Source organism: Ideonella livida, from assembly GCF_010499455.1.
Taxonomy (GTDB): domain Bacteria; phylum Pseudomonadota; class Gammaproteobacteria; order Burkholderiales; family Burkholderiaceae_C; genus Ideonella; species Ideonella livida.
This window is the reverse complement of sequence record NZ_JAAGOH010000035.1, coordinates 1-42047: the sequence shown is the minus strand read 5'-3', so window position 1 is coordinate 42047 and position 42047 is coordinate 1. Positions and strand designations below refer to the sequence as shown.

Sequence of the window (42047 nt, the reverse complement as noted above, 5' to 3'; positions counted from 1 at the left end):
CAGCTGGCTGGCACGGCGACGGCGGCGGGCCGCCTGGCCTGGGGTCAGGGCCTGCGAGGCGTCTGGCCGCGGGGGGCGGCGGCGTGGCGGCGGCTGCGCCGGCTGGCCTGGCGTCATCGCCAGTTTCCGGCGGTCAATGCCCCGCATGCCTTTGTCAACGCCCTGCAGGACAGCCTGGCGCTGGCGGTGGTGCTGGCCCTGGCCGGGCCGGCGGCCGCCGGGCTGTTCGGCCTGACGGTGCGGGTGGTCATGGCGCCCACCAGCCTGATCGGTGGGGCACTGTCCGAGGTGTTGCTGGGCCGTGCGGCCCAGGCCGTGCGCGAGGGCGGGCCGCTGGCGCCCATGGTCCGGCGGGCCGCCGCCGTGCTGGCCCTGTGCGCGCTGCCCGTGGCCGGGGGGCTGATGCTGGCGGGCCCCGCGCTGTTTGCCCTGGCCTTCGGGCCGGACTGGCGCGAGGCCGGAGAATGGGCGCGCTGGCTGGCCCCCTGCATGGCGGGCCGCTTGGTCGTCGGACCCCTCACCGTGCTGCCCATGCTGCTTGACCGTCAACCCACCGCCATGGCCTTCAGCGTCGTCGGCAATGCCCTGTACGTGCTGGCGCTGGCCCTCACCCTGGTCGCCGGTGGCGGCATGGCCCTGGCCAGCGTGTCGATCTCGGTGGTGATGGGGCTCTACTTTGCCGCCTACCTGTGCTGGCTGCTGCGTCTGGCGCAGGCGCCGCGCCGCCGGCCGGAGTCGCGGGCATGAGCGGCGGCCCGGCCCTGGGCACGCGCCACGCCCGGCCGCTGCGCCTGGTGCTCATCGGCGACGGCTGCAGCCCGCACCTGCTCAAGTGGGTCCGGGCCCTGCAAGCCACGCAGGCGCCGGCGGTGGACCTGTGGGTGGTGTCCAGCCGCGGTTTCGATCCCGCCCTGGCCGGCTGCCTGCCTCCGGCACGCCGGCTGGACCTGGCGTCGCGCCCGCGCTTTGAGGGCGGCAACGCCGGCCTGCTGCGCACCCTGCCCACCCTGGTGCGCTGGCTGCGCCAGGTGCAGCCCGACTGGCTGGCGCCGCACTACCTCACCTCGCATGGCACGCTGGCCTGGCTGGCGGTGCGCCTGGGCGGGGTGCAGGCCCGCATCGCTGGCTCCGCCTGGGGCTCGGACATCCTGGTCACCCCCCGGCGCAGCCGCCTGATGCGGGCGCTCACCCGCCGCGTGCTGGCCGCCTGCACCCTGGCCACCAGCGACTCCCAGCACATGACCCGGCAGATGCACGGCCTGGGCGCGGGGGAGGTGCTGACCTTCCCCTTCGGCCTGGAGCAGATGCCCGAGCTGGCGGCGGTGCGCGCCGCCAAGGATGACCGGCTGTGTTTTGCCAACCGGGGGCTGGAGCCCCTCTATGCGCCGCATCGCGTGCTGGACGCCTTTGCCGCGCTGGCCGGCGTCTGGCCCGAGGCGCGGCTGGTGATGGCCCATGACGGCTCGCTGCGCGCTGCGTTGCAGGCCCGGGTGGCTGCCGACCCGCTGCTGGCCTCGCGCGTGCAGTTGGTGGGCCGCCTGGACACCGCCACCCAGGCGGGCTGGTACGCCCGGGCCCGCTGGTACTTCAGCCTGCCGCAAAGCGACTCGGTGTCGGTCTCGGTGCTGGAGGCCATGGCCCACGGCTGCATTCCCATCCTCTCGGACCTGCCGGCCAACCGTGAGCTGGTGCAGGACGGCCGCAACGGCCTGATCCTGGCCGACGGCGAGCGGCCCGGGGCCGAGCGCCTGGCCCCGCTGCAGGCGCGGGCCGAGGCCATCGCGCTGGAAGGGCACGCCTGGATCGGGCAACATGCGCTGTTTCCCGCCAGCGTGCAGGCCTATGTGCGGCGGCTGGCCGAGCTGTCGGCGTGACCGTCTGGGGCGACATGAACATCCTCTACCTCAACCACTACGCCGGCAGTCCGGCCCTGGGCATGGAGTACCGGCCCTACTACCTGGCCCGTGAATGGGTGCGGATGGGCCACGAGGTGCAGATGGTCGCGGCCACCTACTCGCATGTGCGCGCCCGCCAGCCGGTGGCCGGGCCCGAGCGAGTCGACGGCATCGACTACCTGTGGGTCGACACCCCCGCGTACCAAGGCAACGGCCTGGGCCGGGTGCGCAACATCTGGGCCTTCCTGCGCCGGGTCTGGGCCCAGGCGCCGGCGCTGGTGGCGCGCCAGCGGCCCGACATCGTCATCGCCAGCAGCACCTACCCGATGGACATCTGGGTGGCTCGACGCATCGCGCGGCTGGCCGGGGCGGTGCTGGTGCATGAGGTCCACGACCTGTGGCCGCTCTCGCCCATCGAGCTCTCGGGCATGTCGCCCGGCCACCCCTTTGCCCGCCTCTGCGCCTGGGCCGAGAAGACCGCCTGCCGCGACGCCGACCTGGTGGTCTCGATGCTGCCCAAGGTGCACCAACACATGGCAGAGCGCGGCCTGGACCTGCGCAAGCTGGCCATCGTGCCCAACGGCATCGACCCGGCCGAGTGGCAGGCGGCGCCGGCGCCGCTGCGTGAGGACGTGGCCGCCACCCTGGCGGTGGCCCGGGCCCGTGGCCACCTGGTGGTGGGCTATGCCGGCTCCATGGGGCGGCCCAACGCCCTGGACGTGCTGGTGGAGGCGGCCGACCGCCTGCGCTACGAGCCGGTGAGCTTTGTGCTGGTGGGCGACGGCCATGAGCGCGAGCGCCTGGTGGGCCGCATCCACGAGGAGTTGCTGGAGCGGGTGCACTGGCTGGCGCCCATTCCCAAGGCCCAGATCCCGGCCTTTCTGGCCGAGCTGGATGTGGCCTACATCGGCTGGCAGCGGGTGCCCATCTACCGCTTTGGCATCGCGCCCAACAAGCTGATGGACTACATGATGGCCGGCTGCACCGTGTTGCATGCGGTGGAGGCGGGCAATGACCCGGTGGCCGAGAGCGGCTGCGGCCTGACCGTGGCGCCCGAGAGCCCCGACGCCGTGGCCGACGGCCTGCGCCGCCTGAGCCACATGAGCCACCGCGAGCGCGCCGAGATGGGCCAGCGCGGCACCGCCTTTGTGCAGGCCCACCACACCTACCCGGTGCTGGCGCGGCGCTTTCTGCAGGCCTGCGAGCCGGCCCTGGCCCGGCGGCGTGCCCTGTGAGCCCGGCCCCCCTCCCAGGTCACGGCCCGGCCCATGCCCATGAGCTGGACCAGGTGGCCGAGCGCTATGCGCGCCGTGCCGCGCAGCTGCCCGCCGACCGCTACAGCCTGCTGCGGCCGGAGGTCTGGCAGATGCTGCACGAGCGCCAGCGCTGCATCTGCCAGGGCCTGGCCGCGCGGGGCTGGCAGCCGTCGCAACTGCGGGTCACCGAGGTGGGCTGCGGCGGTGGCGGCAACCTGATGGACTGGCTGCGCCTGGGGGCCCTGCCCGAAAACCTGACCGGCTGCGAGCTGCTGCCCGAGCGCCTGGAGCTGGCCCGCGCCAGCCTGCCCGGCGGTGTGCGCCTGGTGGCCGGCGACGCCACCACCCTGGACATTGCCCCGGCCAGCCAGGACGTGGTGATGCAGGCCACCGTGTTCTCCTCGCTGCTGGACGACGCGGTGCAGCAGCGCCTGGCTTTGGCCATGTGGCGCTGGGTCCGGCCGGGCGGCGCGGTGCTCTGGTACGACTTTGCCTTTGACAATCCGCGCAACCCGGATGTGCGCGGTGTGCCGCTGGTGCGGGTGCGGCAGCTGTTCCCGCAGGCCGCCCACCTGGCCGTGCGGCGCGTCACCCTGGCGCCGCCCCTGGCCCGGCGCGCCTGCGCGCTGCACCCGGCCCTCTACACCCTGCTCAACGCCGTGCCCTGGCTGCGCACCCACCGCCTGGTGTGGATCGCCAAGGGTGCAGCATGAGCATGCACTCACTTTTTATTTAATTCCCGTTGCCATGAGCGTCGACGCCAAGTTGCCCTTCCTGCCCTTTGCCCTGCCCGAGATCGGGGAGGAGGAAATCGCCGAGGTGGTGGACGCCCTGCGTTCGGGCTGGGTGACCACCGGCCCCAAGACCAAGCGCTTCGAGGCTGACTTCAGCGCCTTCCTGGCGGGGGAGGGCGGCGACCCGGCCCAGTTCCACAGCATCGCCGTCAACTCCGCCACCGCTGGCCTGCATCTGGCGCTGGAGGCCCTGGGCATCGGCCCGGGTGACGAGGTGATCACCACCACCCACACCTTCACCGCCAGTGCCGAGGTGGCGCGCTACCTGGGCGCGGACGTGAAGCTGGTGGACATCGACCCGGCCACACTGTGCATTTGCCCGGCGGCCATCGAGGCGGCCATCACGCCGCGGACCAAGGCCATCGTGCCGGTGCACTACGCCGGCCTGGCCTGCGACATGCCGGCCATCCTGGCCATCGCCCGCCGCCACGGCCTGAAGGTGGTGGAAGACGCCGCCCACGCCCTGCCCACCACCTGCGGCGGCCGGCTCGTCGGCACGCTGGACAGCGACGTCACCGTCTTCAGCTTCTACGCCAACAAGACCATCACCACCGGCGAAGGCGGCATGCTGGTCACGCGCGACGCGGCCATTGCCGCCCGTGCCAAGGTGATGCGCCTGCACGGCATCAACCGCGACGCCTTCGACCGCTTCACCGCCAAGGTGCCCAGCTGGTACTACGAGATCGTGGCGCCGGGCTTCAAGTACAACCTGACCGACATCGCCGCCGCCCTGGGCCTCCACCAGCTGCAGCGCGCCCGGGCCTTCCAAGACAAGCGCACCGCGCTGGCGGCAGCCTACGGCCAGGCGCTGGCCGGTCTGCCGCTGACCCTGCCACCCCAGCCCGCCGCGGGCGAGCTGCACGCCTGGCACCTGTACGTGGTGCAGCTGGGCGATGACGCCCCCATCGGTCGCGACGCTTTCATTGAGGCCCTGTTCGCCGAGGGCATCGGCTGCAGCGTGCACTACATCCCGCTGCACCAGCACCCCTACTGGCGCGAGCGCTACGGCCTGAAGGCTGAGGACTTCCCGGCCAGCCAGCGCGCTTTTGAGCGCATGGTCAGCCTGCCGCTGTACACCCGCATGACCGAGGCCGACGTGCAGCGCGTGGCGGCCGCCGTGCGCCGGGCCCTGGGCAAGGCCTGAGCCGGTGGTGCAGGGCAAGGGGACGGGCTAAAGCGATGGGCAAGCGCCTTTTTGACCTGCTGGGCGCTGGCATGGGCCTGCTGCTGCTGGCCGTGCCGGGCCTGCTGGTGGCCCTGGTCATCCGCCTGGATTCGCCGGGACCGGTGTTCTTCCGCCAGGAGCGGGTGGGGCGGGGCGGGCGGCCGTTCCGCATCCACAAGTTCCGCACCATGCGGGTGGACGCCGAGCGCGCCGGCCAGCTCACCGTGGGGGCCGATGCGCGCATCACCCGCGTGGGGGCCTGGCTGCGCGCGCGCCGGCTGGACGAGCTGCCGCAACTGATCGACGTGCTGCAGGGCACCATGAGCCTGGTGGGCCCGCGCCCGGAGGTGCCGCGCTATGTGGCCCATTACCCGGCCGCGCTGCGCGAGGTGGTGCTGAGCGTGCGCCCGGGCATCACCGATCCGGCCTCGCTGCAGTTCCGCCACGAGGCCGAGCAGCTGGCCGCCGCCGCCGACCCCGAGCGGGAGTACATCGAGGTCATCCTGCCGGCCAAGCTGGCCGCCGCGGCGGCCTATGCCCGCGACGCGTCGCTCTGGACCGACCTGGCCGTGGTGGCCCGCAGCCTGAAGGTGCTGCTGCGCGGCTGAGGGGACTGGCCCGGCGGCGGCGGCGTCCCCTGCGGGCGTTGGCTGGCGCCATTGCCGTTGCCAATCGACACACTTGAGGCCCCCGGTCATCGAGCGCGGGCGGCTTGCTTTCGAGCGGACGTTGCGGATGCAAGCGCCCTGCGCCGCGCGCCGGACCCCGTGACAGCATGGTCTTCAGCCCTGGACCAGCAGCTCCCGCCACCCGGGCGGTGAGGCACCAGGGACTTAGAGGCATCCCATGGACACGCGTCTGGCCACCGCCTTCAGCCACCACTTTGAACTGGTCCACGCGGGCACCGACGCCCTGCGGGCCGAAGTCTTCCGCCTGCGCTACCAGGTCTATGTGCGGGAAACCGGATTCGAGGCCCCCGCCGTGGCGGTGCCCGGTCTGCCCGCCGCCCACCAGGTGCCGGACTGGGAGCAGGACGAGTACGACAGCCGCTCGGACTTCATGCTGGTGCGCCACCGCGCCTCGGGCCGCTACCTGGCCACCGTGCGCCTGGTGCTGCCCGACCCGGACGACCCGATGGCCCTGTTCCCCATGGAGACCCATGCCCGGCTGGACCGGCCGGTGGGCGGCTGGCGGGCCCGCCAGGCCCTGGGGGAGGTGTCGCGGTTTGCCATCTCGCGGGTGCTGCGCCACCAGCTGCGCGCCAGCCTGCCCGCCGACGCCGGCGAGGTGTCGGAAGCGGCGGTGATGTCCCACGTCATCATGGGCCTGTACGGCGGCGTGATGCAGCTGGCCCACCGCCACGGCATCACCCACTGCTACTCGCTGATCGAGCCGGCGCTGATGCGGCTGGTCATGCGCCTGGGGGTGGTGTGCGAGCGCATCGGGCCGGAGACGAGTTTCCGCGGCCGGCGTGTGCCCTGCCTGACGCCGCTGCAGCCGTCCATCGAGCGCATGCGTGACCTGGGCGAGCCGTTGTGGGCCCTGGTCTCCCACCAGGGCGCCTGGGCCGAGCACCTGTATGCCCATGGCTGAGTTCCGTTACGACGAGGCCTTTTCCCGCAACCTGGGCTGGGTGACCGCTTCCGAGCAGCACCGCCTGCGCCAGGCTCGGGTGGCCCTGGCCGGCATGGGGGGCGTGGGCGGGGTGCACCTGCAGACGCTGGCGCGGCTGGGGGTGGGCCATTTCCACATCGCCGACCTCGACACCTTCGAGCTGGCCAACTTCAACCGCCAGGCCGGGGCCCTGGTCTCCACGCTGGGGCAGTCCAAGGTGGAGGTGCTGCGCCGTCAGGTGCTGGACATCAACCCTGAGGCGGAGGTCACTGTCTTTGCCCGGGGCATCCACCCCGACAACCTCGACGACTTCCTGCGCCGGGTGGATGTGTACGTGGACGGCCTGGACTTCTTCGCCTTCGGTGCGCGCCGGGCGGTGTTCTCTGCCTGCCAGGAGCTGGAGATCCCGGCGGTGACCGCAGCCCCGCTGGGCATGGGCGCGGCGCTGCTGGACTTTCTGCCCGGGAGCATGGGCTTTGAGGACTACTTTGGCCTGGAGGGCTGTGACGAGGCCGAGCAGGCGCTGCGCCTGCTGGTGGGTCTGGCCCCGGGCATGCTGCACCGCACCTACCTGGCCGACCGCAGCCGCGTGGACCTGCGGGGCCGTCGGGGGCCGTCCACCGTCATGGCCTGCCAGCTGTGCGCCGGCCTGGCCGCCACGGAGGTGCTCAAGATCGTGCTGGGTCGCGGGCCGTTGCGGCCCGCGCCGCATGGCCTGCAGGTCGACGCCTACCGCGGCCGCACGGTGCACACCTGGCGGCCCGGTGGCCACCGCCATCCGCTCACCCGGCTGGCGCTGGCGCTGGCCCGGCGCCAACTGCGGGGCTGACGGGGAGGACGGGGCTGGCGACGGCCCCGCCCGCCAGGGCCCGGCGCTGCAGGCCCTCCAGGTCCAGGTCCTGCAGCTGCGCGTCCAGCGCGGGGTCCTGTACCACCAGGGGGGCATGGCGGGCGCGCCAGTCGTCCAGGGCGCTCAGGTCGCCCTGGCGGGCCGCCTGCAGCAGGGCGTTCCAGTCGGGCGGGGGGATGGCGGCGGGGGGCGCCCCGGGCAGGGGGGGCTGCAGCGCACGAGGCGGTGGAGGCGGGGGCGGGGGAGCGGTGCCGTCGCCCGCGGCCGGCGGGCTGGGCAGCGGCACCGTCCACAAGGTGAAGGCGAACACGCTGCCGGTGGCCGGGTCGCTGCGGATCTCCAGCCGGGTTTGCATCAGGGCCAGCAACTGGCGGGCGATGCCCAGTCCCAGCCCCAGGCCCAGGCCGGCGCCCTCGGTCTGGACCGGCCGGTCGGCGGCATGGGCCTGGTCCGGCGTTGGCGCCGCCCCGGTGCCCAGCAGGCGGGCCACCGCGGCCGGGCTCAGGCCGGGGCCCGCGTCCTCCACCTCGAAAGCCACCCCCAGGCGTGGCGCCTCCAGGGCCAGGGCCGGGGCCGGGCGCAACCGGGCCCGCAGCACCACCGGCCCCTGCGGGGTGTGGCGCAGGGCGTTGTCCACCAGGATGTCCAGCACCTGCAGCACGCGCTCCCCGTCCAGGGCCACCCAGTCGGGCAGGTCGGCGTCCCAGTCAAAACGCAGCGTGCGGCGGTGGCGGCGGGCCATCCAGGCGGTCTGCGACTGCAGGGTCTGCCACAGCGCGGGCAGCAGCACCGGCTCCAGGCGCACCTGCAGCCGGGCATGGCCCAGCCGGTTGAAGGCGATCAGGTCGCCGATGCGGCGCGCAAGCTGCCGGCTGGCGTCCTGCGCCACCCCCAGCGCTTGTGCGGTCTCCGCCGGCGCCTCGGCCTGCCGGGCCAGCTCCAGGTAGCCCAGCAGCAGGTGGGTGGGGGCGCTGAGCTCGTGGCTGACCTTGGCCAGGAAGTCGGTCTTGTCCTGGGCGGCCTGGCGCGACGCGTCCAGTGCCGCCGCCAGCTGGGCGGTGCGCTCGTGCACCTGCTCCTGCAGGCGCTGCTTCTGGGCGGCGTCGTCGGCCCGCCGCCGCGCCTGGGACTGGTAGCCGTTGACGATGAGGTGCGCCGCCGCGCCCACGTACAGCACCAGCAGGGCCACCATGGGGGCCACCGGCGAGCGCGGGTCGCGCAGGGCCTCCAGCGCCGGTGTGCTGCCCGGCAGCCCGCCCGGCGGCAGCCCCTGCAGGGCGCAGGCCAGCAGGCCCACCAGCACCAGGGCGGCCAGCCCATCGCCCCGCATCACCATCCACAGCGCGGTCGGCATCAGGATCAGCCAGGCGCTCCAGCGCAGCGTGTCCAGCAGCCCATTGAAGCTGTCGTGGATGGCGCCGCTGAGGGCCCGCGCCACCAGCAGCGCCCCCACAGCGAGCAGCAGTGCCTGGCAGGCCGGCGCCAGCCAGGCCGGTAGGCGCTGCCGGCTGACCAGGGCCAGGTAGCTCCACGCCACCCCGATGCCCAGGGCCAGCTCCAGCCCCATCAGGTTGGGCAGGTGGTCGGCCAGCCGGTGGGCCGTGGCCGGCGACAGCAGCAGGCCGGCATGGCCCTGCAGCTGGAACTGCACCGTGCCCAGCACCACCAGCTGCAGGCCCATCATCACCGGTGCCAGGCGCAGCAGCAGCAGGCCGGTGGTCAGGCAGACCAGGCAGAGCATGAGGGCACAGCCCATCAGCAGCTGGTTGCGCAGCTCCAGCGGAAAGGTGCGCGTGGCGAACTCCGCCGGGTCCAGCAGACGCAGGTCCAGGCGCCCCGCGGCCCGGGTGCCGCCGATCTCCAGCAGCACCTCGGTCTCCTGGCCGGCGGCCACGGGCACCGTGACCACATGCTGGGGCAGTGGCAGGTCGCGCTGGGTGGCGGTCAGGCGGTTGCCGGTGCGGCGCAGCGTCCACCGGCCTTGGCCGTCGGGCACATGGACCCGCACCTCATGGATGGCATTGGGCGTGACCCACAGCCAGGGCGGCGAGCTCAACTCATGGCGCAGCCGCACCTTCAGCCACAGTGTGCTGCGGTTGGTGGAGGTGGCCTGCAGGTCCACCGGCAGGCTGACCGGCCGCCAGCCGGGCCACCAGGCCATGATCTGCGGGTGGGCGTCGGCATTGGCCATCACCATCTCCAGCCGCTCCACCCCCAGGATCTGTGCCTTGGGCACCGTCAGCAGCGCGTCCTCCGGCACGGCCAGCGCGCTGCGCAACCCGATCTGGTCGATGAGCCCCACCGCCACCAGCACGAGCAGCAGCTGGAACAGCCGGGTGCGCAGCCAGGGCGGTGGCGCCAGGGGCAGACAGGCGCGGCGGGCGCTCGCGCGGGTTTCAGTCATCGGAGGTGCAGATCGGATCCTGCATGCCCTCCGGCAGGGCCAGCCCGCCGCTGGCGCGGTAGGCGCTGGGGGTCATGCCGCTGCGCTGCCGGAAGGAGTAGGTGAAGGCGGCCTGGGTGGCAAAGCCGGTGCGCGCGGCGACCTGCGCGATGGTCAGGTCGGTGTGCAGCAGCAGGCGGCAGCCTTCGGCAAAGCGCTCGGCGCGCAGGTACTCGAACACCGCCAGCCCGGTGTGGGCGCGGAACAGGTCGGTCAGTCGCCGGGGGTTGGTGCCCACCGCATGGGCCAGCGCCGTCAGGTCGAACGGGTCGGCCAGGTGCTCACGCATCAGTGCCTGGGCCTTGGTCACCAGGCGCAGCCCGCGCTGGGTGGCGGGCGCCTCGGCCGCTGTTGTGGGTGGAGTCGGGGGCTGGGGCGGCACCGGGGCGGTGGTGGCCGGCGCCGGTACGCCGGCGGCCGCATGCCCGGCCGGTCCGGCCTGCAGCCCGCGGCGCACATGCACCCGCAGCCGCGCTGCCAGCTCGGGGGCCGAGAAGGGCTTGACCACATAGTCCACCGCGCCGGCACGGAAGGCGTCAAGCTTGTCCGGCAGGGCCGAGGAGCCGGTGAGGAACAGGATGGGGATCTCGGCCAGGCGCGGGTCGCCGGCCATCAGCCGTGCGGTGGCATGTCCATCCAGCCCCGGCATCATCAGGTCCATCAGGATGGCGGCGGGCCGGTGCTCCACCGCACGCTGGAAGGCCTCCGTCCCGTTGCGGGCGGCCAGAAAACGGTAGCCCTCGTCCTTCAGCATCTGGGCCAGCAGGCGAATGGCGCGGGGATCGTCGTCCACGATGAGGATGGGTGCGGGCGCAAGGGTCATGGCGGGCCCCTGGCGGTGGCGGGGGGCGTGGCAGAGGGCTGACAAGGTGAAGCCGGGATTGTCCTGTCCGCGCCACGGGCAGGCGGAGTCCCCGGGGCCGGGGTTTGTCGACGGCGGGAGAGGTCTTGTCGATCGCCGGTGCCGGCCGCTGGCGGGTTCAGCGGCCCCGGCGGCTGCTGAAGCGCAGCGACAAGAGCTCAGGCAGGATGCCCAGCACCCGCTGCAGTGCGGGCACGTTGCCCAGCGGCGGGGGCGGGCTCTCCAGCGGGTCCAGCCGCGAGGCGGGACCCTCGCTCCCGGGGCGGGGCGCGCGGGCGGGCAGGGCCCGCAGCGGCCGCTCGGCGCGGCGTTCCGCCTCGCAGGCCTGGCGCCAGACCTCCAGCTGCGCGGTCACTGGTGCCCACTGGGGCAGGTCGGTCAGTCGCACCGGCGAGGCGCTCATGTCAAACAGCGTCAGGCCCCGCTCCAGGCAGCGCTGATAGGCCGGGTGCTCACGCAGCTGGCCCAGCAGCGGCAGCCCGGCCTGGTCGGCAAAGGCCTGCAAGGTCTCGGCCTCGGCGGTCTGGGGATGCAGGCGCAGGCCCACGGCACCCAGCCGGCAGCGCCCCTGGGCCACCCGGGGCAGGCCGCGCAGTTCGGCCAGGCACTGCAGGGTGGCGTCGCGGTCGAAGAGCGAGGCGCTCAACGGCAGCAGCACCACGTCGGCCGCCAGGGCCACCCGCGCCAGCTCCAGGCCACGCAGGCCGCCGGGGGTGTCCAGCACCACATGGCTGGCGTCGGGCGGGGGGCGCAGCACATGCTGCGGGTCGGCCACCCAGCTGGCAATGGGAGGCACCTTGCGCGGCGGGTGCTGGGCCCGCAGCCGCAGCCACTGGCGGCTGGACTGCTGCCGGTCCACATCGCCCAGCATGACCGCGGCCCCCTGCCGCGCGAAGTGGGCGGCCAGGTGGGTGGCCAGGGTGCTCTTGCCGCAGCCGCCCTTGCGGTTGACGATGGCGATGGTGAACATCGGCGCGTTCTGCTCCGCGCCCGCCAGCGTCGCGGACGCAACGAGTTACAACTTGTCGCGAACGCGCATCTTACGGTGGTGCTGCGCCGTCGCCCACCGGCAAGACCCGCAGACGGCCAGGGCCAACGGGCGGGCGGGGCGATGGCCGGCGCGGCCCATGACTGGCCACCGGCGGGGCGGCGGCCTGCCCGCCGCGCTCAGGCGATGTCGGGCGTGGGCAGGCCGGCGGGGCAGACCAGCTGGCGCAGGGCGCCGGCCGGGTTCAGGGCCGGGGTCTGGCGCAGCAGGCGGGCCGGGATGACGGGCTCGGCCACCGCGGCCATGGCCAGCGGCGCGGCCGGGTGGGGGGCCGCCGGTGTCCGGTGGAGTGTGGGCAGGGGCGCCGAGGCGCGGGTGGGCAGGGCGGCGGGGCGCAGCGGGCGCACGGGGGGCGCCGGGGCGTCGTCGGCCGGGACGGGCAGGTCCTGCAGCAGGCGCTGCAGCAGGGCGGCGCAGTCCTGCCGGTCTCGGGGGCTGGCCAGGGCGGCAGGTGCGGCCTCGTCCAGCAGGCACAGGCCCTGGTCGGCCAGGCGGCCCAGGCGGCGGTGGTGGCGCAGGCCCCCCAGCCAGGGCAGGCCCTGGTCTTGTGCCCAGCCGGCCAGGCCAGCGGGGGGGGCCGCGTCATCCGCGTCGTCGTTGTCCTCGCCCACTTCCAGGGCCGCCAGGCGGCAGCGCTGCTGGGCCACCCGCGGCAGGCGCCGCAGCTCGGCCACAGTGTCCTCGGCCGCCAGGCGGTCGAAGAGGGCGTCGCGCACCGGCACCACCACCAAGTCGGCGGCCATCACGATGCGCGCCAGTTCCAGGGCGTCCAGGCCCGCGGGAGTGTCCAGCACCAGGTGGGAGGCGCCCCCCTGGGGGCGCGAGAACTGGCGGGCGCTGTGGCTGACGCAGCGCAGCTGCCGTGGCCGGGCGTGGCCGGCGGATTCGCGCCGCCGCATCCAGGCGGTGGCCGACTGCTGCGGGTCCAGGTCGCACAGCTGCACGCTGGCCTGGGGCAGGGTTGAGAGGTGCACGGCCAGATGGGTGGCCAGGGTGCTCTTTCCACAACCGCCCTTGCGGTTGACCACGGCGATGACGAACATGACCAACGACTGCCTTGTAGGGTTTGTTTTTGTTACCCAATCTCACGATCTTAATCTGGGTCATGTCTTGCGGACATGTCTGCGGGAGTGGTTTTTTCCCTTGATTGCAGAGGACTTGCACCAGATCAGGGACTGTGCGCGCAGGACGGTGCGTGACACCGGTTCCGCGGGTGGGTGACAGCCCTGTTGCACAATCCGGGCCCGCTGTCCGCACCATGTCCGACTCCCCCACCTTCTGGCACCGCCTAGACCGTTTCCTGGCCCGGCTGCGTCCCCATCGGGAGCCCCTGTCGCTGGCCCTGGACGCCTGGGTGGTGCTGGCCGCCTGGCATGCCACCTACCTGTTCCGCCTGGGCTTTGAGCGTTGGCTCAGCGCCCGGCCGGACTACGACGTCTGGGTGCAGGTGGGCGTGGTGCTGGCCTATGCCCTGGCCTTTGCCCTGCTGCGGGTGCCGCAGGCCATGTGGCGCTTTTCCGGTTTTGGCGAGATCAAGCGCCTGACGCTGGCCTGCCTGGGCGCCGGCCTGGTGTGCGGCGCGGTGGTCATGGGCTTGCAGCTCTACAAGGTGCCGCGGGCGGTGCTGGCCCTGCACCCGCTGGTGGCGCTGGCGGGGGTGTGCGGCATGCGGCTGGCCTTCCGCGCGCTGTATGAGCATGGCCGTGCCCGCATCACCGGGGGGCAGGCCGAGGTGCGCCGTGCCCTGGTGCTGGGCGCGGGCGAAGCCGCGCGCCGGCTGCTGGCCGGCATCCACCAGCAAGGCTGGGTGGTGCTGGGCCTGCTGGACGACGATCCCGCCAAGCAGGGCGCGCGCATCGCCGGCCTGCCGGTGCTGGGCCCGCTGCAGGCGGTGCTGGACAAAGGGGTGCGCGGCGCCGCCACCCACTTGATCATCGCCTTGCCCTCGGCCAGCGCCGCCCGCCGCCGCCAGGTGGTGGAGCTGGCCGGTCAGACCCGCCTGCCGGTGCTCACCGTGCCCAGCGCCGAGGAGCTGCGCGACGGCAGCGCGCAGGTGGCCGGCGTGCGCGACATCGAGCCCGAGGACCTGCTGGGCCGCGAGGCCGTGCAGCTCGATGAGGCCGGCATGGCCGAGGTGCTGTGCGGCAAGACGGTGCTCATCACCGGCGCCGGCGGCAGCATCGGCAGCGAGCTGTGCCGCCAGGTGGCCCGCTTTGCGCCGGCGCGGCTGGTGCTCTACGAGCTGTCCGAGTTCAACCTCTACGCGGTGGAACAGGCGCTGGGCCAGCAGTTTCCCGGCCTGCCGCTGGTGCGGCTGGTGGGCGATGTGCGTGACGCGGACCACCTGCGCGCCACCTTCAGCCGCTGGCGGCCGCAGGTGGTCTTCCATGCCGCGGCTTACAAGCATGTGCCGCTGATGGAGGAGCACAACGCCTTCTCGGCGTTGCGCAACAACACCGTGGGCACCTGGCAGGCGGCCCGTGCCGCGGCCGAGGCCGGAGCCGAGCGCTTTGTGCTCATCTCCACCGACAAGGCCGTCAACCCCACCAACGTGATGGGCGCCACCAAGCGCGCGGCGGAGATGATGGTGTCGTCGCTGGTGGAGCCGTTCCCGGCCACCCGCTTCATGGCGGTGCGCTTTGGCAATGTGCTGGGTTCCTCGGGCAGCGTGATCCCGAAGTTCAAGGAACAGATTGCCCGCGGCGGCCCGGTCACGGTGACCCACCCGGACATCATCCGCTACTTCATGACCATCCCCGAGGCCGCGCGCCTGGTGCTGCAGGCTGCGGCCATCGGCGCCAGCGGCCAGGTGCTGGTGCTGGACATGGGCGAGCCGGTGAGGATCGTGGACCTGGCCCGCACCATGATCCGCCTGTCGGGCCACAGCGAGCAGGACATCCCCATCGTCTTCAGCGGCCTGCGCCCCGGCGAGAAGCTCTACGAGGAGCTGCTGGCCGATGCCGACGCCACCCTGCCCACGGCGGTGCCGCGCCTGCGCATCGCACGGCTGCAGGCCTCGGCCCCCCGGCTGACGGTGCAGGCCTGGCTGGCCCCGCTGCTGGCCGACACGCAGGGCCTGGACGATGAGCGGGTGCGCGCCTGCCTGCAGGCGCTGGTGCCCGAGTACCGCCCCGCCCGCCACTGAAAGTGCCGTGGCGGCCGCGCTTCAGGCCGGTCGGGCGTCGAACACCAGGCAGGTGGTGCTCGCATGGGCATAGAGCTGGCCGTCCGGGCCGTAGAGCCGGCCCTCGGCGGTGGCCACCTGGCGGCCGGGGTGCACTACCACCCCTTCGGCCCGCACCAGGGGCACGCGGTCGGTCAGCGCCCGCACGATGTTGAGCTTGAGCTCCAGTGTGGTGTAGAGCTTGCCCGCGGGCAGCAGGGTGTGCACCGCGCAGGCCACCGCACTGTCGAGCAGGGTGGCGAACCAGCCGCCGTGCACCGTGCCCAGCGGGTTGTAGTGCTGGCGGCCGGGCCGACCCTGGAAGACCGCCCGGCCGGGCTCCACCTCCACCGGCAGGAAGTCGAGCAGGTGGCCGATGGGCGCGCTGGGCAGCTCGCCGCGGAACATGGCCTCGAACAGTGCCATGCCGGTCTTGTCGCGGGCCTGCTCGGGGTGGACGGCGCCGGCCGGTCCCAGGCGGGTGCGTACCTCGTCGGCACGGGCTTGCCAGCGGGCCAGCACCCCCTCGGGGGATTCGGTGGGCGGGGCGGAAAACTGTGGGCGGTCTGCGGGCATGATGCGGGGGGCCGGTCGGCCAAGCGGTGTAGGTGCAATGATTGTAGGTACAATGAAATACAGGTCGATCACCCAGGTGACACCCCCTGTCGCCCCCGAGGCCGCCAGGGCCGTGCCGCGCGGCTGCACCAACCTCAAGCTGCGCCAGCTCACCCGCCTGGTGGGCCGGCACTACGACGCCGTGGTCGGTCAGGCCACCGGGCTCAAGGGCACGCAGTACTCCTTGCTCACCGCCATCGACAAGCGGGGGCCCGTCAAGCCGGCGGAGGTGGCGGCGCTGCTGAGCCTGGACCCGTCCACCCTCTCCCGCAACCTGGCCCGCCTGGTCGAGGCCGGCTGGGTGCTGCAGGGGCCGGGGGCCGACCAGCGCTCGCGCCTGCTCACCCTCACGCCCGCCGGACAGGCGCTGCGTGAGCAAGGTCGCCAGGCCTGGAAGGCGGCGCAACTGGCGCTCAACGCCCGCCTGGGCGAAGCCCGCGTGGCCGCCCTGCACCAGTTGCTGGACGAGGCCCTGGACCTGATGGCTGAGGACGCCGGCCCGCGCCCGCTGGCCGGCGGCGAGGCGGCCGACGACCCGGGCTGAGCCGGCTGGTCCGCGGGTCTGGGCGGTGGGGCCGCGGGTTATCCGGCGATGGCCCGGCCGGGCCGGGACCAACATCCCGGGCGTGAACGCGCCAACGCTGCTGTCTCCCCCGCCGGCCCCGGACCCCCTGGTGGGGGCTCGCGCGCGTGCGCCCGACCGGGCCGTGCCACGGCCCCCAGCGCCCGACGCCGTGTCCCGCCTTCCCCTGGCAGGGCGGCGGGTGGTGCACTGGGCCAAGTTCTACCCCCCCCACCGGGGCGGCATGGAGAGCGTCGCTGCGGCGCTGGCCCAGGCCGCCTGCCAGGATGGCGCGTCGGTCGAGGTGGTCGCCTTCGACCCCGCGCGGCGGCCGGCTGCTGCGCCACCCGCAGACGGTCTGCCTGCCCCGCGGGTGCTGCGCTGCCCGGTGCGCTGGGCGCTGGCCTCCCAGCCCCTGTCCTGGCGCTACCTCTGGCGCGCCTGGCGCACGGCGCGCCAGGCCTCCCTGGTTCACCTGCATGCGCCCAACATGCTGGCGCTGCTGCCCGCCTTGCTGCTGCCGCGCCAGGGGCCCGGCCGGGTGCCGCTGGTGGTGCATTGGCATTCGGACGTGGTGGACAAGGGCTGGCTCGGCCGGCTGGTGGCGCCGCTGGAGCGGGCCTTGCTGCGCCGCGCCGACCGGGTCATCGTCACCTCCGCGCCCTATGCCCAGGGCTCGCTGCGCCTGCGGCAGGTGCGCGGCCTGCGCGAGCGCCAGCGGGTGGTGCCCATTGGCGTGGCGGCCCCCGGGGCCGGCCGGGCGTCGCCGGACCCGGGCGATGGCGCCGCCACCCTGGCCGGCGTGCAGGACTGGCTGGCCGGCCGCCGCCTGCTGCTGGCCCTCGGCCGGCTGGTGCCCTACAAGGGTTTCGAGGTGCTGCTGCAGGCCCTGACCCGGGTCGATCCGCGGGCCGCCCTGGTGCTGGTGGGGCAGGGGCCGCAGGCCGATGCGCTGCAGGCCCAGGTCCAGGCCCTGGGTCTGGCCGACCGGGTGCGCCTGCTGCCGGAGGTGGACGACGCCGGGCGCGACGCCCTGCTGTCGGCCGCCCAGGTCTTCTGCCTGCCTTCGGTGGCGCGGGCCGAGGCCTTTGGCGTGGTGCTGGTCGAGGCCATGGCCCACGGTGTGCCGGTGGTGGCCACCCACATCCCGGGCTCGGGCGTGCCCTGGGTCAACCAGCACATGGTCAGCGGCCTGAACGTGCCCCCGGGCGATGCGGCCGCCCTGGCCGCCGCCCTCAACCAGCTGCTGGCCGACGAGCCGCTGCGCCGGCACCTGGCCCAGGGCGCCCGCCAGCGTCACCAGGAGGCCTTCAGCCAGGCCCGGGCCTGGGCCGCCACCCTGGCGGTGTACCGTGAAGTGCTGCCGGAAAACGCCGGTATTCGCCCTGTTCTTCCGGCTTAAGCCGCCGGGTCCGCCCCTCAACAATCCCCGGCAAGGGTGTGAAGTGCCACATCCGTCACGAAGTTCAAGGGGTTGGGCGCGATCATGGACATGGCGGTGCAGGAACCCGTGGCGCAGGCCGCGGCACAAGGCGGCGGCCCTGCCGTCACCCCGGTGCCGGGCTGGCGTGAGCGTTGGGCGCGCAGGTGGCGCCGCCGGCCCTCACGGCTGTTCCTGGCCACCGTGGTGCTGCCCACCGCGCTGGCCGCGGGCTACTACGGTCTGCTGGCCTCTGACGTCTACGTGGTGGAGTCGCGCTTTGTGGTGCGTGCGCCGCAGGGGGCTCCGGCCACCGGCCTGGGGGCCCTGCTGCAGGGCACGGGCTTTGGCCGTGCGCAGGACGACACCTACGCGGTGCACGACTACATCCGCTCGCGCGACGCCATGCGCCTGCTGCAGCCTCAGGTGGACCTGCGCGCCGCCTATGAAGACGCCGGCATCGACCGGCTCAGCCGCTTTCCCGGCTGGGACCGTGACCGCAGCGACGAGGCCCTGTACCTGCACCACCTGCGTCACCTGCAAATTGATTACGACTCCGCCTCCTCCATCACCACCCTGACGGTGCGCGCTTACGGGGCCGACCAGGCCCGGGCGGTCAACGAGGCCCTGCTGCGTCTGTCCGAGGCGCTGCTGGACCGCCTCAATGACCGCAGCCGGCAGGACCTGATCGCCGTGGCCCGCCGTGAGGTGCAGGAGGCCGAGGCCGCCGCTGCTGCCGCCGCCGCCGCGCTGACCGACTTCCGCAGCCGCGGTCAGGTGATGGACGTGGCCGGCCAGAGCGCCCTGCAGTTGCAGACCGTGGCCCGGCTGGAGGAGGAGCTGCGCCTGGCCCAGGCCCAGCGCGACCAGGTGCAGCGCCTGTCGCCGGGCAATCCGCAGCTCGCCACCTTGCAGGCGCGCATCGACGCCCTGCGCGCCGACCTGACGCGGGAGAACGCCCGCCTGACCGGGCGCGAGGGCTCGCTCAACGCCAAGAGCGGGCAGCTCGCCCGTCTCACCCTGGCCAAGGAGCTGGCCGACAAGCAACTGGCGGCCCGCCTGGCCGAGCTCGACAGCGCCCGGGGCGAGGCCCGCCGCAAGCACCTCTACCTGGAGCGCCTGGTGGAGCCGCACCGGCCCGACCAGGCCATGGAGCCGCGGCGCCTGCGCGCGGCGTTCACCGTTTTCGTGCTGGGCCTGCTGGCCTGGGGCGTGCTGGGCCTGGCCCTGGCCGCCGTGCGCGAGCATGCCGACTGAGCCGGGAGCCGCCGCCATGTCCCCCGCCATGCCCGCCCACCCCGCCGTGCCGGGCGCGCCCACGCCCGTTCTCGGCCGTTCCCGTCGCCCGGTGCCTTGCGGCCTGGGCGACCACCTGCGGGTGCAGTGGCGCATCCTGCGCGCGCTCATGCTGCGCGAGGTCATCACCCGCTTCGGCCGTGAGAACCTGGGCGTGCTGTGGCTGGTGGGCGAGCCCATGTTGTTCACCGTCGGCGTCACCGCGCTGTGGACCGCCACCAGCATGCACGCCCACTCCAGCCTGCCCATCACCGTCTTTGCCATCACCGGCTACAGCTCGGTGCTGTCCTGGCGCAACGCGGTCGGCCGCTGCAACCGCGCCATCGGCGAGAACTTCAACCTGCTCTACCACCGCAATGTGCAGGTGCTGGACGTCTTCATCGCCCGCCTGCTGTTGGAGCTGGCGGGCGTCACCGCCTCCTTCCTGGTGCTGGTGCTGCTGTTTACCGGGCTGGGCTTGGCCCAGCCCCCGCGCGACCCGCTGGCCGTGGTGTGCGGCTGGCTGATGCTGTGCTGGTTTGGCGGCGCCCTGGCCACCACCGTGGGGGCGGCCTGTGCCCACAGCGAGCTGGTCGACCGGCTGTGGCACCCCGTTTCGTACCTGATGTTTCCCTTCTCCGGTGCGGCCTTCATGCTCGACTGGCTGCCGCCGGCTGCCCGCAACGTGGTGGCCTGGCTGCCCATGATCCACGGGGTGGAATACATGCGCGAAGGCTTCTTCGGTGCGGTGGTGCGCACCCACCATGACCTGGCCTACATGGCCACCTGCAACCTGGGCCTCACCCTGGCCGGCCTGCTGCTGGTGCGCAGCGCCGCGCGCCGGGTGCAGGCCCCCTGAGGCCCGGGGGCGCACGTCCATGATCGAGCTGCAGCAGGTCTCCAAGCGTTACCCCACCCGCCAGGGCTGGCGCACCGTGCTCGACCGCATCGACCTGTCCCTGGCCCCGGGCCGCAATGTCGGCATCCTGGGGCGCAACGGCGCGGGCAAGAGCACCCTCATCCGCCTGCTGGCCGGGGCCGAGCAGCCCAGCGCCGGCCACATCCACCGCGGCATGAGTGTGTCCTGGCCACTGGCGTTTGGTGGCGCCTTCCAGGGGCACCTGACCGGTCTGGACAACCTGCGTTTCATCTGCCGCGTCTACAACGTCGACTGGCAGCCGCTGCTGCCCTTCATCGAGGAGTTCACCGAGCTGGGGGCCTACCTGCGCGAGCCGGTGGGCCGCTACTCCATGGGCATGATGACCCGGCTGGCCTTCGCCCTGTCCATGGCCATCGAGTTCGACTGCTTCCTCATCGACGAGGCCATGGTGGTGGGCGACAAGCGTTTCCACGACCGCTGCCACCACGAGCTGTTCCACAAGCGCCGTGACCGCGCCTTCATCCTCGTCTCGCACGACGAGAACGTCATCCGCCTGTACTGCGAGCGGGCCTGCGTGCTGCACCAGGGCCGTCTGCACAGCTTTGACAGCGTGGATGAGGCCTACCGCTTCTACCAGCAGGCCGTGCCGGGCAGCCCGGCCCTGGCCGCCTGAGCCCCACCCCATGACCGTCCACATCCTTCTGGAACTGCGGCCCGCCCTGGGCGGCCACGCCGGCATACCGCAGGAGACCCGGCTGCTCTTCCGTGGCCTGGCCGCCCTGCCGGGCCTGCAGGTGGACGGGCTGCTGCAAAGCAGCAACCGCCTGCTGCCGCCTGCGCTGCCGCCGGTGGCCACCCGCTGGCGCGAGGACCGCAAGGTCCACCGCCTCTCGCGGGTGGTCATCGCGCTGCAGGACACCAACGACCGTGGCCGCTTCCAGCGCGCCGCCGACGCCCTGCGCCTGGCCCTGGCCGGCGTGCGCCTGCAGCTGCGCACCGCCGTCGGACTGCGCACCGCGCTCGACCGCTTCGAGCCCCGCCACTTCAGCGATTTCCTCTGGCGTGGCCTCTTCGCCAAGACCCTGCCCGCCGAGGACCTGGCCCAGGTGGCCGGCGCCGGCTACCGCGTGGTCCGCATGCCCTGGGTGGGCCTGCACAGCGCCGCCCTGGCCACCCGGCCGCTGGGGGGCGCCCTCTACCCGCGCTTTGACACCCGCGGCGTGGACGTGCTGCTGGCCGAGACGCCCTTTCCCGGCCGTGTCAGCGCCGGCACCCGCCTGGTGGTGCGCTACCACGACGCCATCCCCCTGCTGATGCCGCACACCATCTCGGCGCCTACCTGGCACCAGGCCTCGCACTACCACGCCCTGCGACGCAATGTGCGCGACGGCGCCTGGTTCGCCTGCGTCTCCGAGTCCACCCGGCGCGACCTCGTCAGCCTGTTTCCCCAGGCCGAAGCCCGGGCCGTGACCCTGCCCAACATGGTCTCGCCGCACTACTTCCCCGAGGACTCCCCGGCCGACCGCATCCCCGACATCCTGCGCCTGCGCCGCAACACCCAGCTCGCCGACGGGGCCGCCCCCTTCGCCCTGCAGCGAGGCCCCGGCGGCGTGGACTACCTGCTGATGGTCTCCACCATCGAGCCGCGCAAGAACCACCTCAGCCTGCTGGCCGCCTGGGAGCAGCTGCGCCATGCCGGCCACCCCCAGCTGCAGCTGGTGCTGGTGGGCATGATGGGCTGGCATGCCAAGGCCATCGTCGCCAAGTTCCGGCCCTGGCTGGCCCGCGGGGGCCTGCATGTGCTGGAGGACGTGCCCGCCGCCGAGCTGCGCCTGCTCTACCGCCACGCCCGCGCCACCGTCTGCCCCAGCTTCGGCGAGGGCTTTGACTTCTCCGGCATCGAGGCCATGCGCTGCGGTGGCGTCGTCGCCGCCTCCGACATCCCGGTGCATCGCGACGTGTTCGCCGACGGCTGCGAGCTCTTCCACCCTTACGACGTGAGCGACCAGGTGCGCTGCCTGCAGCGCCTGCTGGCCCCCGAGGCCCAGGTCCTGCGCCAGGCCCTGGTGGCCCGCGGCGACACCGTGGCCCGCCGCTACCTGCCCGAGGTGCTGCTGCCCCGCTGGCAGGACTTCCTGCAGCAGGTGGTGCGCGGCGCCACCTGACCTCAAGCACCCGCCGCGCGACCCCTCGCTCCCCTACGACCCCACTCTTGACCGGCCCACCATGACCACCCCCCTGCTGATCCTCCTGGGCACCCCCTTCGGCCCCACCGCGGCACGCTGCGGGCAGCTGGTGGCTCGCCAGCCCGACCACCCCCTGCAGGCCGCCCTGGACGCCTTCCAGGCCGAGGCTGGCCTGGCCGGGGCACTGCCCACTCCGGCCGCCCTGGAGGCGGCGGCGCGACCCGGCGCCGACACCCTGCGCCGCCTGCACACGCTGGTGGCCGACATCGCGGCCACCGCCGGCACCGGTGCCCGGGAGCCTGCCCCCCCCCAGCCACCGGCCTGGATGCACCTGGACGGCGGCTGCTTCAACCTGGAGGCCCAGGCCCACGCCTGGCCCCAGGCCCGTTGGTTGCTGCTGCTGGACAACCCCGTGCAGGCCCTGGCCACCGACCTGGCCGCCGGTCGGGCGCCGCAGCCCCACCACTGGCTCAGCGCCTGGCGCGATGGTGCCACCCGGCTGCTGCGCCACGTGCAGGCCCACCCCCAGGCCTGCCTCCTGCTGGACCTGCCCGCCGCGCTGCGGCAGTCTGCGGAGGCTGCCGCCTGCATCAGCCGGCTGCTGGGCCATGCCGCGCAGGCCGGCCCCAGCGTCCCGGTGCCGCCCGACGATCCGCTGTGCCGCGCGCTGGCCCAGGCCCTGGTGGGGGCCGACCGTGCCGCGCAGCGCCTGTACGAGGAGCTCAGCGCCTGCTGCCAGCCCCTGTCCGAGGCCGCCGACCCCTGGCTGGGCCTGCGCCCGCTGCGTCCGCAGGAGCAGGCCGAGGCCGCCCGCACCCTGAGCACCCTGCGCCAGGCCCTGGCCGAGGTGCCGCGGCTGCAAGCCGGTCTGGCCCAGGCCGCCCAGGAGGCGCTGGCCCAGGGGCAGGCCCATGCCGAGCGCCTGGCCCAGACCCAGGGCCAGCACCAGCGTGAGCAGCAGCGCCTGGTCGAGCAGTTGCAGGCCCTGCGCGAAGAGCTGCAGGCCCGCGAACAGGCCTGGACCGCCCGCGAGCTGGCCGAGCGTGCCCGCGAAGCCACGGCCCGCCAGGCCCTGGAGGCCGAACTGCGCAGCACCCGTCAGGGCCTGGCCGAACTGCGGCAGACCAGCCAGGCGGCCCAGGCCGATCTCGCCCAGGCCCATGCCCGACTGGAAGAGGCCCACCAGGCCCATGCCCAGGCCCGGCATGAGGCCCAGACCCTGGCCCAGGCCCAAGGCCAGGCCCAAAGCGAGCGCCTTGAGCGCCTGCAGGCCCAGCTGGACCAAGCCCGGGCCCAGGTGGCCCGCCTGACCGAGGCCCTGGAAGGCGCACAGGCCCTGGGCCGCCAGTGGCAGGACCGGGCCCAGGCCCTGGTGGGCGACCACGGCCAGCTCGTCGAGCAGCTCGCCCTGGTGCAGGTCGAGCATGAGGAGCAGGCCCAGGCCTGGGCCGAGGAGCGGGAGGCCACCGCCCTGGTGCAGGCGGACCTGCAGGCCCAGCGGCACCAGCTGGCTGCGGAGCTGCAGGCGCTGCAGGTGCAGCTCCAGGAGGTTCAAACCCAGCATCAAGGTGCTGTGGCGCAGGCCCAGGCCGTTGAGCGCGCGCTGGCAGCGCATGAGCGCCATGCCGAAGCGCAAGCCCGGCAGGCGGCGGATGCCGCGCAGGTGCGCTGGCAGGCCGACAGGGCGGGGCTGGAGGCCGAATGCCAGGCCTTGCGACGCCAGCGGGACGAGGCCGCCGCCAGCCAGGCCCAGGCCCTGCACGACCAGCAGGCCCTGACGCTGCGCCTGGAGGCGGCGCACCGCGACGGCGCGGTGGTCCTGCAGCAGCTTCACCACGTGCAGGAGGAGCTGGAGTTTGCCTACCAGACCTACTGCCAGGAGTCCGCCCTGGCCGCCGCCGCCGCCGCCCACAACCCCTGGACCGGCGCCCTGCGCCTGCTCATCGACCGGGTGGAGCTGCAAGCCGAACGCGACACCCCGCCGCACCGCGAGCTGCAGCTCACGCTGCGCGGTGTGCGCCTGGCCGAGCCCGCGGGCACCCACTGGGACGCCGTCCACCTGCGCCTGGTCGAGCACCATGGCCATGCCGGCTTCGTCGTCTTCCGCGAGGCCGGCGCCGACCCCCTGTTCCAGCACTGGCAGGACGACGGCGAGGAGGCCGGACGGCCCTTCATGATGCTCATCCCCGCCGATGAGGTCAGCCGCAGCCACATCGACGCCCTGGGCGCCCGCGATTGGGCCCTGTTGCATGCCTTGACCGGCTGGGTGGAGGATGCCCTGCGTCAGGCCGGCCGGGCCTGTGCGCCGCGCTGGCTGCTGGCCGTGCGCCGCCTCACCCGCGAGTTGCGCGAACTGCCCCCTCGCCTGCACTACGACGGGGTTCAACTGCAGGCCGTGCCTGGTGAGGGTTCCGACGTCAGCCTGATGCTGCGCTTTGGCCCGGTGGCCTGCGCGGGCCAGCAACTGCCCCTGCTGCGCCTGCGCTGGCAGGTGGGCCAGCTGCGCGACGGTCGGCTGGAGGACTCGCGCCTGGAGCTGCTGGCCACCGAGACCGAGCACGGTCCTGTGCTCCCTCTGGTGGGCTGGCCCCTGGACGCCCAGGGCCTGCCCCTGGACGGTGTGACCCTGCCCCTGTCGCAGGGGCCCGACCTGGCCGACCGCCAAGCGGCCTGGGAGCGCCTGGGCCGCAGCGAACGCGACCTGATGTTCGGCCTATTGGCCTGCCTGCCGGCCGTGCTGCGCCAGGCCGCCGACCAGCAGCTGCCCGCCGCTTGGCCGCGCGACCGCCTGGCCCAGGCCGCCGCCGGCCTGCCCGAGCAGGTCCGCGGGCTGTGGCGCGCCAGCCGCATCCGCCAGGTGGTGGGCAGCCTGCTGGGGCGGCCCCAGCGCACCGCCCCCTGGCTGACCCACTGAGCGGCCTGGCGTGTCCACCCGCCCCCCTGCCGACGCCCCCACCGCCCACGCAAGAGGTTCCGCCATGACCCATCTGGCCGACTGCCTGGCCGCCCTGCCGGCCCTGCCGGGCACCGTGCTGCACCTGGGTGCCGGGGACGGCGCCGTGCTCCAGGACTACCTGGGCACCGACCCGCGCCACCACCCCCGCCAGCTGCTGCTGCTGGAAGGCGACGCCGACACTGGCGCCGACCTGCGTGATGCCCTGCGCGAGGCCGCCCGCGACCCTGCCCAGTCCGCCACCCGGCTGCAACTGTTGCCCGAGGTGGTCAGTGCCGACGGCGGCCGCCACACCTGGCGGCGCCACAACCTGCGCCGCCTCAACGGCCCCCTGGCCCTGCCCGGTGCTGAGCACCACTACCCCAGCCTGCGCACCGTCGAGCAGCGTGAGGTGCCCACCGTGGCCCTGGTCCAGCTCCTGCACCGCCTGGCCGGGCAGGGCCTGCTGGCCCCTACGCCGGGGCGCGAACACCTGCTGGTGCTGGACCTGCCGGGCCAGGCCCATGCCCTGCTGGCCAGCCTGCCGCCGGCGCTGCTGCGTCCCTTTGGCGCCGTGCTGGTGACCGGCTGGTCCGAGCCCGACACCCCGGCCGGCGAGCAGCTGCAGACCCTGGCCTTCTCCTCCCGCCTGGTCGCCGCGGGCCAGGACCGGCTGCAGCCCATGCAGCTGCTGGTGTTCGACCCGCTGCGCGAGGCACTGGGCCAGGCCCAGTCGCGTGAGCAGGCCCTGCAGGCCGAGCAGCAGCGCCTGCAGGCCGAGCTGCAAGAACAGACCCGCCTGGCCCAGGGGCGTCGCGACCAGCTCGACGAGCTGCGCCGGCAACTGCGGGCGCAGCAGGCCCAGCAACCCCTGGCCCTGGCCCAGGCGCTGGAGGCCGCGGCCCAGGCCGCCGCCCAGTCGCAAGAGGCCGCGCTGCGTGAGCAGGCCGAGGCCATCACCCTGCGCCTGCAGGCCGCCATGGCCCAGGACCTGGCGCAGCAGCAGGCCCAGGCGCGCCAGCAGCTCGACCAGGCGCAGGCCGAGGCGGCGCAACAGCTGGCCACCCTGCAGGCGGAGCACAAGCGCCAGACCGACCTGGCCCAGGCCGAGGCGGCGCAACAGCTGGCCACCCTGCAGGCGGAGCACAAGCGCCAGACCGACCTGGCCCAGGCCGAGGCGGCGCAACAGTTGGCCACCCTGCAGGCGGAGCACAAGCGCCAGACCGACCTGGCCCAGGCCCGCCGCACCCAGCTCGACACCCTGCGTGAGACGCTGCGCACCACCCAGCAGGAGCTGGCCCGCAGCGCCCAGGCCCAGCAGGCCGAGGTCCAGACCCGGCAGGCCGCTGAGCAGGCGCTGGCCCAGGCCCAGGCCGAGCTGCGGGCCCAGGCCCTGGCGGCGCTGGCGCAGCACGGACAGCACGAGCAGGCGCTGGCCCAGTGGACCCAGGAGCGGGCGGCCCTGCAAGACACGGCGCAGGCCGCCGCGGCCCAGGCCGAGGACCGTGCGCGGGCGCTGCAGGCCGAGCTCCGGCAGCAGACCGAACTGGCCGGTGCCCGCCGCACCCAGCTCGATGCCCTGCGCGAGGAGCTGCGCACGGCGGTGCGTGGCCACGGCGAACAGCTGGCCGCGCTGCAGGCCGAGTGCGACCAACGCGGCCTGGCCCTGCAGCGGACCCAGGCCCAGGCCCAGGAAGCCCAGGAGGCCCGGCAGGCCCTGGACACGCTGCTGGCCCAGGTGAGGGCCGAGCTGGGGGCCGCCACCGGCCGCGAGGCCGCTTTGCAGGCCGAGCTTGGCCAGCAGACCGAGCTGGCCGGCGCCCGACGCACCCAGCTGGATGCCCTGCGCGAGGACAAGCGCCAGGCCGAAGCCCAGGCCCAGGCCCAGCAGCAAGCCCTGCACAAGGAGCTGGCCGAGGCCCGCCAGGCGGCCACCCTGGCGCTCAAGCTGCAGACCCTGCGCGAGCACGACCTGGCCGACCTGCAGACCCGCTACGCCGAGGCCCTGGGCCGTGAGCAGGGGCAGCAAGACCTGCTGGTCCGCCTGGGCCAGCGCCTGACTCAGGTCAGCCAGTTGCTGCGCCGGGTGGGGCTGGTGGAGGGTGCCGCCCTGCCGCCCCACGGCGCCTGACCCGCCCCGTTCCACCCACGCCGCCCCCGCACACCATGGACACCCCCCACTGGAACGCCACCCTGGCCCTGCAGGCCGCCGCCCGCGGCCAGCCGGCGCCCGCCCTGCCGGGCACGGCCGCCGCCCTGCAGCTGCTGCTGGAGCAGGCCCTGGCCGAGCTGCCCGCCGCCGGCCGTCCCGAAACCCTGCCGCAGCAGCCCGCCGCGCAGGACCCCTGGCAGGCCGTGCAGGACTGCCTGGACCTGTGCCAGCGGGCCGCCGTCCAGGCGCCCGTGGAGCCGGTGCGCACCCTGCACCACTTGGCCTGCACCGGGGGCACGCTCATCGCCAAATGCCTGGCCGCCGTGCCCAATGTGCAGTTGCTCAGCGAGATCGACCCGCTGAGCACCCAGCAGCGTGACCTGGCGGGCGGGCGGCCGCGTTTCGCCCCCTCGGACATGGTGACCCAGTGGCGCCAGAGCAGCCGCGGGGTGGACGAGCCGGCGCTGGTGGCCCTGTTCCAGCAGGAGCTGCGCTGGATCCATGCCCACGCCCGCCAGCGCGGCCAGCGCCTGTTGCTGCGCGACCATGCCCACAGCCACTTCTGCCTGGGCGCCGAGGTGCCGGAGCGGCCCGGGCTGGACGACATGGTGCGCGCGGTGCTGCCCACGCGCTCGGTGGTCACCGTGCGGCATCCGCTGGACAGCTACCTCTCCCTGCGTCAGCTGCGCTGGGTGCATTTCCAGCCCGCCACCTTCGAGGCCTACTGCCAGCGCTGGCACGCCTTCCTGGACCACCATGCGCGCCAGCCGGTGGTGCGTTACGAGGACTTCGTGGCCGATCCGGTGGCCGGCCTGCGCCAGCTCTGCGAGGCCCTGGACCTGCCCCCGGCCGACCATGCTCCCCTGGTCTTCGACGCCTTCCGCCTGACCGGCGACAGCGGCCGCGGTGATGGCGTCATCGCCCCGCGTCCGCCCCGCCCGCTGCCGCCGGAGCTGGCCGCCGAGGCGGCGGCCAGCCCCTCCTATCTGGCCCTGGTGGCGCGGCTGGGCTATGCCCACCGCCTGCCAGCCACCGAGGTGCCATGCTGAACGAACTGGGCCGCCGCGGCCGCCTGGGCGCCCTGCGCGACCGCCATGCCGGGCAGCGTTGTGTCATCGTCGCCAACGGTCCTTCGCTCAACCGCATGGACCTGCGTCCCCTGCGCCATGAACAGGTCATCGGGCTCAACAAGATCTACCTGGGCCTGCCGGGCTTTGGTTTCTCGCCGCGCTACCACGTGGCCGTCAACCCCAAGGTGGTGGCACAGGCCTGGGCGCCGCTGGCCGCGCTGCCCTGTGTCAAGTTCGTCGGCAGCCGCGCCGCCCGCGAGGCGGGCGTGCAGGACGGCCCGCTCACCCACATCGTGGACACCGAACGCCCGCCCGGGCGTTTCTCCACCGATCTGCGCCTGGGCCTGCACGAGGGCTGGACCGTGACCTTCGCCGCCCTGCAGGTGGCCTGGCACCTGGGCTTTGCGGAGGTGGTGCTGGTGGGGCTGGACCACCGCTACCAGTACGACGGCGCGCCCAACGAGGCGCGGGTGATGCAGGGCGCCGACCCCAACCACTTCAGCGGCGACTACTTCGGCCACGGCCAAAGCTGGGACAACCCCGACCTGGGCCGCAGCGAGGAGAGCTACCGGGTGGCGCAGGCCCAGTTCGAGGCCGACGGGCGGCGCATCTGGGACGCGACGCTGGACGGCGCCTGCCCGGTGTTCCCCAAGACCACGCTGGAGCGGGCGCTGGGGCGGGCCTGAACACGCCCGATCCGATCAGGGCTGCAGGGCCCCCAGGCTGGTGCTGGTGCCGGTGCGGCGCTGGCCGTAGAAGTCTTCCAGCACCGGCGGCGGGCCGCTGGTGGAGGCGGCCACCGGGGTGCCGTTGCCGATGGCGTAGCTGCTGGCGGCCGGCTTGAGGCTGGCCAGGCTGGCAGACAGGTTGTCCCAGGTCGGGGCGGTCGGGGCCGTGGTCCAGGGGGAGGTCTTGTAGTCCTTGATCAGCGAGCCGACCACCGCCTTCTCCAGCGTGTTGGTCTGCATCAGCACCACCGGGTCGGGGGAGCCCACATAGACCACATGGCCGTCGCCCGTGTTGCCGAAGCCCGTCTTCACGGCATTGGGGGCCCAGAACAGGTTGTTCTGCAGCACCACGCCACTGGGCGCGTCCGCGGCCTTGGCCGCGTTGTCGGCGCTGAAGAAGGTCTGGCTGAGCTCTGAGCTCACCGAGGTGTTGTTCTGGATGTAGGCGCTGCTGGGGGCGGGCACGCCGTAGGCGGTGTTGCCGTACTGCACATTGGCGTGGATGGCCGGGCCGGTGGACAGCGCCGCGCCGGAGCCCGCCTGGCGGCCGATGAAGATGCTGTTGCGCACCACCATGTCGCGCGAGACCAGGCCGGTCAGGAAGGTCATGCCGCCGGCGAAGCTGGTGTCGGTGCCGGGCACCACATGCACGTTGCGCTCGAACAGCACCGACTCGATCGGCTCGTTGGAGCCCCGGTTCTCCGGGCCGGCATGGACCAGGCCGGAGCCGGCCAGGGCGCCGTCCGGGGCCAGCCCCAGCACGTTGTCCGAGATCTGGATGTGCTGCGTGACCTGCCCGCCGCTGGTCTTGCCGTTGCCGGCGGGGTCGCCCCGCGCGGTCAGCAGCGCCTTGGTGGGGTTGGCCTTGGCCAAACTGTTGTGCGCATAAAGCGCCTGGCTCATGCCCTGGGTGCGGATGTTGTGCTCGATGCCCACGGCGTCGGCCAGCAGGTTGCCCATCACGCGCATGCCCGTCGCGTTGGCCGGCCCGTTGTAGCCCTTGGAGGCGTCGCTGGCGGTCGCCGCAGCCCAGAGGCCGACATTGCCCAGACCCCCGATGAGGTGCCGGGCGGCGCTGTCCTGCACGATCAGGTTGCGGCCGGAGAGCGTGCCCAGCGACGACAGGCCATCGGCTTGCAGGCGCAGCAGCAGCAGGGATTCCGAGCCACCGGTCACCATGCGGGCGGTGAACACCGCATCGTCCTTGAGCAGGGCGGTGTTGCCGGTGCCCCGCAGGTCCATCAGCGTGACCTGCGAGCCGGTGACCACCACGGCCCCGTAGTTGCAGTAGATCCCGTTGTGCGGGCAGGCCCCGGCGGGTTTGGCCACCTTGGGGTCGAAGTAGATCTCCGGTGCGGGCAGGCTGCGGTCACCCCATGCGCCCAGCTGCAGATTGGAGGCCGAGGTGCTGCAGCTGTCGGTGATCAGGTAGCGCTCACCACGCTTGAGCAGCACCCGGGTGTCATCGGTCAGCAGCGAGCAGATCGACGGCGTGCCGTCGGCCGAGCTGCCATCCATGGATGTGGCCTTGAGGCGGCGTGCGCCGGTGGGCACGCCCGCGGCCGAGGCGGCCGGGACTCCGGAGGCGGCCACCACCACCGTCTTGGTCCCGGCGTACACGGTGTCGGGATCCTGCACCACGATGCTCACCTTGGACTGGTGCGACTCCGTGCCGTCCCACACCGTCAGCGTGGCCTCGTAGGTGCCGGGCTGCTGGTACACATGGCCGGCCAGCGGTCCGTGGCCCACGTTCTTGGAGGGGCGCTGGCCGTCGGGGCCGGGGCGGCCATGCTGCCAGCGGCCGCCGTCGGGGTCCTCGCCGTTGCGGGTGTCCCCGAAGTCCCAGGTGTACTGCAGGTCCCGGAAGGGGGTGCCCACCCGGGGCGAACTGCTTTGCAGACCGTGGAAGGACACCGCCAGGGGGGCCGGTCCGGTCAGCCGGTGGGCCGCGATCACGGCTTGGATGGCCGGCTTGCTGACCGCATCCGGCGTGCCGCCACCACCGGAGCAGGCGGTGCTGGCCAGCCCGCCGGCCAGGGCGAGGCCCAGAGGCAGGAGAAATCGGGGGAGAGATCGCATGGCAGGGTTCCAGGCTTGAGCGCTCTTTCGCCAGAAAGAGTCGGGTTCCCGGCGGTCCAGCCCGGGCTTGTCACCAAATGCTAACTGGTGTGCCAGAGGGGTACAGGGGTTCCCCCCCGGCTGAGGGGTGTTTGGCGGCCGCCAGGGCGGGCCCTGCTGGGCAGGGGAGGCTCAGGGCACATCGGCCGCCAAGGTGGCCGCGGGCTGGCGCAGCAGGGCGCGGGCCAGCGCGGCCTGGCCGCCGGGCAGGCGCAGCCGCAGGTCCTGGAAAGCTTCGCCCTGGCGGGGGTCAAAGCAGGCCACGCCCAGCACCGGGGTGGGGCCGGGCACCGGCCAGCGGTAGTCCAGGCAGCGGGCCGGACCTGTCTGGGAGCGGGAGAGCAGCAGCCGGGGGCGGGCCTGCCACACGGGCACCTCGGCCTGGCGGGCCAGCGGGCGGGCTTCGGGAAAGTAGAGGCTGGCCTCGGCATAGGCGCAGCCGGCGCAGGTGCCGGTGTGCCGCAGCCACAGGTAGGGCCTGTCCCTGCCGGTGGCGTCCGGTGGCGCGAAGACCAGCTGGAAGCTGCCGTTGGCGCCCAGTCCGGCCTGCCGCACTGTCCAGCCTTGGGGCACGGCCAGCGGCCCGACCGGGGTGGCCCACACGGCCAGTGCGGCGCCGGACACCGCGGGCAGGGCCCGCCAGGCGTCCCAGGCGTCTGGGGTGTCCTGGGCGGGTTGGCCGGCCGTGGGCGGGGCCGGCAGTTGCCAGGTGGTCACCCCGGCCTCATGCGCGCCGCTGGACACCGTGAGGCGCCAGACCGGCCAGTGGCCGCCCTGCGGGGCCGGCCAGCGGCCGTCCGCCTGCGCCAGGGGCGCGGGGCCTTGCGTGGCTTGCAGCGCCGGGGCGCTGTGGCGCAGCACTGCTGTGGGGGGCGCGGCCAGCGCCTGCGGGGCGGCGGCGCTGGCCATCCAGGCCGCCGCCACGGCCAGGCACAGGGCCAGTGGCTGGCGGTGCCGGGTGGCGGCAGTCAGGGGGGCAGGCATGGGCCCACTGTAGGGCAGGGGCGTGGCCGTCCCCGGGGCTGGGGCGTTGCGGCTCAGAGGCCCTTGGCCTTGAGCGCGCTGTCCAGGCGGCTGAACACGCGGCGGGCGTTGCCTTCGAACACGGCGTAGCGCTCTTCGTCCGTCAGGTTGGCGGTGGCGTTGACGTAGCGCTTGGTGTCGTCGTAGTAATACCCGGTTTGCGGGTCGATGCCGCGCACGGCGCCGATCATCTCGGAGGCGAACAGGATGTTCTTCACCGGGATCACCTTGGTCAGCAGGTCGATGCCCGGCTGGTGGTAGACGCAGGTGTCAAAGAAGATGTTGTTGAGCAGGTGCTCGTCCAGCAGCGGCTTCTTCATTTCCTGGGCCAGGCCACGGAAACGGCCCCAGTGGTACGGCACCGCGCCGCCGCCGTGGGGGATCAGGAACTTCAGGGTCGGGAAGTCCTTGAACAGGTCGCCCTGCAGGCACTGCATGAAGGCGGTGGTGTCGGCGTTCAGGTAGTGGCTGCCGGTGGTGTGGAAGCAGCTGTTGCAGCTGGTGCTGACGTGCACCATCGCCGGGATGTCGTACTCGACCATCTTTTCGTAGATGGGGTACCAGTGGCGGTCGGTCAGCGGCGGGCTGTTCCAGTGGCCGCCGGAAGGATCCGGGTTCAGGTTGATGCCCACGAAACCGTATTCCTTGACGCACTTCTCCAGCTCGGGGATGCAGGTCTTGGGGTCCACGCCGGGGCTTTGCGGCAGCATGGCCGCGCCGATGAAGTGGTCCGGGAACAGCTGGCTGACGCGGTAGCACAGCTCGTTGCAGATGGCTGCCCAGGTGCTGCTGGTCTCGAAGTCACCGATGTGGTGGGCCATGAAGCTGGCGCGCGGGCTGAAGATGGTCAGGTCGCTGCCGCGTTCCTTCATCAGCTTGAGCTGGTTCTTCTCGATGGACTCGCGCAGCTCGTCGTCGCTGATCTTCAGCGCCTTGGGGTCGGGCTTCTGGCTGGGGTCCTTCAGCGCGGCGATCTGCAGGTCACGCCAGGCGCCCAGGGCGGCCGGGGCGGTGGTGTAGTGGCCGTGGACGTCGATGATCAGCGGTTTGGCTTGGCTCATGGTGGCGAGGGGTCAGGGGGAAAAGGGGAGGCGGCGCCGTGGGGCTGGGGCAGCGGCCTCAGGCCGGGTCCATGCCCTGGCGGCGCTTGGCGTCGGCCGCCGCCGGCGAGGCCAGGAAGGCCAGCAGGGCGCGGGCCTGGGCCTCGCGCGGGCTGCCGGCCACCACGGCGCCGGTGAAGGTGGTGGTGATCTGGATCTCGGCGGGCAGCGGGCCCAGCAGGTCGATGCCGGGCACATGCAGCAGTTCGGACAGCTGCTGGAAGCCCAGCGCGATCTGCCCCGAGGCCACCAGCGAGCCCACCGGCACGCCCGGCGGCGGGGTGACGAGGCGGGCGGCCACGTCCTGGGCGATGCCCCAGCGCTCGAACAGCTTGGCCAGCGCCACGCCGCTGGGGCCGGTGGAATAGCCCAGGGTGGGCGCGGCCAGCACGGCGGCGCGCACGGCGGCTTCGCTGCCCAGGTCGGGGCGTGCGGCCCCGGCCGGCACCGCCACGGCCACGCCGGAGTGCACCAAGTCGGTCACGCTGTCTTGCAGCACCCGGCCGGCGGCGGCCAGCTTGGCGATGGCGTCCGAGGCCAGGATCACCACGTCAAAGGCCTCGCCGGCCATCACCCGCTTGGCAGCGTCCACGCCCCCCACGCTCTCGATGTGCGCGGCAGGCCCCCCCTGCGCCAGGCACAGGGGCGTGAGTTCGGCCAGCAGCAGCCGGGTGGCCATGGAGGAGATGCCGGAGAGGGTCATGGGGCAGGGCGGACCAGGGGCCCGTGGCAGTCAGGCAGGGCCGGGGCGCTGCCAGCCCCTTGGGGGGCGCGCAGCGGCTCCGGAGAGCGGGAGCACCGATTCTGTGCGGGCCCACCCATGCTGCCTAGGCAAGCATGGCACTACCAGCTATGCCCCGAAGGCATGGCCTGATCGACGCAAAGCCGCCAAGGGACCGGAATGGGCTGATGTTTGCAACTTGTCACATTCGCCCTTCGCCTGGGTGATTGCCAAGACGGTGTCATTCGTGACGAAATTCACGTTTTGCAACGGGCGGGTACGCCCTGCCCCTTGCCCATGCGCCAGCACCGGCTACCGCGGCATCTCCACGGGTCTTGCCCGGGCGAGCGCCCCCTCCCACCCCTACGGAGTTCCTGTCATGCGTTTCCTGTCTGCGCGCGCCTGTGGCGCGTTGGCCTTGGCCCTGTCGTTGGCACCCGCAGCGGCGCTGGCTGCCCCCGCCTTCAACAGCGGCACCTGGACCTTCACCCAAGACCGGTGGCTGGACGGAGGCACCGCCACCCTGAGTTTCACCGGGGCGGACAGCGACCGCGACGGCCTGCTGGAGCTGGGTGAACTCACGGCCTTCAGCATTGACCACGACCGCCTGGCGACCCTCGATCGCTTCAACATCTTGCGCGCCTTCGGCCTGTCGGACCTGACCCGGTTCAGCTGGGACATGGGCGACAGCACCACCTTTGGTGACAACGCGACGGACAGCTTCAGCGCCGAATACCTCTACGGCAGCGGCGGCTGGATGGCGCGTATCTTCGGCTACGACGAAGGGGGCTTCGAGTCAGGCTATTGGGTGGGTTCCGTCGAGCGGGACGACTACGCCTCCGGTCCTTACACCGCGGCGGCCGTGCCCGAGCCCGCCTCCGCGGCCCTGATGCTGGGCGGCCTGGCCGCCCTGGCCTGGCGCCGCCGCCGCAACTGAGGCCTGGCCGCCGGCAGAGCGGCCACAAGCCTTCGCCATCCCCGTACCGGGCGTTGGGCGGTAGCCCCGGTTCAGGCGACACTCGGACCATGTCCGCCGATCCGTCCGCGCCCCTGCCTGCCGCGCTGCCCCTGGCCGATGCGGCGTCCCTGGTCCTGCTCGAGCGTCTGCAGCATCCGCTGTGGATCTTCGACATGGCCCGTTCCCGCGTGACCTGGGCCAACGCCGCCGCCGTGCGCCTGTGGCGCGCCCGCGACCTGCCCGACCTGTTGCAGCGCGACCTGGGGGCCGACATGAGCCCCTCGGTGGCGCACCGGCTCACCCAGTTCCTGCAGGACTTTGGCGAGACCGATGCGCGGTTCTCCGAGCTCTGGACCCTCTACCCGCAGGGTGAGCCGCTGCAGGTGCGCATCGAGTTCAGCGGCGTGCGTCTGCCGGACGGCCGTGTGGGCATGCTCTGCGAGGCCCAGCCCGCGCCCGAGGTCGACACCCAGACCCTGCGCAGCGCCGAGGCGCTGATGCACACCTCGGTGATGATTTCCCTCTACGGCTGCGACGGCCATGTGCTCTACCGCAACCCCGCCGCCCGCGATGCGGTGAGCACCGGGGCGCAGACGCTCTGGCAGCATTTTGTGAGTCCGGACGACGCCCAGGTGCTGCTGATGGAGACGCTGGAGCACGGCCACTACCGTTGCCAGACCCGGGTGCAGTCGGTGCATGGTCTGCGCTGGCACGAGGTGTCGGCCCGGCTGTGCCGTGACGCGGGCTCCGGCCAGGACGCCATGCTGCTGTCCGAGGTGGATGTGAGCGACCTCAAGCGCGCCGAGGCCCACGCCAGCTACCTGGCCCTGCACGACACGCTGACCGGCCTGCCCAACCGCCACTTCGTCAACCGCCACTTTGCCGAACAGCTCGGCGCACTGCGGGCCGAGGGGCATGCCGCCACGCTGCTGTTCATCGACCTGGACCAGTTCAAGGACATCAACGACACCCTGGGCCACGCCGTGGGCGACGAGCTGCTGGTGCGCGTGGCCCAACGCCTGAAGGCCGAGTTGCGCGAGGGCGACCTGCTGGCGCGTCTGGGGGGGGATGAGTTTGTGGTGCTGGCCAGTACGGCGCCGCGCCAGGGGCAGCCGGCCCTGGTCGAGCCCGGGGCCTCGGCCCTGCAGGCGGCCCAGGCGATTGGTCAGGCGCTGGGCGAGCGCCTGCTGCAGGCCCTGACGGGGGCCATTTCGGTGGGGCGGGCCGAGGCCCGGGTGACGCCCTCCATCGGCGCCTGCCGCTTCCCGCAGGACGGTGACGACCTGGACACCCTCATGCGCCATGCCGATGTGGCCATGTACCGCGCCAAGGCCGGGGGGCGCCACCGCATGGCCTGGTTCACGCCGGAAATGCGCCATGAGGTGCAGGCCCGGCTGTTGCTGGAGTCCGAACTGCGCATGGCGGTGGCGCGCGGCGACTTTGAGCTGTTCTTCCAGGCCCGGGCCGAGGTGCGCACCGGGCGCATCGTGGGGGCCGAGGCCCTGGTGCGCTGGCGCCATCCCGAACGCGGCTGGATCCCGCCCAGCGAATTCATCGCCACCTGCGAGCAGACCGGCCTGATCATCGAGCTGGGCCGGCAGGTGCTGGAGCAGGCCATGCAGCACGGTGTGGCCTGGCAGCGGGCGGGCCTGGATCTGCACGTCTCGGTCAACCTCTCCCCACGCCAGTTGCAGGACCCCGGGCTGCTGGCCATGGTGGCGTCGCTGGTGGCACGCACCGGTTGTGATCCTTCGCGCATGGAGCTGGAGATCACCGAATCGGTGCTGATCGGCCATGGCGACCAGTTCGTGCAGACCCTGCAGGCGCTGCGGGCCATGGGTTTTCGCATCTCCATCGACGACTTTGGCACCGGCTACTCCAACCTGGCCTACCTGCGCCGCTACCCGATTGACGTGCTCAAGATCGACCGCAGTTTCCTGCATGACCTGATGGAGCACCGGCCGATCACCGAGCTCATCGTGGGCCTGGGGCGGGCCCTGGGCCTGCGGGTGGTGGCCGAGGGGGTGGAGACCCTGGCCCAGCTGAGCTGGCTGCGCCAGCAGGGCTGCGACGAGTACCAGGGTCACCTGGTCTGTGCGCCGGTGCCGGCCGAGGAGTTCCTGCTGCTGGCCGGCAGTGCGCACAGGCCTTGAGGGCCTGGTTGCGGCCGCCGGGCGCGCAACGAACGCCTCAGAAGCCGGCCTCGCGGCGCCACAGCGCGTGGGCCTGGCGGTGCAGCCGCTGCCATACGCTCAGTGGGGGACCGTCGAATTGCACATGGCCCCGCCATTGGCGCAGCGGCCCCGGCGGCGCCTGCGGCACGTCCAGTTCCACCCGGAAGCGGGGCTGCACCGGTACCCAGCCGATGCGTGTCTCCCGCGCGTCCACCAGGCCGCCATGGGCCTGCACCAGCAGCACCTCCGGCAGCGTGGCGCTGGGTTGCGGGGCCACGCTGCGTACCCGCGCGGGCAGTCGTGTCCAGGGCTGGGCGTCCAGCACCAGCCAGGCGTCCTGTCCGGCTTGCAGGTGGCCGGCCAGGTCTTCGCCCACATAGGCCACGGCCTGCCAGCGGCCGGGGGTGGCCAGGTGCATCAGGGCTTCCTGGGGCGGGGGGCTGGTGCGGCCGGGGGCCAGGTCGGGGTGCAGGCTCACCACCACCGCGTCAAACGGTGCCACCGGCTGCAGCCGTGCCGCGTCCTGGCGCAGGGCCTCGGCCTGTTCGCGGGCGGTGGCCAGGGCGGCCTGCAGGGCGGGCCACTGGCCCTGGCGTTCGGGCAGCAGGGCGGCCAGCTCCACCTCGCGCTGGAGCTGGCGGATGCGTGACTGCAGGCTTTGCCGCTGCTGTTGCAGCCCGGGCAGGCTGGCCTGCAGCAGGGGCTGGCCGGCCGCCACGGTCTGCCCGGGGGCGACGGCCAGCGCGTCCACCTGGGCGGCCTGGGGCAGGTGCACCGCCACATGCCCGGCAGGCTGCAGCAGGGCTGCGCCGGTGAGGCTGGAGGACCAGGGCAGGGTGCCCGCCCAGCCGGCCAGGCCCAGCAGGGCCAGGCTGAGCCAGGCGCGGGGCTGGGTGCGCCATTCGGCCCAGCCCCGCGCCCAGACGGCCAGCTCCCGGGTCACCGGGCCGACGATGAACCAGGCGATCTCCACCGCGAACAGCAGCAGGCCCAGCAGCTTGGGGCCGAAGTGGTAGACCATCCAGGCGATGCCCAGGAAAAGCACCAGCCGGTAGCCCCAGGTGGCCAGCGCAAAGGCGACCAGGGCGCGGCGGCGGCCGGCGGTCACCGGCTCGGGCAGGGGCTGGCGCCAGCCCAGCAGGCTGCGCCGCAGGGCGTGGCGGGCCAGCGCGAAGCTGCGCTCGTGCAGATTGGGCAGGTCCAGCGCATCGCACAGCAGGAAGTAGCCGTCAAAGCGCATGAAGGGGCTGAGGTTGATCAGCACGCTGCTGACCCAGGTCATGGTGGCCAACATGAAGGCGGCGGTGCGCCACGGGCCCTCGGGCAGCAGGCCCCAGGCCAGGGTGGCCCAGGCGGCCAGGGTGAGCTCGGTGCGCACGCCGGCCGCGGCGATTTGCAGCCGGGCGCGCGGCTGTGCCAGGCGCCAGGCGTCGGTGGTGTCGGTGTAGGCCATGGGCCACATGACCATGAAGGCCACGCCCATGGTGGGCACGCGGCAGCCGTGGTGCCGGGCCACCAGGGCATGGCCCAGCTCATGGGCCAGCTTGACGGCGGTGAGGGTCAGGCCATAGAGCAGCAGGCCACGCCAGCTCATCAGGTCCAGCCACTGGGCGGCCAGCAGCTCGCGCTGCTGCACGGCCAGCACCCCGCCGGCCAGCGCCGCCAGCCAGCTGAGCTGGGTGAAGCGGCGGTGGCCCAGGCCGCGCGCAATCGGCAGCAGCAGGCGCAGCAGGCCCTCGGGGCGCAGCAGGGGGATGCGGAAGAACAGGTAGTGGTGCAGCAGCCAGGTCAGGGCGGCACGCAAGGGCGCGCGTGCCTGCGGGGCCTGCGGGTCCTGCGGTGGCGCCGGGGGGTGGGTGGGCTGCAGCAGTTGGGCCTGTTGCAGCTCGGCCAGCACGGCCAGCACGTCCTCGGTGTCCAGCTGCAGCAGGGTGCGGCGGCTCACCTCGCGGGCGATGGTGGCGGCGTCCCCCATCCACCAGTGGCGCATGACCTCGTAGGTGGTCCAGTCGATGCGCAGGTAGCGGTGGCGCACAGGGTCCTGCACGGTCCAGCTGGGCTGGCCGTCGGCGTCCGCCGGCCCGTGGTGCAGGCGCAGCTCTTCGCGCAGGGCCGGCCAGTGCCGGGGGCCGGTTGCGCCCGACAGGGTGATGATCTGCGCCGGCGCCGCGGGGGGTGCGGTGGGCGTCGCCGCCGGGTCGGCGGGTGTCGGTCGGCGGGCCAGGCTCACCATCCGGTGCTCTCCCGCAGGGCGGCCAGCGGGCGGCGCAGCACCCAGTAGGCCAGGGGCACCTCGGGGCCGTCCACATGGACGGTGCCGCGGGCGCCCAGGCGCAGCGCGTGGCCGTCCTGCAGGGTGCCGCGCAGGCGGTAGCCCAGGCCCAGGTCGGGGCGGGTCTCGGCCTCGTAGGCGAACAGCCGCAGCCGGGCGTTCACCGGCTCGCCGGGCTGCGCCTCCAGGTGCAGGCGCATGGCCGCCCCTTCACGCAGGTCCACGGCGTCGCCGGCGGCCAGCCAGGCCTCCACTTCCTGGTCCCGGGGGTTGGCCACGCGCAGGATGGCCTCGCCGGCGGCCACGGTGCGGCCGGGCCAGCTGCCCGGGTCCTGCACCAGGGCCACGCCGTCCTGTGGGGCGCGCAGGCTGGTGCGCAGGCTTTGTTCCTGGGCCAGCGCCAGTTCGGCCTGGCGCTCGCGCACTTTGCCCTGGGCGGCGGCCAGCTGGGCCTTGGCCTTGGGGTCGAAGAGGGCCTGTTGGCTGATCTGGCGCCACTCGGTTTCGGCGGTGGCCAGGGCCTGGCGGGCCACGTCGGCCCGGGCGGCCCAGCCGGCGTCGTCCATCTCGACGAGGACTTCACCGGCACGCACCGGTTGGTTGGGCTCGACCCGCAGGCGGCGCACGGTGCCTTCGCTGGCGGCCCGCACCACCATGGGTTCGCGGGGCACCAGCTCCGCGGGCGCGCGCACGGTCAAGGGCACGGGCAGGGTGCCCGCGCCGGCCAGCGCGGCCAGCAGCAGCAGCGCGGCCGGACGCGGCAGGTGCTGGCGCCAGCGCCGCGCGTGGCGGTCCCGCGGGTCCCGGGCCTGGCGGTCCAGGCTGTGCCACAGGCGCACCCAGTGCTGCGCCTGTTGGGCTTCCTGGGGCGACCAGGGCACGTCCCGCACCAGGGCCACGCCGTCAGCGGGGTCGCCGGCTGCGCGGGCCGGTGGGGTGTCGGGCAGGGGGCACCACAGCACCTGCGTCGGCCACCATTCGGCGGCTTCGTCGGCCAGCTCCGGCGGCAGCTGGTGCCAATCCACCAGGCCGGCGGCCAGCGTGGCCAGGTGGGGATGCAGGCGCTGCAGCCACTGGGCGTAGGGCCCCAGCGGGTCCAGCGTGGCACCGCCTGAGTGGCCGCTCACACGGCCGTTTTCCCACAACACGGCGATCTGCACGGGCCACAGGTCGCGGCAGCGGTTGAGCAGCAGGAAGCGCCGCTCCTGCGCGCTGGGGGCCTCCTGGGCCCCCACCAGCAGGGCCAGGGCGGCCAGGTCGGGGGTGCTCATCGTCAGGGTCCGCCGCCGGTCAGCCGCGGTGACGGGGGGTCTGGATCCACTGGCCTGCCTGGGCGCGCCAGGCCTCGCCGCGCTGCAGCTGGCTGCTCAGGCCGGCACCGCGCTCGGCCGTGCCGGTGCTCACCTTGATGCGGAAGACCGTGCTCACCTCCCGGCCCTGGCTGTCGCGGGCCACCAGCTTGACGGTGATGTCGCGGTTCCAACCCGGGGGCGGGCTGCCGGTGAAGGTGCCTGCCTTGCCATCGAACAGCAGCCAGCCTGGCAGCGGCTGGCCGTTGGCCTGCGCGGCGCGCAGGGTGACCGTCTCGTTGAGCTGGGTGTGGACAAAGGTGTCGGCCGGGACCTGCAGGTTCAGGCGCTGGCCCAGCTTGATGACCTGGTCGTCCATCCCGTTGAGCAGCTTGAGCGCCGGCTCGGCCGCCGGCCGCACCATCATCTGGAAGCCGCTGGGGCGGGTGAAGATGTCGCTGCTGCCGCGGTTGACCTCCCGCTCTGCCGGCGCCGGAGGAGGCGGCAGGCGTGGCGCCTCGGTCGGCAGTGCCGTGTGGATGCCGGCGCCCAGGGCGGAACTGAAGTCCGGCGGCGGCAGGGGCGGGGCGGTGGGCGCCGGGGCTTCGGGCAGCGGGGGCAGGGGGGGCGGATCCGCCGGCCGCGCCGGTGGCTCTGGCGGTGCGGCCTGCAGCACCTCGCGGGTCAGGGTCAGGCGCGCGGCGGCGCCCTCGCGGCCATTGGCCAGCACCGGCCGGGCCTGGAAGGTGTAGGCCCCCGGGGCGCCGGGCTCGCCCCCGGCGTCACCCACCAGGGTGGCCAGGTTCACCTCGGGCAGGGCCCAGCGGCCATCGGCGTCGGCCACCACAGTGCCCAGCAGCTCGCCGGCCGGGGTGTAGAGCCTCAGGGTCTGGCCGGGTTGGGCCAGGCCTTCGAGCTGGACCTGGTCGGCGGTGGTGACCTTGTCCACATCGGACACGCCCAGGTCGGAGCTGCGCGCCAGGTCCACGGTGGGGGCGGGTTGCACGGTGACCTGCACCACGGCCAGGCGGGTTCCGCCCTGTCCGTCGGCGACCTGCACGGTGAAGCTGTCCGTGCCCGTGTAGCCCGGTGCCGGGGTGTAGACGTAGGCCCCGGTGGCGGCGTCCAGGCTCAGCGTGCCATGTGCCGGCCCGCTGTGCACCGAGAAACTCAGTGCATCGCCGTCGGCATCGGTGGCGGCCGGCAGCTGGCCCTCGTAGGGGCTGTCGGCTGCGGTGACCAGTTCACTGTCGGCCAGCGCGGGCAGGTCGTTGACGTCGGAGACGGTGACTTGCACGGTGACGGGGGTTTGGCCGCCGTTGCCGTCGTCGACCAGGACCACAAAGCTGTCCACACCGCTCCAGCCGGCATCTGGGGTGTAGGTGTAGACGCCGGTGGCCGGATCGAGGGACACCGTGCCATGCGTCGGGTCGGTGTCGACAGAGAAGGCCAGGGTGTCGCCGTCGGTATCACCGGCGGCCA

At 73.4% G+C, this 42047-nt stretch carries 33 protein-coding genes; 21 read left to right on the top strand and 12 right to left on the bottom strand.

Annotation, left to right across the window (positions count from 1 at the left end):
- From G3A44_RS19735 to G3A44_RS19700, 8 genes are all read left to right on the top strand, one after another.
- Positions 1-747 (top strand): lipopolysaccharide biosynthesis protein (locus tag G3A44_RS19735; RefSeq protein WP_163459467.1); only part of this gene is annotated, 747 nt, incomplete at its 5' end.
- Positions 744-1874: a glycosyltransferase gene (locus tag G3A44_RS19730; RefSeq protein ID WP_163459466.1), complete on the top strand. Its 1131-nt coding sequence runs from the start codon at positions 744-746 to the stop codon at positions 1872-1874. The genes G3A44_RS19735 and G3A44_RS19730, both read left to right, overlap by 4 nt.
- 14 nt (positions 1875-1888) lie before the next feature.
- Complete coding sequence (locus G3A44_RS19725; protein WP_163459465.1) at positions 1889-3130, top strand: glycosyltransferase family 4 protein; 1242 nt, start codon at positions 1889-1891, stop codon at positions 3128-3130.
- On the top strand, positions 3127-3864 hold the full coding sequence (locus tag G3A44_RS19720) for a class I SAM-dependent methyltransferase (protein ID WP_310734420.1): 738 nt from the start codon (positions 3127-3129) through the stop codon (positions 3862-3864). The genes G3A44_RS19725 and G3A44_RS19720 overlap by 4 nt, the downstream gene beginning before the upstream one ends.
- 34 nt (positions 3865-3898) lie before the next feature.
- Positions 3899-5089 (top strand): DegT/DnrJ/EryC1/StrS family aminotransferase, encoded by a 1191-nt coding sequence (locus tag G3A44_RS19715; protein WP_163459464.1) that lies wholly within the window; start codon positions 3899-3901, stop codon positions 5087-5089.
- 35 nt (positions 5090-5124) lie between these two features.
- On the top strand, positions 5125-5718 hold the full coding sequence (locus G3A44_RS19710; RefSeq protein WP_163459463.1) for a sugar transferase: 594 nt from the start codon (positions 5125-5127) through the stop codon (positions 5716-5718).
- A 238-nt stretch (positions 5719-5956) separates the two neighbouring features.
- A complete protein-coding gene (locus G3A44_RS19705) occupies positions 5957-6703 on the top strand; it encodes a PEP-CTERM/exosortase system-associated acyltransferase (protein WP_163459462.1) in 747 nt (248 codons plus the stop codon).
- Positions 6696-7553, top strand: coding sequence for a ThiF family adenylyltransferase (locus tag G3A44_RS19700; protein WP_163459461.1), 858 nt, complete (start codon positions 6696-6698; stop codon positions 7551-7553). Before G3A44_RS19705 ends, G3A44_RS19700 begins: the two co-directional genes overlap by 8 nt.
- Here G3A44_RS19700 and G3A44_RS19695 read toward each other — a convergent pair.
- From G3A44_RS19695 to G3A44_RS24190, 4 genes are all read right to left on the bottom strand, one after another.
- On the bottom strand, positions 7507-9978 hold the full coding sequence (locus G3A44_RS19695; protein ID WP_163459460.1) for a sensor histidine kinase: 2472 nt from the start codon (positions 9976-9978) through the stop codon (positions 7507-7509). The two genes, G3A44_RS19700 and G3A44_RS19695, sit on opposite strands and share 47 nt — an antisense overlap.
- Positions 9971-10840, bottom strand: coding sequence for a response regulator transcription factor (locus tag G3A44_RS19690; protein ID WP_163459459.1), 870 nt, complete (start codon positions 10838-10840; stop codon positions 9971-9973). Before G3A44_RS19690 ends, G3A44_RS19695 begins: the two co-directional genes overlap by 8 nt.
- Before the next feature lie 157 nt (positions 10841-10997).
- Positions 10998-11849: a nucleotide-binding protein gene (locus tag G3A44_RS19685; RefSeq protein WP_163459458.1), complete on the bottom strand. Its 852-nt coding sequence runs from the start codon at positions 11847-11849 to the stop codon at positions 10998-11000.
- A gap of 197 nt (positions 11850-12046) precedes the next feature.
- Positions 12047-12970 (bottom strand): AAA family ATPase, encoded by a 924-nt coding sequence (locus G3A44_RS24190; RefSeq protein ID WP_163459457.1) that lies wholly within the window; start codon positions 12968-12970, stop codon positions 12047-12049.
- A 215-nt stretch (positions 12971-13185) separates the two neighbouring features.
- Between G3A44_RS24190 and G3A44_RS19675 the strand changes: the two genes are divergently transcribed.
- Positions 13186-15072, top strand: a complete 1887-nt coding sequence (locus tag G3A44_RS19675) for a polysaccharide biosynthesis protein (RefSeq protein WP_163459456.1) — start codon at positions 13186-13188, stop codon at positions 15070-15072.
- Positions 15073-15093: 21 nt separating this feature from the next.
- Here the strand turns inward: G3A44_RS19675 and G3A44_RS19670 are convergent, their stop codons facing one another.
- Complete coding sequence (locus G3A44_RS19670; protein ID WP_163459455.1) at positions 15094-15666, bottom strand: PaaI family thioesterase; 573 nt, start codon at positions 15664-15666, stop codon at positions 15094-15096.
- A gap of 76 nt (positions 15667-15742) precedes the next feature.
- Here G3A44_RS19670 and G3A44_RS19665 point away from each other — a divergent pair, with 76 nt between their 5' ends.
- The 10 genes from G3A44_RS19665 to G3A44_RS19620 all read left to right on the top strand — a co-directional run bounded on the left by G3A44_RS19665 (position 15743) and on the right by G3A44_RS19620 (position 28868).
- The gene (locus G3A44_RS19665) at positions 15743-16249 is read left to right on the top strand and encodes a MarR family winged helix-turn-helix transcriptional regulator (RefSeq protein WP_310734419.1); all 507 of its coding nucleotides are present in this window, start codon (positions 15743-15745) and stop codon (positions 16247-16249) included.
- A gap of 190 nt (positions 16250-16439) precedes the next feature.
- The gene (locus tag G3A44_RS19660; protein ID WP_163459453.1) at positions 16440-17669 is read left to right on the top strand and encodes a glycosyltransferase; all 1230 of its coding nucleotides are present in this window, start codon (positions 16440-16442) and stop codon (positions 17667-17669) included.
- 90 nt (positions 17670-17759) lie between these two features.
- Entirely contained in the window at positions 17760-18944 is a 1185-nt protein-coding gene (locus G3A44_RS19655) for a KpsE/RkpR family capsule polysaccharide export protein (RefSeq protein WP_239061985.1), read from the top strand.
- Between the two features lie 148 nt (positions 18945-19092).
- Positions 19093-19821, top strand: coding sequence for an ABC transporter permease (locus G3A44_RS19650; protein WP_239061986.1), 729 nt, complete (start codon positions 19093-19095; stop codon positions 19819-19821).
- 19 nt (positions 19822-19840) lie between these two features.
- Positions 19841-20515 carry an ABC transporter ATP-binding protein gene (locus G3A44_RS19645; protein ID WP_163459452.1) on the top strand — a complete coding sequence of 225 codons (675 nt, stop codon included), beginning with the start codon at positions 19841-19843 and terminating at the stop codon, positions 20513-20515.
- A 10-nt stretch (positions 20516-20525) separates the two neighbouring features.
- Positions 20526-22007, top strand: coding sequence for a glycosyltransferase family 4 protein (locus tag G3A44_RS19640; protein WP_163459451.1), 1482 nt, complete (start codon positions 20526-20528; stop codon positions 22005-22007).
- Between the two features lie 61 nt (positions 22008-22068).
- A complete protein-coding gene (locus G3A44_RS19635) occupies positions 22069-24942 on the top strand; it encodes a coiled-coil domain-containing protein (protein ID WP_163459450.1) in 2874 nt (957 codons plus the stop codon).
- Between the two features lie 64 nt (positions 24943-25006).
- Entirely contained in the window at positions 25007-27091 is a 2085-nt protein-coding gene (locus tag G3A44_RS19630; RefSeq protein WP_163459449.1) for a coiled-coil domain-containing protein, read from the top strand.
- A 35-nt stretch (positions 27092-27126) separates the two neighbouring features.
- Positions 27127-28161: a sulfotransferase gene (locus G3A44_RS19625; RefSeq protein ID WP_163459448.1), complete on the top strand. Its 1035-nt coding sequence runs from the start codon at positions 27127-27129 to the stop codon at positions 28159-28161.
- Complete coding sequence (locus G3A44_RS19620; protein ID WP_163459447.1) at positions 28155-28868, top strand: 6-hydroxymethylpterin diphosphokinase MptE-like protein; 714 nt, start codon at positions 28155-28157, stop codon at positions 28866-28868. The genes G3A44_RS19625 and G3A44_RS19620 overlap by 7 nt, the downstream gene beginning before the upstream one ends.
- Before the next feature lie 15 nt (positions 28869-28883).
- On the opposite strand, the gene G3A44_RS19615 is transcribed toward G3A44_RS19620, so the two are convergent.
- The 4 genes from G3A44_RS19615 to G3A44_RS19600 all read right to left on the bottom strand — a co-directional run bounded on the left by G3A44_RS19615 (position 28884) and on the right by G3A44_RS19600 (position 33854).
- Complete coding sequence (locus G3A44_RS19615) at positions 28884-30989, bottom strand: PKD domain-containing protein (RefSeq protein WP_163459446.1); 2106 nt, start codon at positions 30987-30989, stop codon at positions 28884-28886.
- A gap of 171 nt (positions 30990-31160) precedes the next feature.
- Positions 31161-32012: a DUF4850 domain-containing protein gene (locus G3A44_RS19610; RefSeq protein WP_163459445.1), complete on the bottom strand. Its 852-nt coding sequence runs from the start codon at positions 32010-32012 to the stop codon at positions 31161-31163.
- A gap of 53 nt (positions 32013-32065) precedes the next feature.
- Positions 32066-33094 (bottom strand): amidohydrolase family protein, encoded by a 1029-nt coding sequence (locus tag G3A44_RS19605; protein ID WP_163459469.1) that lies wholly within the window; start codon positions 33092-33094, stop codon positions 32066-32068.
- 76 nt (positions 33095-33170) lie between these two features.
- Positions 33171-33854, bottom strand: coding sequence for a substrate-binding domain-containing protein (locus tag G3A44_RS19600; protein WP_239061984.1), 684 nt, complete (start codon positions 33852-33854; stop codon positions 33171-33173).
- Positions 33855-34251: 397 nt separating this feature from the next.
- On the opposite strand from G3A44_RS19600, the gene G3A44_RS19595 reads away from it, so the two are divergent.
- Together G3A44_RS19595 and G3A44_RS19590 are read left to right on the top strand one after the other, a co-directional pair.
- Entirely contained in the window at positions 34252-34809 is a 558-nt protein-coding gene (locus G3A44_RS19595; RefSeq protein ID WP_163459444.1) for a PEP-CTERM sorting domain-containing protein, read from the top strand.
- A gap of 89 nt (positions 34810-34898) precedes the next feature.
- Positions 34899-36983, top strand: coding sequence for a putative bifunctional diguanylate cyclase/phosphodiesterase (locus tag G3A44_RS19590; RefSeq protein WP_163459443.1), 2085 nt, complete (start codon positions 34899-34901; stop codon positions 36981-36983).
- Positions 36984-37020: 37 nt separating this feature from the next.
- Here G3A44_RS19590 and G3A44_RS19585 read toward each other — a convergent pair whose 3' ends face one another.
- The 3 genes from G3A44_RS19585 to G3A44_RS19575 all read right to left on the bottom strand — a co-directional run.
- Positions 37021-39237, bottom strand: a complete 2217-nt coding sequence (locus G3A44_RS19585; RefSeq protein ID WP_163459442.1) for a site-2 protease family protein — start codon at positions 39235-39237, stop codon at positions 37021-37023.
- Positions 39231-40547 (bottom strand): efflux RND transporter periplasmic adaptor subunit, encoded by a 1317-nt coding sequence (locus G3A44_RS19580; protein WP_163459441.1) that lies wholly within the window; start codon positions 40545-40547, stop codon positions 39231-39233. Before G3A44_RS19580 ends, G3A44_RS19585 begins: the two co-directional genes overlap by 7 nt.
- 19 nt (positions 40548-40566) lie before the next feature.
- On the bottom strand, positions 40567-42047 hold a 1481-nt coding region (locus tag G3A44_RS19575; RefSeq protein ID WP_163459440.1), incomplete at its 5' end, for a cadherin-like domain-containing protein.

Excerpts from the sequence above, each read along its gene's own strand:
- G3A44_RS19730 (WP_163459466.1), top strand. The coding sequence starts at position 744 with ATGAGCGGCGGCCCGGCCCTGGGCACGCGCCACGCCCGGCCGCTGCGC.
- G3A44_RS19725 (WP_163459465.1), top strand. The coding sequence starts at position 1,889 with ATGAACATCCTCTACCTCAACCACTACGCCGGCAGTCCGGCCCTGGGC.
- G3A44_RS19715 (WP_163459464.1), top strand. The coding sequence starts at position 3,899 with ATGAGCGTCGACGCCAAGTTGCCCTTCCTGCCCTTTGCCCTGCCCGAG.
- G3A44_RS19710 (WP_163459463.1), top strand. The coding sequence starts at position 5,125 with ATGGGCAAGCGCCTTTTTGACCTGCTGGGCGCTGGCATGGGCCTGCTG.
- G3A44_RS19705 (WP_163459462.1), top strand. The coding sequence starts at position 5,957 with ATGGACACGCGTCTGGCCACCGCCTTCAGCCACCACTTTGAACTGGTC.
- G3A44_RS19700 (WP_163459461.1), top strand. The coding sequence starts at position 6,696 with ATGGCTGAGTTCCGTTACGACGAGGCCTTTTCCCGCAACCTGGGCTGG.
- G3A44_RS19695 (WP_163459460.1), bottom strand. The coding sequence starts at position 9,978 with ATGACTGAAACCCGCGCGAGCGCCCGCCGCGCCTGTCTGCCCCTGGCG.
- G3A44_RS19690 (WP_163459459.1), bottom strand. The coding sequence starts at position 10,840 with ATGACCCTTGCGCCCGCACCCATCCTCATCGTGGACGACGATCCCCGC.
- G3A44_RS19685 (WP_163459458.1), bottom strand. The coding sequence starts at position 11,849 with ATGTTCACCATCGCCATCGTCAACCGCAAGGGCGGCTGCGGCAAGAGC.
- G3A44_RS24190 (WP_163459457.1), bottom strand. The coding sequence starts at position 12,970 with ATGTTCGTCATCGCCGTGGTCAACCGCAAGGGCGGTTGTGGAAAGAGC.
- G3A44_RS19675 (WP_163459456.1), top strand. The coding sequence starts at position 13,186 with ATGTCCGACTCCCCCACCTTCTGGCACCGCCTAGACCGTTTCCTGGCC.
- G3A44_RS19670 (WP_163459455.1), bottom strand. The coding sequence starts at position 15,666 with ATGCCCGCAGACCGCCCACAGTTTTCCGCCCCGCCCACCGAATCCCCC.
- G3A44_RS19655 (WP_239061985.1), top strand. The coding sequence starts at position 17,760 with ATGGCGGTGCAGGAACCCGTGGCGCAGGCCGCGGCACAAGGCGGCGGC.
- G3A44_RS19650 (WP_239061986.1), top strand. The coding sequence starts at position 19,093 with ATGCTGCGCGAGGTCATCACCCGCTTCGGCCGTGAGAACCTGGGCGTG.
- G3A44_RS19645 (WP_163459452.1), top strand. The coding sequence starts at position 19,841 with ATGATCGAGCTGCAGCAGGTCTCCAAGCGTTACCCCACCCGCCAGGGC.
- G3A44_RS19640 (WP_163459451.1), top strand. The coding sequence starts at position 20,526 with ATGACCGTCCACATCCTTCTGGAACTGCGGCCCGCCCTGGGCGGCCAC.
- G3A44_RS19635 (WP_163459450.1), top strand. The coding sequence starts at position 22,069 with ATGACCACCCCCCTGCTGATCCTCCTGGGCACCCCCTTCGGCCCCACC.
- G3A44_RS19630 (WP_163459449.1), top strand. The coding sequence starts at position 25,007 with ATGACCCATCTGGCCGACTGCCTGGCCGCCCTGCCGGCCCTGCCGGGC.
- G3A44_RS19625 (WP_163459448.1), top strand. The coding sequence starts at position 27,127 with ATGGACACCCCCCACTGGAACGCCACCCTGGCCCTGCAGGCCGCCGCC.
- G3A44_RS19620 (WP_163459447.1), top strand. The coding sequence starts at position 28,155 with ATGCTGAACGAACTGGGCCGCCGCGGCCGCCTGGGCGCCCTGCGCGAC.
- G3A44_RS19615 (WP_163459446.1), bottom strand. The coding sequence starts at position 30,989 with ATGCGATCTCTCCCCCGATTTCTCCTGCCTCTGGGCCTCGCCCTGGCC.
- G3A44_RS19610 (WP_163459445.1), bottom strand. The coding sequence starts at position 32,012 with ATGCCTGCCCCCCTGACTGCCGCCACCCGGCACCGCCAGCCACTGGCC.
- G3A44_RS19600 (WP_239061984.1), bottom strand. The coding sequence starts at position 33,854 with ATGACCCTCTCCGGCATCTCCTCCATGGCCACCCGGCTGCTGCTGGCC.
- G3A44_RS19595 (WP_163459444.1), top strand. The coding sequence starts at position 34,252 with ATGCGTTTCCTGTCTGCGCGCGCCTGTGGCGCGTTGGCCTTGGCCCTG.
- G3A44_RS19590 (WP_163459443.1), top strand. The coding sequence starts at position 34,899 with ATGTCCGCCGATCCGTCCGCGCCCCTGCCTGCCGCGCTGCCCCTGGCC.
- G3A44_RS19585 (WP_163459442.1), bottom strand. The coding sequence starts at position 39,237 with ATGGTGAGCCTGGCCCGCCGACCGACACCCGCCGACCCGGCGGCGACG.
- G3A44_RS19580 (WP_163459441.1), bottom strand. The coding sequence starts at position 40,547 with ATGAGCACCCCCGACCTGGCCGCCCTGGCCCTGCTGGTGGGGGCCCAG.